We start from the raw sequence: 56,024 nt of genomic DNA on the forward strand, positions 1-56,024 counted from the left end.
AGGCCACCCATGCCGTCCCTGTCGGATCACAGAAGGCCCTCTGCGGCACCTCCATACAAGGGATGGAACGCGTGAGCCTGGGGCCCCAGGGAACTGACGCGCCGTGGCCACCCCCCAACAGGCGGAAGTTCCGGTGCTCCCAATGCGCGGAACGGCTCGACGAGTGACCTGGCACCGAGGACGTCAACTCAACCGCTCCCCCCATCCTTCCCTCCTCATCGTTGGCATCTCGGTTGCCGGCCGCGTCAACAAGTCAGGGGAATGACACCCTAGAGGGCTTGGGCCTCGCGCGGATCTCCTCCAGGTGGGTTTGCACCTGGCCCTCCGCCTGATCCTGCGCCCACCTGCCGCAGCAGGCCGGGCAGAGACCGGACAGCTGGTCCTCGCAGTCGCAGTCGGCTGCGACGTCCGCCAGCTCCGTCTCCCGCCAGTGCAGGACCACGTCCAGCAGCTCGTCAGAGTGCGGGGCCTCCTGGATTCCCAGTTCAGCAAGCAGTGGAGCGGCGGTCGCGGACACGGGAGGCCTGGCCCGGATACCGTCCCTGCCTCGGTCGTGACGGCGGGCCCACTGGTCCACCTCGCTGAGGAGGACCCGGGCCACACCCTGGCGCCGGAAGGCCGGCGCGACGAAGAGCAGCTCAACCTGCCAGTCGTGGGTATGCACGCCCGCGAAACCGACGATCGTGGCGCCATGACAGGCGAGGATCGTCGCAAGGTCACAGGCCACCGCGCGCCCCAGAGGAACCGAGCCGGACAGTGCCCCTTCGCAGAGGTACTCGGCGAACATGCCGGTGACGGCCCGACGGTCACCGTCGTCCTCGGGCCTATAGGCACGGATGCTGAGGGCCATCACGAGATGCTCTCCACAAGTGGTGTGAATGCGGCCAGGCGCCGGGCGACGCCTCCCCCATCATCAGCTCGTCCATCGAACTCACCAGGTTCCGACAAACACCGGCCCCGTCGCACACCACTGCGACGGGGCCGCTCACTGCCACAGCCCCGGTACCGCAATGCGGTCCGGGGCGCTCTGTTGTGCTCGGTGGTCAGTCGTCACCCCACGAGTCCAGGGAGTACGTCCGAGAGTGCGGGAACCGACGCTTCCACCAGTTGGAGTCCCAGTCGTCAGAGTCGCACTCCTGGACCGGGGCCGAAGGGCGCGGAGCCCATACGGGACCGGGACCGGCTCCCCCGCATGGATGGCGCGTACAGCCTCCCGGACGATCGCCACGGGGTTGCCGAGCTGCGCCAGGTTGAACCACTCCCCGTGCGCCCGGTACCGCTGGAACGCGGAGTGAAGCCGGTGGAACAGCCGCGCTTCACCCCCGGCGAGGCGGGGGCCCTTCAGTCCTTCCCGGGTGATTGGCCGTGGTCGGGGCGGGACATCGGTCAGCAGATCGGCAACGCCTGCCCGCCGGTCCTCGCGAAGACGCTCCTCGGGGCCCTGGCCTGAGTCAGGCAACAGTCTCATCGCCGCCGAGTTCGGCACCAATCCACCAGGGGGGAACCCATGCCCGACGCCACACCCATGCGCGCCGCCCGGCTCGTGGCCGACCTCTCCGCCACTGGATTCCGTCTTCGAAAGGTGTTCGCCTGATGGCCCTGGACGACGCGACGCGGGCCCGGATCCGCGAGCACGCCGAGCGTCTCGCCGCCGCTGCGCCCCCGCTCACGAGCGAAACGCGGGACCGGCTCGCCGGGTTGCTGAAGGACTCCAGGCGCGCAAGCACCGCCGAGCGTCCGCCGCTCCGCCTCGCCGCCTGAGACGCACCACAACACGAAGCCCCGGCGCCGTAACGGCGACCGGGGCTGAAGTGGTGAAAGACGAAAGCCCCGGCGGCAACCGGGGCTCTTCGTAGACCGAGCCGTTCACAGCGGCGAGATCAGCTACTCAATGGAGCCAGAAGGCCCGGTTACCTGAGTGATCGCAAGTCGAGCGCGGAGGCGCGTGTCAGCGCCCACGCACTGACGGAACTGTGGGCCGGCGCCCTTATCGCATGGACGGACGCGGACCTCCCGACGTACGGGACGCCCGAGTGAGCCGCCCTCGGCCCGGACGACCCCCGCCGTCTCGCGAGCGCGCTGCACGCGGCGGAAATGTGGCGGCGGTTCGGCGACGAGGAGGGTCTGGTGCAGTGGCTCACCGATGTCTCCCGGGTCCACACCTTCGCCAAGGAGGCACCCGCCCCGTACCGCCGCCGACCGGCGCACGTGCTGCGCGCAACCCCGGGGTGGCCGCCGATCGCGTTGCCCGGACGGCCCGGGGTCTATCTGACCGCCGAGTGCGACGAGATGCGGCGGGCCGCCTGATGACCGTCACGGACGAGGCGCCCCAGGCGTGCGCCACCTGCGGCGAGCCCGCGCCGCTCCACCTTCCGGGCGGCGGGCACGAGTTCACCCCGGCCGAGGTGTCGGCACCGGTCACGGTCCTTCCGAACGATGACGACTCCCTGGACACCCTCACGGCGTGGATGGCGTCCCGGGACGGCGACGACCTCAGCCCGCATCCGCGCCTTTCCCGTCCTCGACTGCCCCGGGGACTCCCGGACGTTGTAAGGGTGTTGTGAGCGGGACAGGTGGCCCTCACGGACAGCCGCAGCCGCCGGCATCCCCTGGAGAGATCAATGTCCGCGATTACGACGGTCCGGTGATGAAACCCTCTGAGATGGCGGCTCATCCACGTACGGCACGTTCGAGAGGTGGGGTCGGATCTTTGCCGCTGCCCATCGCCGTCAGGCGTGAACCGTTCCCGTTCCCAGGGACGTCTGTACGGGCACCCAGACACCTTGGAGCCGCACACCCATGAGCGCACTCCCGACGACACCGTCCTGGCCGCACTGCGCGCACGGCGCGGACCCTGCCACCGATCCTGTCGGCTGCCGCGGCATCCACGTCCCCGGCCACACCGCGTGCCTCGCCCACCTGATCGACAGCGATCGGGATGCCTATCTGGACAGCCTGACACCCGGCGCGAGCATTGACCACCGGGGCACCACGTTCACCCTCTCCCTCCTCACCGCCTTGCTCAACGCCCTCCGCGACCCCTCAACCGGTAACACACGATCAGGCGCCGCTCGGTTCGGGTCGGCAACCTTCGAGAGCGGCGCCGGGTTCGGGTCGGCAACCTTCGAGGGCGACGCCGAGTTCGATTCGGCGACATTCGAGCGCGACGCCAGGTTCGATTCGGCAACCTTCGAGCGCTACGCCACGTTCGAGTCGGCAACCTTCCAGGACACCGCTTGGTTCTGGTCGGCGACTTTCAAGAGCTACGCCGTGTTCGATTCGGCGACATTCGAGCGCGACGCCGGGTTCGGGTCGGCGACATTCGAGCGCGACGCCAGGTTCGATTCGGCAACCTTCGAGAGCGACGCCGGGTTCAGCTCGGCAACCTTCAAGGACAACGCCGAGTTCGAGTCAGCAACCTTCAAGGCCGACGCCGGGTTCGGGTCGGCAACCATCAGGGGCGCCGCCAAGTTCGGGTCGGCGACATTCGAGCGCCGCGCCTGGTTCGAGTCAGCGACCTTCAAAGGGAAAGCCGGGTTCGGGTCGGCGACCTTCAAGGGAAACGCCGAGTTCGGGTCGGCGACCCTCAAAGGAGACGTCTGGTTTGGGTCGGCCACCTTCGAGAGCCACGCCATGTTCGGGTCGGCGACCTTCGAGGGCGGCGCCTGGTTCGAGGGCACCTTCAAGGACGTGGTCCAATTCGAGTCGGCGACCTTCAAGAGCTACGCCATGTTCGGGTCGGCGACCTTCGAGGGCGGCGCCAAGTTCGAGTCAGCGACCTTCAAGGGCGAGGCTGGGTTCTGGTCCACGACCTTCGAGAGCTACGCCGGGTTTCGGTCGGCGACCTTCGAGAGCGGCGCCGGGTTCCGGACGGCGACCTTCGAGAGCGACGCCAGATTCGAGTCGGCCACCTTCAAGAGCGACGCCAGATTCGAGTCGGCCACCTTCAAGAGCGACGCCAGATTCGAGTCGGCCACCTTTGGGGAGGCTGATCAGTTCGGGCCTTTCGTGTGTGCTGGGCGGGTTAGGCTGTCTGGCGCGGTGTTTGGCGGTCCCGTGACCCTGTCATTCGCCGCGCGCCGTCTGGAGTGTCACCGGACTCGCTGGACTGCCACTGCCGAGGTCCGTCTGCGCTACGCCACGGTGGACTTCGCGCATGCAGTGTTCGAGTATCCCCTCACGATCGCCGCCGAGCCGGATCCCTTCGTACTCACCGGCGGCCGACAACTCCCCGAAGAGGTTTTTGAGGGCGCGCCCGGCCCCGGGGTGCGGATGGCGTCACTGCGGGGAGTGGATGCGGCTCATCTCGTCCTGGCCGACGTCGAGCTGTCGGGCTGCTTGTTCGCCGGCACCGTGCACCTGGACCAGCTCCGCCTGGAGGGAGCCTGCACGTTCGACACGACTCCGGCCGCCGTGCACTGGCGGCGCTGGCGGCCCGTACGGTTCACCGCGCGCCGGGTCCTGGCCGAGGAACACCACTGGCGCGCCACCCAGCCGCAGTCAGTGCCGGGCTGGAACGTGGCGGTCCTCGGCGCCGGGCGGACGGGACCGCTGCAGCTGGCTCCGGTGTACAGAGCGCTGCGCAAGGCATTCGAGGACAGAAAACACGAGCCGGGGGCTGCGGACTTCTATTACGGGGAGATGGAAATGCGCCGCCACGCCGACGACATCCCCCGCAGCGAGCGAGGCCTGCTCACCGCCTACTGGGCGCTGTCCGGCTACGGCCTGCGCGCCTCCCGCGCGTTGGCCTGGCTCGGGACAACCATGCTCCTCACCGTCGTCTTGCTGATGGCCTTCGGCCTCGCCCAGGAGACCCCGAAGCAGACCGCCTCCGGCACCGTCCCGGCAGACGGTGGCACGGTTACCTTTGAACTCGACAAGGACGATCCCCGAAACCCCACCGGCAACCGGTTCACCAGCAAGCGCTTCGAGAAGGCCCTGAACGTCACCCTCAACTCGGTGGTGTTCCGCTCCTCCGGGCAGGACCTCACCACCGCTGGGGCCTACATCGAGATGACCTCCCGCCTAACCGAACCTGTCCTACTGGGCCTGGCCGTCCTCGCTGTCCGCAACCGAGTTAAACGCTGACGGCCCTGCCCTACCGCGTGGATCCCTGAGACCTACTACCTGCACCATCGATCAGGCCTTGGAGCTGCACAGAATTCCCCCCTAGACAACGAGGGAGAAGCCGAATGGGGAGGGAACGACCGCAGCGGGCCGCCGGGCCTGGCGGACGGGGGGGAGACAACTCGGCGCCGCGACCCTCCGACAATGCGGGCCGAGGCAACGGCGGCATTCGACCCTGCCCCGGCACACGCCGTACAACTTCTCCAGAAGCGCTGGCGATGGGCAGCGACTCACTCTCTGTCATGCCGGGAGGGTAGGTCCCGGATGGTCCCGGCGTCTCCGGATTTCGCCTAGTCCGCGTGATCACGCCTGGGTCCGAGTAACTCGACTGACGGGATGCACTCCGTGAACGTGAGGACCTGCGAATCCGGAGCAGCTGCGGGGGTGTTCCGTGTGCCCGCCGTCAGGCGCGGGGGGCGATCCGCACGGTGTCCGGGTTGAACGGCCGGCGACCGCCGCCGCCCGCCCGGTCCACGGTCACCTCGGCGAGGAGGTCCACCACGGCTCGCCTGCGTTCCAGGCTGAGCCTCTTCCACGCGGCGCGCACGTCGTCCGCGTCCACGAGGCCCGAGAGGATCCGTGCCCGCTGCGGGTGGGCCATGCGGCTCTCGACCCCAGCGAGGCGCTCGCGAAGGAGCCGGGTCGCGTCTCGGAACTCCATCACGTCGGCCTCGTCGTCGTCCGCGAACGCGGCGGCGAGGGCCTTCAGCCGGGTCCGCAGCGCTACCGCCTGCGTCCGGAGATCCTCGGCACCTGGGGCGGTCTCGTCGTGGAACAGCTCGGCCGCGTCAGGGCGGGTGAGCCTGGCAAAGATGAACTCCTCCACCAGGAGGTCCACCGGTTCCATGTTCCGGCTCAGGTGCTTGCTCAGCCGACACCGGTATGTGGGCTGCGCCGTCGCCTCGCCGCCTCCCATGTGGAGTTCGGCCACGTCCCCCGGGCGGCCGTCGTCACCCTCGGCCACCTCGCTCTTCTTCCCTCCTCGGGAGCCGCTCGTCACGGTGGTTCCGTCGGCACAGACACCGCACAGAGCGATGCCGGAGAGGAGGTGGCGCCGCGCGGGTCCCGGGGAGGTGGCCCGGTCCTCGGTCTCGAAGATGTGCTGAGCGGCGCGCCACAGATCCTCGGGGATACCTGCCGGCCACTTCCCCTCGTACAGCTCCCCCTCGTACTCGCGCAGTGCCGCGTACCGCGGGTTCTTCAGTACCCACCGCACTCCGTTGTTGGTCCAGGCATCCCCGTCCTTGTTGAGGATTCCTCGCTCGCGCAGGTCTCGCGTGATGCCGGACACCGACCTCGTGACCACGAACGTCTCGTACGCCTTCACGACCTCGGGCATCTCCTCGGGGATGATCGTCCAGCCGTCTGCGCTGTAGCCGAACGCCCTCGGGCCGGTCGCGGGGAGGCCCTTCTCCACCCGCTGACGCATCTCCCGTTTCTCGCGCTCGCTCATCTGCTCCACCTCGAACGAGTCCACCTCGCCGAGGAGCCCCGCGAGGAGCCGGCCACTCGCGGTGGTTAGGTCCAGCTCGGGACCCTTGACGGCGAGGATCGAGACGCCGTGCGCGCGGAACAGCTCCATCCCCTCGGCCCGCTCGCGCCGGTTGCGCCACAGTCGGCTCAGAGCAGCCACGATCACGACGTCCACCCGATCGGCGCGCACGGCGGTCAGGAGCCGTTCGTAGTCGGGGCGCAGCCGCTTGCCGGTGGTCGCCGAGATGTCGTTGTCGGTGTACCGCCCCTGAACCGGGATGCCTCGCGCGAGGGCGAGCGCCCCGGCATCCTCGTCCTGACGGGTGACACCGTCCCCGGTGAGTTCGTCGTCTCGGCTGATCCGGGTGTAGATCGCACCCTGCTGAAAGCCCGTCATGGCCGCCCCGCTCTCGGTCACTTGAGTGATGAGATCCTAGCGGGTCGTTTCGGGCAGTACAGGTGCGTCTACTGCTTCGCCCGCAAGACCCACAGCTATCTGGACCTCGACACCGGTCTCGGCTTCGACTCCCAGATCGTGGTGAAGGTCAACGCGCCGGAGCTGGTGCGCCGCCAGCTCGCCTCCCGCCGCTGGCAGGGCGCGCACATCGCGATGGGCACCAATGTCGACTGCTACCAGCGGGCCGAGGGCCGCTACGGCCTGATGCCTGGGATCATCGAGGCCCTGCGGGACCACGCCAACCCGTTCTCCATCCTCACCAAGGGGACCCTGATCCTGCGCGACCTCGACCTGCTCGTGCAGGCCGCGGAGGTGACCGAGGTCGGCATCTCCGTCTCCGTCGGCTTCACCGACCGGGAGCTGTGGCGCACGGTGGAGCCCGGGACGCCCTCCCCCGAGCGGCGCCTGGACGTCGTCCGCACGCTCGGCGAGCACGGCATCGGATGCGGGGTGCTGATGGCCCCGGTGATCCCCTTCCTCGGCGACCGCCCCGAGCAGCTGCGGGAGACCGTGCGCGCGGTCGCGGAGGCGGGCGCGACCTCCGTGACCCCGCTCGTCCTCCATCTGCGGCCGGGCGCGCGCGAATGGTTCTTCACCTGGCTGCGGCGGCACCACCCGCACCTGGTGGGACGGTACGAGCGGATGTACGCGGCCGGGGCCTACGCGCCGACCTGGTACCAGCGCCGGATCACCCGTCAGGTGCACGAGCTGGCGGCCGAGTTCGGCATCGGACCGGCCCACCGGGGCGCGCCACGCCGGATCTCCGTAGGCGACGAGCCCGCACTCGCCGGGGCGCCCGAGCAGCTCAGCCTCCTCTGACGGCGCATCACGGGACCCGGAGGATCTGAACGGACCGGACGCATCGCCTGATCGGGTCAACTCTCGCCGGAACAGGTCCTTCCCCGTGCACTCCGGGGCACGGACGCCCTATGACCACACGTGCAGGAATGCTGCTCGCCGCTGGAGCGCTGGTCGCCGGGACGGCCACCGTCCTGCCCGCGTCCGCGGCCCCCCGGCCCGAGCCGACCCCCCGCCCGATCGCACCGCTCGTCTGGAGCGGCTGTGCCACCTCGGCGTATCCGAAGCTCCAGTGCGCCACGCTCAAGGTGCCGCTGAACCACGACGACCCGGCCGGGCGGAGCATCACGCTGGCGCTGACCAGGATCCCGCACTCGGCGAAGGAGTCCCAGGGGCCGCTGCTCGTGAACCCGGGCGGACCGGGCGGCAGCGGACGGACCCTGGCCGGGTACGTGGCCGCCGCGCTGCCCGCGGCGGTGGCGGCGCAGTACGACGTGATCGGCTTCGATCCGCGCGGGGTCGGCAGGAGCGAGCCCGCGCTCGACTGCAGGCCCGGCCACTTCACCCCGGTACGCCCCGACTCGCTCCCGAGCGGTGCGGAGGCCGAGCAGCAGGGCGTCGAGCGGGCGCGGGCCTTCGCGGCGGCGTGCGGGGAGAAGTACGCAGACGTCCTGCCGTACATCGACACGGTCAGCACGGCCAGGGACATGGACGCGATCCGCGAGGCGCTCGGGGCGCCCCAGCTCACCTATCTGGGCTACTCCTACGGCACCTACCTCGGCGCCGTGTACGCGCGGCTCCATCCGGAGCGGGTGCGCCGGATGGTGCTGGACTCCGTCGTCAACCCGCAGGGCGTCTGGTACGAGGACAACCTGGCGCAGGACCTCGCCTTCGACACCCGCCACAAGGACTTCATGGCCTGGGTGGCCCGCCAGAACGCGACGTACAAGCTCGGTTCGGACCCGGCGGCGGTCGAAGCCGCCTGGTACCGGATGCGGGACGCGCTGCGCGAGACCCCGGCGGGCGGCAAGGTCGGCCCCGGCGAGCTGGAGGACACCTATCTGCCCGGCGGGTACTACAACGGCTACTGGCCGTCGCTCGCCGGGGCGTTCTCGGCGTACGTCAACGACGCGAACGCGGTCCCGCTGACCCGGGTGTACGAGAGCTACGCCGCCCCGGACAAGGCGTCGGACAACGGCTACTCGGTCTACGCGGGCGTCCAGTGCCGGGACGCGAAGTGGCCGCGCGACTGGAACACCTGGCGTACGGACAACTGGGACGTGCACGCCAAGGCACCCTTCGCCACCTGGAACAACGCCTGGTACAACGCTCCCTGCGCGTTCTGGCCGGTGGACTCGCTGACGCCTCCGGACGTCACCAACGACGAGGTGGCGCCGGTACTGATCCTCCAGGCGACGGACGACGCGGCCACCCCCTACGAGGGCGCGGTCGCGCTGCGGCGGATGGTGCAGAGCTCCAGCCTCGTGGTCGAGGCGGGCGGCGGGAACCACGGAGTGACCCTGGCCGGCAACGACTGCATGGACGGGCACCTGGCGACGTACCTCTCCACGGGGGAGGTGCCCCGCGGTGACGGCCTGTCGGAGGCGGACGCGGTCTGCGAGGCGCTCCCCGAGCCGAAGCCGCTCAAGGCGGGCTCCGCTCCCCGCAACGGCTCCGCGCCGGACGGCACGGCGCCGGACGGGCCGGGCGGCGCGGTCCTGCACGGGCTCCTCGGCCACGCGCGCTGAGGATCGGCACCCGCACGGGGAGGCCACGGAAGGGGGCCGGCCCCGACTGTCGGTGGCGTGCGCGAGGATGTCGGGCATGAGTACGCACCTGACCCATGTGTCCGCCCCCGACGGTCTCGCGGCCAGCCCCCAGTTCAGCCATGTCGTGTGGGGCACGGGCCGGTTCGTCGCGATATCCGGCCAGTGCTCCCTCGACGCGTCGGGCGCCGTGGTCGGGGCGGACGACCCGGTCGCGCAGGCCCGCCAGGTCTTCGCGAACCTGGGCCGCTGCCTCGCCGCCGCGGGCGCGGGGTTCGAGGACGTGGTGAAGCTGACGTACTTCCTCACCGACGTCGCCCATCTCCCCGCCGTACGGACGGCGCGGGACGAGGCCTTCGGCACGGCGCCGCTCCCGGCGAGCTCGGCGGTCCAGGTCTCCGCGCTGGTCCGCCCGGAGCTGCTGATCGAGATCGAGGCCTTCGCCCTGGTCCCGGAGGGCGAGGCCGGCTAGGGCCTGATCAGAGGGACGGGCCCTGGGGGGCGAGCCGGGCGAGCGCCTCTGCGGCCGCCGGGCCGAGGCGCGGGTGCGGGAGGGCCGCCTTGAGCGCCGGCAGGGCGCGGGGGTCGCCGAGGGTGCCGAGCCCCTCGGCGCAGGCGACGCCGACGCGCCAGTGGGGGTCGTCGGTCCCCAGGCGCCGTTCGAGGACGGTGACGAGGGCCGGCACGGACTCGGGGGCGCGCAGGTCGGTGAGCAGCCGCACCGGCAACAGGGCGTAGGCGGCGCGGAGTTCGTTGGTGGCGAGGGCGGCGGCGGCGCGCGCGGTGCGCGGGTCGCCGAGCCGGGCCAGGGCGTACGCGGCGGAGACGCAGCGCTCGGGGTCGCGGTGGTTGAGGAGCAGGACCAGGGCTTCGAAGGCCCGGGGGTCGCGGACGAGGCCGAGCCGGAAGGCGGCGATCTCGCGGGCCCAGAGGGGTTGGCCGGGCGCGGTCAGGACGCGGGCGGACGCCTCGGGGTCGTCGGTGGCGGCGAGTTCTTCGAATGCCTTTCGATCACTTTCCGTGCCGTCGTGGATCTCGTCCCGCAATCGATCGATCATCGAGCAGAATTCGGGGTCCTGGGCGATTTCCATGGCCGTCAGCGTATCCGCGATCCAGATCACATTTTCCGAACTCCCCGGGACTGGCGCGCTCGTTACCCGCCGGTTAATCTCAGGTGAGCGGGTCACCCCCCGCAACCTCACAACGGCCTGGTGACGCAGCCGTCGTGAGTTCGAGTTTGTCGGTTCGGCAGTTTTCGATGTGACTCCGGGACAGAGTCCATCGCCTTTTCCACGCGATCTCTTCGCGCTTCCGTCGCGAACTCCCGCGTTTTCCGTTCGCGATCTGTTCGCGCCCGCACGCGCCGCCTTCAGTCGTCACTCTTCCCTCCTGGAGTCCCCTGATGGACACCCCTCTCTCCACCATCGCCGTCGTCGGTCTCGGCACCATGGGCAAGGGCATCGCCGATGTCCTCGCCCGGGCCGGCCGCGAGGTCATCGGCATCGACATCAGCGAAGCCGCCACCACCCAGGCCGTAGCCGCCCTGGAGGCGTCCACCGCCCGTGCGGTGGCCCGCGAGCGGATCACCGAGGAGGAGCGGCAGGACGTCCTCGCCCGCTTCCGCACCTACTCCGACCTGCAGGCGGCGGCCGACGCCGACCTCGTGATCGAGGTCGTGCCGGAGTCGTACGAGGCCAAGCAGGAGGTCTTCCGGGCCCTGGACGCCATCGTCCGGCCCGACGCGATCATCGCCACCGGCACCAACGCCCTCTCGGTGACCCGGCTCGCCGCCGACTCCGCCCACCCGGAGCGCGTGCTCGGCCTGCACTTCTTCACCCCGGTCCAGGCCATGAAGCTGGTGGAGATCGTCTCCTGCGTCCTCACCGCACCGCAGGCCGTCGAGGCCGTCACCGCCCTCGCGCACGACCTGGGCAAGGAGCCCGTCGCGGTCGGCGACCGCCCCGGCTTCGTCGCGGACGGCCTGCTCTTCGGCTACCTCAACCAGGCCGCGGCGATGTACGAGGCGAAGTACGCCTCCCGCGAGGACATCGACGCCGCCATGAAGCTCGGCTGCGGTCTGCCGATGGGCCCGCTGGAGCTGCTCGACCTGATCGGCATCGACACCGCCCGCACCGTCCTGGAGGCGATGTACAGCGAGTCGCGCGACCGGCTCCACGCCCCCGCGCCGATCCTCAAGCAGCTCAGCGAGGCGGGCCTCTCGGGCCGCAAGTCGGGCCGCGGGTTCTACACGTACGACGCGGCCGGCTCGGCCACGGTGGTCCGTGACGCGCTGACCCCGCTGGAGAGCGCCGCCGCCGGCGGCGGCCGCGAGGTCCGCTCGGTCGGCGTCGCCGGCTCCGGCACGATGGCCTCCGGGATCGCCGAGGTCTTCGCCAAGGCCGGGTACGAGGTCGTCCTCTCCGCCCGTTCCCAGGAGAAGGCCGACACCGCCAAGGCCCGGATCGCGAAGTCCCTCGCGCGCTCCGTGGACAAGGGCCGGATGACCGGCGAGGCCCGCGAGGAGACGCTGGCCCGGATCACCCCGGCCGGTTCGCTCGACGCCTTCGCCGAGGTCGACCTGGCCGTGGAGGCGGTCGCCGAGGACCTGGCGGTCAAACAGGAGCTGTTCGCCCGGCTCGACAAGATCTGCAAGCCGGGCGCGGTGCTCGCCACCACGACCTCCTCGCTGCCGGTCGTCGCCTGCGCCCGCGCCACCTCGCGCCCGCAGGACGTCATCGGGATGCACTTCTTCAACCCGGCGCCCGCGATGAAGCTGGTGGAGATCGTCCGTACGGTCCTGACGGCGGACGACGTCCACGCCACGGTCCGCGAGGTCACCGCGAAGATCCGCAAGCACCCGGTGGACTGCGGCGACCGGGCCGGATTCATCGTGAACGCGCTGCTCTTCCCGTACCTGAACAACGCGATCAAGATGGTCGAGGAGCACTACGCGACCCTGGACGACATCGACGCCGCCATGAAGCTGGGCGGCGGCTACCCGATGGGTCCGTTCGAGCTGCTCGACGTCGTCGGCCTGGACGTCTCGCTCGCCATCGAGCAGGTCCTGCACCGCGAGTTCCGCGACCCGGGCCTGGCTCCGGCACCGCTTCTGGAGCACCTGGTGGCGGCCGGCTGCCTCGGCCGCAAGACGGGGCGCGGCTTCCGCGAATATGCCCGACGCTGAGCCCTACGCGGGCTGGGGAGGGTTGCTGAGCCCCGGGAGTGCCCACGGCACCCCCGGCACGGGCCCGGGCGACCCTCCCCCACCTGGGCACACTCCCGCACTGATGCAGTACGTTCAGGACATGTCCAAGGCCGCGAAGTCACCCCGTGCCACGTCCACCTCCGACAGCCAGGAGAGCGCGGCGGGCACCCGTGCGGCCGCGCAGCGGCTGAAGATGCGCCGCGAGCTGGCGGCCGCGGCCATGGAGCTCTTCGCGACGAAGGGGTACGAGGCCACGACGGTCGACGAGATCGCGGCGGCGGCCGGGGTCGCCCGCCGGACCTTCTTCCGCCACTTCCGCTCCAAGGAAGAGGCGATCTTCCCCGACCACGACGACACCCTGGTGCGGGCGGAGGCGGTGCTGAACGCCGCCCCGCCGCACGAGCACCCGCTGGACACCGTCTGCCGGGGCATCAAGGAAGTCATGAAGATGTACGCGGGGTCCCCGGCGGTCTCCGTGGAGCGGTACCGGCTCACTCGTGAGGTGCCCACGCTCCGGGAGCGCGAGATCGCCTCGGTGGCCCGCTACGAGCGGCTGTTCACCCGCTATCTGCTGGGCCACTTCGACGAGCGCGACCACCACGACGGCAACGACGACCCGCTGCTGGCCGAGGTGGCCGCCTCGGCGGTCGTCACCGCCCACAACCACGTGCTGCGCCGCTGGCTGCGGGCCGGCGGCCAGGGGGACGTGGAGACGCAGCTGGACCACGCCTTCGCGATCGTCCGGGAGACGTTCGGTACGGGCATAGGCGCCCGGCCGGTCTCGGCCCCGCAGGCGGCCACGCAGGCGGCCCCGCAGACGGCCGCACAGGGCCCCCGGACGGCCCCGCAGGCTCCCGCGGCGACCGCGTCCACCGAGGGCGGTGTGCTCGTCGCGGTGGCGCGTACGGACGCTCCGCTCGACGAGGTCATGCGGACCATCCAGGACGCGCTCAGGCGCGACTGACCACCGGACTCACGAACGACGAGGGCCGCCCCCACCCGGGGGCGGCCCTCGTCCCGTTTTGCCCCCACATTCGATCGATCATCGCTCATGTGTGACCAGCAGATTGCATATGAGTGAAATTGTTGGCACGCAGTGCCTTGTCAGGTGACACGCGGTGCCATACGTTGATGTTGTCCGGGCGGCCGGCGCGCCGAGGTCTCCTCGTGCGCCGGCTGTCCCCACAAGCCATCGTGATTGTGCGCCCGGACGCCTGCGTCACAGGCAACCCTCAGCGCCCACCCGGCGCCGCCACCGCACCACCCCGCCGAACCGACGGCACACCTCCAGAGCAGCACTCCCCGCCGTAACCCTCAGCGCGTCTCCCTCAGACGCCGCACCGCCGGAGGCACCCCGTGAAGGACATCCTGGACGCGATCCAGTCCCCGGACTCCACGTCCTCGGACTTCGCCAACATCAAGCTCCCCGAGTCGTACCGAGCCGTGACCGTCCACAAGGACGAGGTCGAGATCTTCGCCGGCCTCGAGAGCCGCGACAAGGACCCGCGCAAGTCGCTCCACCTCGACGACGTCCCGCTGCCCGAGCTCGGGCCGGGCGAGGCGCTGGTCGCTGTCATGGCCAGCTCGGTCAACTACAACTCGGTCTGGACCTCGATCTTCGAGCCGGTCTCCACCTTCGGCTTCCTGGAGCGCTACGGACGCCTGTCGGAGCTCACCAAGCGCCACGACCTGCCGTACCACATCATCGGTTCCGACCTCGCGGGCGTGGTGCTTCGCACCGGCCCCGGCGTCAACGCCTGGAACCCCGGTGACGAGGTCGTCGCGCACTGCCTCTCGGTCGAGCTGGAGTCCTCGGACGGCCACAACGACACGATGCTCGACCCCGAGCAGCGCATCTGGGGCTTCGAGACCAACTTCGGCGGCCTGGCGGAGATCGCGCTCGTCAAGTCCAACCAGCTCATGCCCAAGCCCGACCACCTGAGCTGGGAGGAGGCGGCCTCTCCCGGTCTCGTCAACTCCACCGCCTACCGCCAGCTGGTCTCCCGCAACGGCGCCGGCATGAAGCAGGGCGACAACGTCCTGATCTGGGGCGCGAGCGGCGGGCTCGGCTCGTACGCCACCCAGTTCGCGCTGGCCGGTGGCGCCAACCCGATCTGCGTCGTCTCCTCCCCCGAGAAGGCCGACATCTGCCGCTCGATGGGCGCCGAGGCGGTCATCGACCGCAACGCCGAGGGCTACAAGTTCTGGAAGGACGAGAACACCCAGGACCCGAAGGAGTGGAAGCGCTTCGGCAAGCGCATCCGCGAGCTCACCGGCGGCGAGGACATCGACATCGTCTTCGAGCACCCCGGTCGCGAGACCTTCGGCGCGAGCGTCTACGTCACCCGCAAGGGCGGCACCATCACCACCTGCGCCTCCACCTCGGGCTACATGCACCAGTACGACAACCGCTACCTGTGGATGTCGCTGAAGCGCATCATCGGCTCGCACTTCGCCAACTACCGCGAGGCGTGGGAGGCCAACCGCCTGATCGCCAAGGGCAAGATCCACCCGACGCTCTCCAAGGTCTACTCCCTGGAGGACACCGGCCAGGCGGCGTACGACGTCCACCGGAACCTGCACCAGGGCAAGGTCGGCGTCCTCGCGCTCGCCCCCGAGGAGGGCCTCGGCGTGCGCGACCCGGAGATGCGCGCGAAGCACATCGACGCCATCAACCGCTTCCGTAACATCTGAGCCCGGGACCGTACATGACAGAGCGTCAGAAGGACCGGCCGTGGCTCATGCGGACCTACGCCGGTCACTCGACCGCCGAGGCGTCCAACGAGCTGTACCGGCGCAACCTGGCCAAGGGGCAGACCGGTCTCTCGGTCGCCTTCGACCTGCCCACGCAGACCGGCTACGACCCCGACCACATCCTCGCCCGCGGCGAGGTCGGCCGGGTCGGGGTCCCGGTCTCGCACCTCGGTGACATGCGCCGGCTGTTCCAGGACATCCCCCTGGAGCAGATGAACACCTCGATGACCATCAACGCCACGGCGATGTGGCTGCTGGCGCTCTACCAGGTGGTCGCCGAGGAGCAGGGCGCGGACGTCACCCGGCTCCAGGGCACCACCCAGAACGACATCGTGAAGGAGTACCTGTCGCGCGGGACGCACGTCTTCCCGCCCGGCCCGTCGCTGCGCCTCACGACGGACATGATCACCTACACGGTGAACAACATCCCGAAGTGGAACCCGATCAACATCTGCAGCTACCACCTGCAGGAGGCGGGGGCCACTCCGGTCCAGGAGATCTCGTACGCGATGTCCACCGCGATCGCGGTGCTCGACGCGGTCCGGGACTCCGGCCAGGTCCCCGCGGACCGCTTCGGCGAAGTCGTCGCCCGCATCTCGTTCTTCGTGAACGCGGGCGTCCGCTTCATCGAGGAGATGTGCAAGATGCGCGCCTTCGGCCGCATCTGGGACAAGGTCACGCGTGAGCGGTACGGCATCGAGAACGACAAGCAGCGCCGGTTCCGCTACGGCGTCCAGGTCAACTCGCTCGGCCTGACCGAGGCGCAGCCGGAGAACAACGTCCAGCGGATCGTCCTGGAGATGCTGGCCGTCACGCTCTCCAAGGACGCCCGCGCGCGCGCCGTCCAGCTGCCCGCCTGGAACGAGGCGCTCGGCCTGCCCCGGCCCTGGGACCAGCAGTGGTCGCTCCGTATCCAGCAGGTGCTCGCCCACGAGTCCGACCTGCTGGAGTACGAGGACATCTTCGCCGGGTCGCATGTGATCGAGGCCAAGGTCGACTCGCTCGTCGAGGAGTGCCTGGCCGAGATCGACCGGATCCAGGAGATGGGCGGCGCGATGGCCGCCGTCGAGTCCGGCTACCTCAAGTCGCAGCTCGTCTCCTCGCACGCCGAGCGGCGCGCCCGGATCGAGGCCGGCGACGAGAAGATCGTCGGTGTGAACATCTTCCAGTCGACCGAGGAGAACCCGCTCACCTCGGACCTCGACACGGCGATCATGACCGTCGACCCGGCGAACGAGGCCAAGGTCGTCGCGAAGCTCCACGAGTGGCGCGACAACCGTGACGAGAACCGGGCCCAGGAGTCGCTCGCGGCCCTCAAGGCCACGGCGGCCGGCGACGGCAACCTCTTCGCCGCCACCCTGGAGTGCGCCCGCGCGGGTGTCACGACGGGAGAGTGGTCCTGGGCGCTGCGGGACGTCTTCGGTGAGTTCCGCGCCCCCACCGGCGTGTCGTCGGCTCCCGTGGCGGTGACGGCCGAGGCGGGCACCCCGCTGGCTCTCGTACGGGAGAAGGTGGCGCGGACGGCCACGGAGCTGGGCTCCGGGCGGCTGCGGCTCCTGGTCGGCAAGCCGGGCCTGGACGGCCACTCCAACGGGGCCGAGCAGATCGCCGTGCGCGCGCGTGACGCCGGTTTCGAGGTGGTCTACCAGGGGATCCGGCTGACGCCCGAGCAGATCGTCAACGCGGCCCTCGCGGAGGACGTGCACTGCGTGGGTCTGTCGATCCTCTCCGGCTCGCACGCCGAGCTGGTCCCGGACGTCCTCGACCGCCTCCGTGAGGCAGGGGCGACCGACGTGCCGGTCATCGTCGGCGGGATCATCCCGAACGCCGACGGCGCAGAACTGAAGCGCGCGGGTGTGGCCGCCGTCTTCACACCGAAGGACTTCGGTATCACGGAGATCATCGGCCGTATCGTCGACGAGATCCGGAAAGCGAACAAGCTCGACCCCCTGGAGGTCCCCGCATGACCAGCCCCGTGAACCGACTCCGCCCGCGTCGCTCGTGTCTGGCGGTCCCCGGCTCCAACCCGCGCTTCCTGGAGAAGGCCCAGGGGCTCGCCGCCGACCAGGTCTTCCTCGACCTGGAGGACGCCTGCGCGCCGCTGGCCAAGCCCGAGGCCCGCCACACCATCGTCAAGTTCCTCAACGAGGGCGACTGGACCGGCAAGACCCGTGTCGTGCGCGTCAACGACTGGACGACCCACTGGACGTACCGTGACGTCGTCACCGTCGTCGAGGGCGCCGGCCAGAACCTCGACTGCATCATGCTGCCGAAGGTCCAGGACGCCCAGCAGATCGTGGCGCTCGACCTGCTGCTGACGCAGATCGAGAAGACCATGGGCTTCGAGGTCGGCAAGATCGGCATCGAGGCGCAGATCGAGAACGCCCAGGGCCTCAACAACGTCAACGCGATCGCCACGGCCTCGCAGCGCGTCGAGACCATCATCTTCGGGCCGGCCGACTTCATGGCCTCCATCAACATGAAGTCCCTGGTCGTCGGCGAGCAGCCGCCGGGCTACGACGCCGACGCCTACCACTACATCCTGATGAAGATCCTGATGGCCGCCCGCGCCAACAACCTCCAGGCGATCGACGGTCCCTACCTGCAGATCCGCAACCCCGAGGGCTACCAGGCGGTCGCCCGTCGCGCCGCCGCGCTCGGCTTCGACGGCAAGTGGGTGCTCCACCCGGACCAGGTCGCCGCCGCGAACGAGATCTTCTCCCCGTCGCAGGAGGACTTCGACCACGCAGAGCTGATCCTGGACGCGTACGACTACTACACCTCCGAGGCCGGCGGGAAGAAGGGCTCGGCCATGCTCGGCGACGAGATGATCGACGAGGCCTCCCGCAAGATGGCGCTGGTCATCTCCGGCAAGGGCCGCGCCGCCGGCATGGAGCGCACCACCAAGTTCGAGATCCCGGAGGCCTGAGTCCGATGCAGTTCGGCCGCACCTACGAAGAGTTCGAAGTCGGCGCCGTGTACAAGCACTGGCCCGGAAAGACGGTCACCGAGTACGACGACCACCTCTTCTGCCTGCTGACGATGAACCACCATCCGCTGCACATGGATGTGAACTACGCCGAGAACACGACGGACTTCGGCAAGAACGTCGTCGTCGGCAACTACATCTACTCCCTGCTGCTCGGCATGTCCGTCCCGGACGTCTCGGGCAAGGCGATCGCCAACCTGGAGATCGAGTCGCTGCGCCACGTGGCCCCGACCTTCCACGGCGACACCATCTACGGCGAGACCACGGTCCTCGACAAGACGCCGTCGAAGTCGAAGAACGACCGCGGCATCGTCTACGTCGAGACCAAGGGCTACAAGCAGGACGGCACCCTGGTGTGTGTCTTCCGCCGCAAGGTGATGGTCCCCACCGAGACGTACATCAAGGAGCGCGGCGGCGAGCAGCCCGGCCGCCCCGAGCTCATCGAGCCCGCGAAGAAGACGGAGAAGTAGCCATGGCCCGACTCGCCCAGACCGCCGGGCTCACGGATGTCCAGCAGGAGATCCTCAAGACCGTCCGGGAGTTCGTCGACAAGGAGATCATCCCGGTCGCGACCGAGCTCGAGCACCGCGACGAGTACCCGCAGCAGATCGTCGACGGGCTCAAGGAGCTCGGCCTCTTCGGTCTGATGATCCCCGAGGAGTACGGGGGTCTGGGTGAGTCGCTGCTCACGTACGCGCTGTGCGTGGAGGAGATCGCCCGCGGCTGGATGTCGGTCTCCGGCATCATCAACACCCACTTCATCGTGGCGTACATGCTCAAGCAGCACGGCACGCAGGAGCAGAAGGACTACTTCCTCCCGCGGATGGCGGCCGGCGAGACGCGTGGCGCGTTCTCGATGTCGGAGCCGGGCCTCGGCTCGGATGTGTCGGCCATCACGTCGAAGGCGGTCAAGGACGGCGACGAGTACGTCCTGAACGGCCAGAAGATGTGGCTGACGAACGGCGGAACGTCAACGCTGGTCGCCGTTCTCGTCCGAAGTGACGAAGGACACCCGGAGGGCACCGCGCCCCACAAGTCGATGACGACCTTCCTCGTCGAGAAGGAGCCCGGTTTCGGAGAGGTCCGCCCCGGCCTCACGATTCCCGGGAAGATCGACAAGATGGGTTACAAGGGCGTCGACACGACCGAACTCATCATGGACGGACTGCGCATTCCGGCCAATCGGGTCCTCGGCGGGGTCACCGGCCGAGGGTTTTACCAAATGATGGACGGCGTGGAGGTCGGCCGCGTGAATGTCGCGGCCCGTGGCTGCGGCGTCGCGCAGCGTGCTTTCGAACTGGGTGTCTCGTATGCCCAGCAACGTCACACTTTCGGCAAGGCGATCGCCCAGCACCAAGCGATTCAGTTCAAGCTGGCCGAGATGGCTACCAAGGTCGAGGCCGCTCATGCCATGATGGTGAACGCAGCACGCAAAAAGGACTCCGGGGAACGAAACGACCTCGAAGCAGGGATGGCGAAGTACCTCGCCTCCGAATACTGCAAGGAAGTCGTCGAGGACGCTTTCCGTATCCACGGTGGATACGGGTTCTCGAAGGAGTACGAGATCGAGCGTCTCTACCGTGAGGCTCCGATGCTGCTCATCGGTGAAGGTACCGCCGAGATCCAGAAAATGATCATTGGTCGCCGACTGCTCGAGGAGTACCGGTTCCAGGGTTGATTGTCGCTTTTGAGTCGGTTCGGCCGCGAAGAAGATCACACCCTGTCAGCATCGTCTGAGGGTTTCCGGCCGACCGACTCGGCTTCTGGCTTACCCAGTTGCGGCTCCCAACCGATAGCATCGAAGGAAAGCCGCCGTCCCCCGTTGCCAGTGCGGCATCATCCGCTACGAAGGTCATCCATGCCCCACAGCCAAACCTCTGCACCTCGCGACAGCCTCGCCGGCGTACGCATCGCACGCGGAGCATCGCCGTGGCTTCTGCCGACCGTCGCCACCGCGGCGCTGAGCCTCGTGCGTGCGCGCAGGTCCCGGCGTGCCGCGGCCATCGCCGTGCCCACCACCGCCCTGGCGGCGGGCATGCTGTGGTTCTTCCGCGACCCCGAGCGCGAGATCGCTCAGGGCCGGGTCATCTCCCCCGCCGACGGTGTGGTGCAGAGCATCATGCCGTGGAAGGACGGACGCACCCGGGTCGCCATCTTCATGAGCCCGCTGAACGTCCACGTCAACCGCGCGCCGCTGGCCGGCACGGTGACGTCCGTGGAGCACGTGCCCGGTGGGTTCGTGCCGGCGTTCAACAAGGAGAGCGAGAACAACGAGCGCGTTGTCTGGCACTTCGACACCGAGCTCGGTGACATCGAGATGGTGCAGATCGCCGGTGCCGTGGCCCGGCGCATCGTGCCCTACATCCCCCAGGGGACGAAGGTCGAGCAGGGCGAGCGCATCGGTCTGATCCGCTTCGGGTCGCGCGTCGACATCTACCTTCCGGAGGGTGTCGACGTCGCCGTCGAGGTCGGTCAGACCACGACCGCGGGGGTGACTCGCATTGACCGTGATTGATCCCGACACCCGGGCCGCCGAGTGGGTCGCCGACAGCGACGCGGAGGAGGCCGAGGACGCCGAGGAGATGCCGCTGTCGCTGAGGCTGTCCATAGCGGACGCCCTCACGCTCGGTAACGCGACGTGTGGATTCATGGCGGTGTACTTCACCACCACCGGCATCCTCATCCCGCACCTCACGGGCAGCACGGAGACCGGCATGGCGCGCAACAGCGCCGCCACCGCCGTGATCCTGATGCTCGCCGCGGCGATCTTCGACCTGTTCGACGGCATCGTGGCGCGCAAGCTGCGCTCGTCGCCGATGGGCGCCGAGCTCGACAACCTCTCGGACCTGATCAGCTTCGGTCTGGCCCCGGCCTACTTCGTACTCGTGTACGGCATGGTCACGCCGGGCGCGCAGCAGAAGGTCTCGGCGGTGGCCGCGATCGTGGTGCTGCTCGCGGTGGTGCTGCGGCTGGCGAGATTCTCGTGCGTGACGATGAAGGACGGCATGTTCCAGGGCATGCCGAGCCCCTTCGGCGCGCTGACGGTGGTCTCGATCGTCCTGCTCGAGCTGCCGTTCATCCCGACGCTGCTGGCGATCATCGGTGTCGCCTGGCTGATGGTGAGCCGGGTCGAGTACCCCAAGCCGCGCGGCATCCTCGCGGTGGCGATGCTCAGCTGGATCGTGGGTGCGATGGGCATGCTGGCGGCCTGGGCGTTCGACGCGCCCGGCGGGCAGCTGCTGCTCCAGACCGGCTGCGCGCTGCAGGTGGTGCTGGGCGCCGTGATCCCGCTCTTCGCGACGGCCCGGCGGGTGAACACCTTCCGCGACAACCGGCGTGAGAACCGGGAGGCGCGGCAGGCGGAGGCGGCTCAGCTGCCGTAAGCGGTACGTGTACGACGACGAAGGGCCCGGGTGCGGGAAGCAACCGGGCCCTTCGTCGTATCCGGATCAGGGCAGGCGCTTGTAGTAGAGCGTGGTGGGACGGAGGGTCCCCGCCGGGTCCGCGGCGAAGTCCGGGATCGTTCCGGCCGCGGTCCAGCCCGCCTTGCGGTAGAGCCCCTCGGCGGGGCTGTCGGTCTCGGTGTCCAGGATGAGGAGCGTGAGGCCCTCCCGGGCCGCGTGGGCCTCCGCGGCGGCCAGCAGGCGGCCGCCCAGACCCCGGCCCCGGGCCTCCCGGTGGACGATCAGCCGGGCGACCTCGCCCCGGTGGCGGCCGTTCGGTTTCTCGGTCCGTACGAGCGTCACCGCGCCGAGGACCTCGCCCGCGGGCCCCTGGACCGCCCAGACGTCCCGTACGCCCCGCTCGGCCTCCTCGGCGACCGTCTGCCACCAGGAGGCCGCCTCGGCCGGGTCCAGGGGCGCGAGGAAGCCAAGGGAGGCCCCGCCGGCCACGGCGTCGACGAGGAGGGCGGCAAGACCGTCGGAGGCCTGGGCGCGGATCGTGGACGCGTCAAGGCGCGCGACCGAGGGGGCGGGCGCGGTGGGCGCGGACCGGGTGGGCGCGGGCGCGGCGGTGACGGGTGCGCCGGTGGCGGGCGGCGGGGTGACGGGTGTGCTCATGGGCCGAGCCTCACACGCCGGTGTTTCCCCGAGGTGACACGGCGGCCCGCGCTGCCCGCCGGCGCGCGGTGAGCCGCACACGCCGACGCCCCGCCGCGCGGGATGCGCGGCGGGGCGTCGGCGTACTCGCGGCTCAGCCCGCCTTCGGGGTGAACCCCTTCGCCGCGTCGGAGACGAAGGGCTCGCGGACCGTGCGCATGCCGCCCGGGACCGACTTGTCCGGCTGGAGGATGACGGACTCGCGCGAGGACGGGGCCTTCGGGTCACTGAAGTCGTGCATGCCGAATCCGGCGTCGTAGGCGTTCAGGGTCAGCAGCGCCTTGTCGATGCCCTCCCGGCTGAGGTCCTTGGCGTCGCACGCCTTCTTCAGGGCCTCGCCGAAGACGCTCGCCGCCGTCCAGCCCGCGACGATTCCGTTGTCGAGGCTGTCGCCCGGGTACGCGGCCTGGTAGTCGGCGACGAGCTTCTTGGCCGCCGGGGTGTCCGCGCCGATCGGCAGGCTCGGGGAGGCGAACCAGTACATCTTCTCCAGCGCGGGGCCCGCCTGGGTGCCGAGGAGCTGCGGCGCGAAGGCCGAGTTGTTGCCGATGACCGGCACGAGGAGCTTGGTCGCCGCCGCGACGCCGACGAGGGAGGCGGCCTGGCGCGGGCCGGCGCTGATGACGATGCCCTTGACCCCTGCCTGCTTGAGGGCCGCGACCTGGGCCGACATGTCGTTGTCGGTGGGCTTGATCTTCTGCTCGACGACCGTCAGGCCCGCCTTCCCGGCCGCGTACTTCGAGCCCGCCAGCGCGTTCTCGCCGTAGTCGCCCTCGAAGTAGACGTGGCCGAGCTTGTCTCCGGACTTCAGACCCTTCTCCTTCACCAGGAAGTCGACGGCGTTGATCGTCTCGACGTCGTACGTGGAACCGAGGACGCGGATGTACGGGGAACCCAGCAGCGAGGCCGACCAGGCCTGCGGCAGCACCAGCCCCTTGTCCTGGCCGTCGACGCGCTGCTTGACGGCGGCGACGAACGGGGAGCCGATGAACTGCATGTAGCCGGCGACCTTCGGCTCCAGCTCGGTGTAGGCGGAGAGCGCCTTCTGCGGGTCGTAGCCGTGGTCGCGGACCGTCAGCTCCAGCTTCCGTCCGCAGATCCCGCCGGCCGCGTTGACCTGCTTCACGTAGAGCTGCTGTGCCTGCGTCACGCTCTTGCCGAGCGTGGCGTACACGCCCGTCATGTCCGTGAGCGCGCCGACCGCGATGGTCTTGTCGGTGACGCCCTTGCCGGCCTTCACCCCGCCCGCGCCGGTGCCCTTCTCGTCGCCGCTCTTGGCCTTGGAGCTGCAGCCGGCGGCGGTCAGTGCGACGAGGGTGGCGAGCGCGACGGCCATGGTTCTGGTCGCCTGTCGTCGGTGGATCATCGTTCCTCCCCAGAGGAGTGCGAGGGTTGGGCGGTTCGCTCGGTGGTGCGGGCGGTTGTGCGGGCGGGTCTGCGGAAGCCCGGCCGGACCAGGCCTCCGGGCAGGAAGAGCACCACCGCGACGACGGCGGCGCCGTAGAGGTAGCGGGCGGCCTCCCCCGGTGCGATCCCGCCCGTCCCGGGGGCGGAGACCAGGGGCAGCGCGTCGCTGTACCGGTTGAGGAGCTGCGGCAGCAGGGAGACGAAGACGCCTCCGACCACCGCGCCGGCGACCGAGCCGAGACCGCCGATGACGATCATGGCCAGGTATTCGAGGGAGAGCAGCATGCCGAAGTACTCCGGCACGGTCCGCTGGAAGACCAGCGCGAGCAGGACGCCGGCCAGGCCCGCGTACATGGACGACAGGACGAAGACGGCGGCGCGGTAGCGGGCCACGGGGATGCCCATGACCCCTGCGGCGATCCGGTGGTCCCGGATGGCGTTCATGGCACGGCCGGGCCGGCCGCGGAGGACTCCCCGGGCGAAGAGCGCGCCGGCGAGGAGAAGGACGAGGCCGAGGTACCAGAGCTTCTCCGCGGAGCCGAACGGCACCTGGGCGACGAGGAGTTCGCTGTCGTCAAAGGTGAGGCCGAAGAGACTGAGCGGGGGGACCGCCCGGCCGTTGAAACCGCCGGTGAGGTCGTGCGCGTTGAACAGGACGTGCTGGCCGATGAAGATCAGCGCGAGGGTGGCGATACCGAGGTACGCGCCCCTGAGCCGGCCCGCGATGGGGCTGAACACCCCGCCGGCAAGGCCCGCGAGGACGACGGCGAGGACGGCGGCGAGCCAGCCCGGCAGGCCCGCTCCGGTGAGCCCGTCCGTCCCGTCGCCGGCGAAGGCGCAGTAGCCGTACGCGCCCACGGCGAGGAAGAAGGCGTGACCCATGGAGAGCTGGCCGGTGGCGCCGGTCAGCAGGTTGATGCCGATGGCGCCGATCGCGGCGGCCATGGCGAAGAGCCCGGCCTGGAGCCAGAAGCGCTCCAGATAGAAGGGGAAGGCCGCGAGGACGAGACCGGCGACGGCCCATCCGTACACCCGGGGGCGGGCGAGCGTGGCGACGCCACGGCGGGGAAGCGCGTCAGACACGGGCCAGCTCCTTCGTGCCGAAGAGTCCGGCCGGACGGATCAGCAGCACCGCGACCATCACCAGGTACGGGGCGAGGTCGCCGATGCCCCGGCCGAGGAAGGTCAGATCGCCCTGGTAACCGGTGGCGAGGGACTCGGTGATGCCGACCAGGAGGCCGCCGACGAGCGCGCCGGTGGTGGAGTCGAGGCCGCCGAGGATGGCGGCGGGGAAGGCCTTCATCGCGGCGAACGAGGTACTGCGCTCCAGGCCGGGTGTCGGGAAGACGGTGAGGAAGAGCGCGGCGACGGCGGCGAGTCCGCCGGCCACCGCCCAGGCGCCGAGGGAGACCCGGCCGAGGCGGATGCCCATCAGGGCGGCGGTCTCCTGGTTCTCGGCGGCGGCGCGCATGGCGACGCCCCAGGAGGTGTGGCGGAAGGCGAGCAGGAACGCGGTGATGAGCAGCGCCGCGGCGAGGAAGGCCGCGATCCGGGTCTGCGCCAGGGTGACCGGTCCGAAGGTGACGACGGCGTCGCCCCAGGGGTCGCCGAGCGCGAGGATGTCCGTGCCGATGCGGCGGGTCAGCTCGGTGGCGAGCAGGATGTCGACGCCGATGGTCACGATGGCGAGGACGCTGTGGTCGGAGCCGCGGTAGCGGCGCATGACGAGGAACTCGACGGCCGCGCCGACCAGGGCCGCGCCGCCGATGCCGACGAGCAGGGCCGGCCAGAAGCCGATGTCGTCATGGAGGACGGCCGTGAAGTAGCCGCCCGCGAGCAGCAGAGAGGCGTGGGCGAAGTTGACGACCTCGGTGGCGCGGAAGATCACCACGAAGCCGAGGGCGATGAGGGCGTAGATCGAGCCCAACGAGACTCCGTTGAGCAGGAGTTCGGCGAAGGTGGTCACTCGGCGGTCTCCTCTCCGAGATAGGCGCGGACGACCGCCGGGTCGTTCTGTACGTCGCCGGGGGCGCCGTCGGCGATCCGACGGCCGAAGTCGAGGACGGTGACGGCGTCGGCGAGCCGCATCACCACCCCCATGTCGTGTTCGACGAGGACGATGGAGATCCCGAGGCTGTCGCGGACGCCGGCGATGACGGCGGCGGTACGGCGCCGCTCGTCGGCGGTCATGCCGGCGACGGGCTCGTCGAGCAGGAGCAGCCTGGGCTCCATGCAGAGCGCGCGGGCGAGTTCGGCCAGCTTCTGCTGCCCGTACGGAAGCGATCCCGCGGGTTGGCCGAGCTGCTTCTCCAGTCCGACGAAGGCGGCGATCTCGCGGACGCGGGCGCGGTGCCGGGCGTCCTCGCGGGCGGCGGCGGGCAGCCGGAGCCCGGCGGCGAGGAAGCCGGTCCGCGTCAGCCGGTGGCGGCCGAGCATCAGGCTGTCCTCGACGGTGGCGCGGGGCGGCAGCGCGAGGTTCTGGAAGATGCGGGCGACCCCGAGGTCGGCGATCTTGTGCGGGGGCAGGGCGGTGAGCTCGTGTGCGCCGAAGCGGACGCTGCCGGAGGTCGCCTTGTAGACACCGGAGAGGACGTTGAAGCAGGTGGACTTGCCGGCGCCGTTGGGGCCGATGACGGCGTGGACCGTGCCGGGACGGACGGTGAAGGAGACGGCGTCGAGGGCGGTGAGCCCGGCGAAGCGGACGGTGACGTCGCGGACGTCGAGGGCGGGTACGGGCTCTGCGGGAGTCCGGGCGGCCTCGGCGCGGGCCGGGGCGGTCGCCTCGCCGGGAGGCGGGGTCTGGCTCATCGTGCCTCCCTGCGGGACTGCACCGGGCGGGACGCGGCGGCGCGCGGTGCACGGCGGGCGGCCGTGCGGGCGGCGCTCGCGGGCGTCGGTCGTCCCGGTGCACACCGGGCCGTGGTCCGGACGGATGTCGTGGTCATCGGCCGCCCTCCCAGCGGGAGAGGACGGGGTGGGCGGTGGTGGCGGTCGCCGCGTCGGCCGCGGCGTCCTCGTCGACGACGCCCAGGTAGCGGCGGCGCACCTCGTCGGAGGCGGCCAGTTCGGCCGCCGGACCCGAGAGGGTGACCTCGCCGACCTCCAGGACGTACGCCCGGGAGGCGAGCCGCAGCGCGAGCGCCGCGTTCTGCTCGACGAGGAGGACGGACGTGCCCTGTGCGTTGATCTCGCGGATCGTGTCGGCGATCCGGGCGGCCATGAGCGGGGCGAGGCCGAGGGACGGCTCGTCCAGGAGCAGCAGCTTCGGCGAGGCCATGAGGGCGCGGCCGACGGCGAGCATCTGCTGTTCGCCGCCCGAGAGGAGCCCGGCGTGCTGGTGGGCGCGGTCGGCGAGGACGGGGAAGAGCTCGTGGACGCGTTTCAGGGCCGCCGTCTTGGCGGCGCGGTCGCCCCGTGCGCCGAGCGCTCCCGCCCGCAGGTTGTCCTCGACCGTCATCCGGGCGAAGACCTGCCGGCCTTCCGGTACCTGGGAGACACCGGCGGCGACGACCCGGTCGGGCGGGAGCCCGCCGATGGGGCGGCCGCCGTAGTTCACGGTGCCGGAGGTGACGGCCCCGCCGTGGAACGACAGTGTGCGCGAGACGGCCCGCAGCAGTGTGGACTTGCCCGCTCCGTTGCCGCCGAGGACGGTGACGACGTCGCCCTCCGGCACGGTGAGCGACACCTGCCTCAGAGCGCGTACCGGCCCGTACCCCGCCGACAGGTCCGCGACCTCGAGGGCGAGTGCGGTCCCTCCCATGGTTCCCCTTCCGTGGCCCGTTCAGTGGCGCTCACCCCAGCACCGCGACGGCCGCCCGTCCACGTGCGGCGGCCGAAACGCTGCCGGTGACCAGCGGGCGCCGTGGTGGGTTGTGCACGCGCACAACACCGCGTGTCAGGGGCCTGTCGGGAGGGGGCCGGGGGTGGCATCCTCCGGGCATGGGACGGCGCAGACCACGGACCGGTGACGACTGGAAGCTGCTTGCCGAGGCGTGCACGGCACTTCTGGAGCGGCTGCCGGAGCTGGTGGACGAGCATCTGAGGGACCTGCACGAGTACGAGCCGGCGTACGGCCGGATCGTGCCGTACGACCAGCACTGGCAGGAGGCCCATGAGGCGATGCGGATCGGGATCGAGATGATCTCGGCGCCCCGGGACTCGCCCCGGCGGGATCTGGAGCACGCGGACGGGATGGGGCGGCGGCGGGCCGAGCAGGGGATGCCGCTGGAGCTGGTGGTCCACGCGTACCGGCACGCCGGGCATCTGGTGTGGGACGCGCTGATCGAGGAGGCCTCGGCGTTCCCGCCGCGGCTCGCGGCGCTGACGCAGTCGGCGACGATCGTCTGGTCGGCGGTGGACGCGCAGGCGGACACGGCGTCGGAGGCGTACCGCGGGACGGAGCTGGAGCTGCGGCGCCGTACGGACGAGCAGCTGCAGGCGCTGCTCGACGCGCTGCTCCAGGGGCAGCGCTCGCCCGAGGTGACCTCGCAGGCGGCGGCGGGGCTCGATCTGCCGGAGCACGGGCGGTACGCGGTGGTGGTGCTGCGGCACGACCGCCGGGAGGTGCCGGAGCCCTTCCACCGGCGGGTGCAGGGGGCCGGGGTGCGGTTCCTGTGGCGGATGGGCGCGGACTGCGAGATCGGGGTGGTGTCGCTGGCGGAGGGCACGGGTCTGGACGCGCTGTCGGAGCTGCTTCAGGGGCGCTGCCCGGGGCCGGGCGGGATCAGCCCGGTGGTGACGGGGCTCGCGGAGCTCGGCCGGGCGCGGCGGCTCGCGGAACTGGCGCTGCGGACGAGCCCGCCGGACTCCCGGCAGATCGTCCGTCTGGACCGCCGGATGGCGGGGGCGCTGGTGGTCGGACAGCCGGAACTGGCGGGCCTGCTGGTGGCGGACGTCCTGGGCGGCCTGCTGGAACTGGATCCGGCGGACCGGGCGGTCCTGCTGGAGACGCTGGACGTCTGGCTCGACTGCGAGGGCTCGGCGGGGCGGGCGGCCTCGCGCCTGTACTGCCACCGCAACACGGTCTTCAACCGTCTGCGACGCCTGGAACAACTCACGTCGCGGTCCCTGTCCCGCCCCCGGGACCTGACGGAGATGACCCTGGCCCTGGACGCGTTCCGCCTGACGCCGACGGCGTGACGCCGACGGCGTGAGGCGGGGGTGGGTGTGGGGGCCGGGCCCCCACACCCCCGCGTCGCGGCGGTCCCGCCGGCTACGCCAGGAAGTCCCGGGCGATGTTGGAGGCCACCTGTTCCAGGAGCGGGCCCGCGTTGGCGATGGACTTGGCCGGCTCGGGTTCCAGGGCGGTCAGGGGGTAGGCGCGACGGATGCCCGCCTTGCCCAGGGCCTCGGGCGGGAGGGCCAGGCGGCCGCAGACCGCGACGACCTCCTTGCCCGCCGCACGCGCCGCCGCCGCGACGCCCGCCGGGGCCTTGCCGTGCAGGGTCTGCTCGTCGAGCGAGCCCTCACCCGTGATGACGAGCGTGGCCCGCTCCAGGGCGGGGGCGAAGCCCAGGACGTCGAGCATCAGCTCGATGCCGGGGCGGAAGCTCGCGTCCAGGCCGACGAGCGCCCCGTACCCGATGCCGCCCGCACCGCCCGCGCCGGGCGCGACCGCGCACTCCGACGCCTTGGGGCCGATCGCCTTCTCCAGGACGGTCACGAAGTGCGCGAGGGCCGAGTCCAGCGTCTGTACGTCCTCCGGCGTCGCACCCTTCTGCGGGCCGTAGACCGCGGGCGCGCCCTTCGGCCCGGTGAGCGGGTTGTCGACGTCGCTGGCGAGGATCAGCTCGACCGAGGCGAACCGCGGGTCGAGGCCGGAGAGGTCTGCGGAGGCGAGATCGGCCAGCGCCGCTCCGCCGGGTCCGACCGGCTCGCCCGCGCCGTCCAGGAAGACCGCGCCGAGCGCGGCCAGCATCCCCGCGCCGCCGTCCGTCGTCGCGCTGCCGCCGACGCCGAAGACGATCGTCGTGGCGCCGGCGTCCAGGGCGGCGCGCAGCAGCTCGCCCGAGCCGTACGTCGTCGAGGTCAGCGGCGCGAACACACCCGCCGGCAGGAGCTGGAGGCCGGAGGCCTCCGCCATCTCCACGACGGCCGTGGTCCCGCGCAGCGCGAACGCCGCCGTCACCGGCTCGCCGAGGGGCCCGGCCACCCGTACCTCACGGCGTTCGAACCCGGCCGCCACCGCGGCCGCGACCGTACCGTCGCCGCCGTCCGCAACCGGCAGGGTCTCCACTTCCAGCTCCGGGACGACCCGTCGCAGACCTGCTGTGACCCGCTCCGCGACCTGTACGGCCGTGAGCGAGCCCTTGAACTTGTCGGCCGCGACGAGTACGCGTGCGACCTCAGTTACTGCTCCGTCCGTCACCCTTGCATCCCTTGCTTTCGAACGTGCAGTCGCGCCGAGCCGACCCTATCCGGACCCCCCGACGCCATGCCACCCCCTGATAAGGCGATATTCCGGACCATAGTGGGTCGATATCAGCGCACGGACGCGTCGGCGCGCGTCGGGACCGGGGATTCGGTACACCGGACGTATGGCGCTCACGCACGGCGAACTCGCCGACCGCATCCTCGGCGGCTGGACAGGACGGATCGCCGGGAACATGCTCGGCAAGCCCGTCGAGCGGGGCGACCACTGGACGCCCGAGCACATCGACCGGTATCTGCGGCTGACGGACGCGCTCCCGCTCACCGACTACCTCCCCCTGCCGCCCGCCGACGTCGCGGGGTTCGACCTGCGGCCCGAGTGGCCCGGGTGCGTGCGCGGGCGGATCGACGGAAGCTGCCGGGACGACGACGTCGACTACTCCGTCCTGGGCCTGCACCTCCTGGAGACGCACGGTTTCGCGTTCACCACCGAGCAGCTGGGCGAGCTCTGGCTGCTGCGGCTGCCGTACCTGCAGACCTTCACGGCCGAGCGGACCGCGTACCGCAATCTCGCCAACGGTCTGAGGCCGCCGCTCACCGCGACCTACGACAACCCTTACCAGGAGTGGATCGGCGCGCTGATCCGGGCGGACGTCTACGGCTGGACCTCCCCCGGCGACCCGCGCCGCGCCGCCTCTCTGGCTCGCCGTGACGCGGTGCTGTCGCACACGGGGAACGGCGTGTACGGCGCGATGTGGGCGGCCGCGCTGATCGCCGCCGCCTTCACGGCGCCGGACGTACGCGCCGCGCTGGAGACGGCGCTGGAGCGGATCCCGGCGAGCAGCCGCCTCGCGCGCACGGTGCGGCACACGATCGCGCTCCACGAGTCGGGCCTGGAGTGGTCCGCCGCCCTCGCCGAGCTCGCGGAGCGGACGAGCGGGCTCGGCTGGATCCACACGATCCCCAACGCGGCGGTCCTCACGGCCGGACTGCTGTACGGCGGCGGGGACTTCACCACCACGATCGCGCTGACCGTCCGCGGCGGCCTGGACACGGACTCGAACGGGGCCACGGCGGGCTCGGTGGCCGGGGTGCTGTGCGGGGCGGCGGCGATCCCGCCGCAGTGGTCGGAGCCGCTGCGGGACCGGGTGCACAGCGCGGTGTTCGGCTTCGACGGGGTGCGGATCAGCGAGTTGGCCGAGCGGACGCTCAAGCTGGCTACGCTGACGGAATGACGACGACCGACTACGCCACGTACATCGCCGGCCTCCCGCGCGTCCTCGCCGGTGCCGCCGTGCTCTTCCGGGACGCGGCGGGCCGCGTCCTGATCGTCGAGCCGAACTACCGCGAGGGATGGGTGCTTCCCGGCGGCACGATCGAGTCCGACGAGGGCGAGACACCCCGTCAGGCGGCGCGCCGGGAGACGGGGGAGGAGATCGGTCTCGACCTGGAGCCGGGGGCGCTGCTCGCGGTCGACTGGGTGCACGGCGTGGGGCGGCCGCCGATCGTCGCCTACGTGTACGACGGCGGGGTGCTCTCCGAGGAGCGGCTCGCGGCGATCCGCCTCCAGGAGGAGGAGCTTCTCTCCTGGAAGCTGATCGAACCCGCGGAGGTGACCGGTCATCTCCTGGGCACTCTGGGGCTGCGCGTCCTTGCGGCCCTCGACGCCCTCGGCTCCGGCCGTGGCCCGGCCGAGCTGGAGAACGGACACCCCGCCGGCCGGTGAGCCCGGCCTCTCAGACCGCTCCCCCGCCGCCGCGGCCGCCGTCACCGAGGCCACCGTCGCTGCCGCCGTCACCGGCTCCGCCCGCCGCTCCGAACCGGGCGAGCCGGTCGGCCAGGTCCGGCGGCCAGAGCGCTTCTTCGGCCGCGGCCAGCTCCTCGGGGCTCCACCAGCGCCCGAGCTGGATGCGGTCCTCCGCGTGCGCGGCCGCGAGGTCGCCGGCGAGGTCGCGGCGCGGCCCGTACGCCACGTAGATGTGTTCGTGCTGGCGCACGGGGACGCCGGCGCGGGTGAAGTCGTGCTCCCAGGTGCAGAGCAGCTCGCCGGGTTCGATCCCCTCCCAGCCGGTCTCCTCCCGGAGCTCGCGTACGGCTCCGTCGCGTGGGCTCTCCCCGGGTTCGAGGCCGCCGCCGGGCATGGCCCAGTGCACGCCGACCTCCTCGTTGTCGTAGCGGAAGAGGAAGACGGCGCCGTCGGGGTCCAGGACGGCGACCCGGGCGGCACGTCGGGGGGTACGTGGAGGTGTGTGCATCGCGTCAGCCCTGCGGGGGTTCGGTCGTGAGCGGGTTGCCGCCGCGGGGCGGGGCCTCGGCATCGCGCGTGGCCACCCGCGCCTCCGTGCGGTGCCCGCGGGCGATGTAGTCGCGGACGACGGCCTCGACCGCGTCCTGCGGGTTGTTGACGCCCGCGAGGACCATGACTTCCACGACGAGTTCGGCGTCGAGTCCGATGTTCACCTTGGCCATGGCGGGAACCTAGCAGCCGGCGAAATCGGCTCGCGGCGGGTTGCCCGGGCTGCCTACGCTCGTCGTATGACTCTCGTGGCGATTCTCACCGGGGCCGGGGTGTCCACCGACTCCGGGATTCCGGACTACCGCGGCCCGCAGGGCCTCTGGCGGCGGGACCCCGAGGCCGAGAAGCTCGTGACGTACGACTTCTACATGGGCGACCCCGAGATCCGCCGCCGGGCCTGGCAGATGCGGCGGACCAGCCCCGCGCTCAAGGCCCTGCCCAACGCTGCCCACCGGGCCGTCGCGGAGCTGGAGAAGGCACCGGGGGTCGCCGTGCGCGTGCTCACGCAGAACGTGGACGGGCTCCATCAGCTCGCCGGGATGCCGGACCGCAAGGTCGTCGAACTCCACGGCACCGCGCGGTCGGTGGTGTGCACCGCCTGCCACGACCGCTCGGCCATGGGCGAGGCACTGGCGCGTGTGGAGGCGGGTGAGGAGGATCCGCCGTGCCGGGTGTGCGGCGGCATCCTGAAGTCGGCGACCGTCATGTTCGGGCAGCGGCTCGATCCGCAGGTGCTGGGCGAGGCGATGTCGATCGCCAAGGCGGCGGAGGTCTTCATCGCGGCCGGGACGAGCCTGAAGGTCCAGCCGGCCGCCTCGCTCGCCGGTGTGGCCGCCGAGCACGGGGCTCGGCTGATCATCGTGAACGCCGAGCCCACGCCGTACGACGCGCTCGCCGACGAGGTGGTGCGCGAGCCCATCGGCACCTCCCTGCCCGCGCTCCTGGAAGGGCTCCGCCCGTAGCCCCCCGGCTGTCCCCCGGACTTTCCCCTCGGGCTCTCCCCTCGGGCTCTCCGCTAGAAGAGCGCGTCCGGTTCCGCGCCCGACTCGAAGGCGAGCAGCCGCCGTTTGCGGCCGAGTCCGCCGCCGTATCCGGTCAGTGAGCCGCCCGCGCCGACGACGCGGTGGCACGGTACGACGATGCTGACCGGGTTCCTGCCGTTGGCGAGGCCGACGGCGCGGGAGGCGCCGGGGTTGCCGAGGGCCTCCGCCAACTCGCCGTACGTGCGCGTCTCGCCGTACGGGATGAGGCGGAGCCGCTCCCACACCCGGAGCTGGAACGGGGTGCCGATCAGTCTCAACGGCAGGTCGAAATCGGTCAGTTCACCGGTGAAGTAGGCGTCGAGCTGGCGGATCACCTCGCCGAAGGGGCGCGGGTCCGGCTCGCCGAAGGTCTCCTCGGCGGGCCGGTGGCGCTGCTCGGTCATATGGATACGGCTCAGCTCGCCGTCGACCGCGACCAGGGTCAGCGGGTCGTACGGGCTGTCGATGACGGTGTGCCGGACGTCGGTCATGAGGGGACGACTTCCTTATGCGGGGAGGTGGTTGATCGGGTGGCTGTCGGTGGCCCAGAGGTACTGGACGGCGTACGCGCGCCAGGGCCGCCACCGGGCGGCGCGGGCGGTCAGCGCGTCGGGCGTGGAGGGCAGGCCGAGGCCCTCGGCGGCGCGGCGGACACCGAGATCGCCGGGGAGGAAGGCGTCGGGGTCGCCGAGCGCCCGCATCGCGATGACCTCCGTCGTCCAGGGGCCGAAACCGGGCAGGGCCAGGAGCCGGGCACGTGCCTCGTCCCAGTCGCTGGCCGGGCCGAGGCCGAGTGAGCCGTCGGCGAGGGCCTCGACGAGCGTGAGGAGGGTGGTGCGGCGGCTGCGGGGCAGCGCGAGGGACTCGGGGTCCAGGCCGGCGAGCGCCTCGGGCGTCGGGAACAGATGGGTGAGCCCGCCCTCGGGGTCCTCCACCGGCACGCCGTGCGCGGCGACGAGCCGCGCGGCGTGCGTACGGGCGGCGGCCGTGGAGACCTGCTGGCCCAGCACGGCCCGTACGGCGAACTCGGCCGCGTCGACGGTCCTGGGCACGCGCCGGCCGGGCGCCCGCTCCACGAGCGGCGCGAGCAGCGGGTCGGTGCGCAGCTGCTCGTCGACGGCGACCGGATCGGCGTCGAGGTCGAGCATCCAGCGGCAGCGGCTGATGGCGAGGGTCAGGTCGCGGGGGTCGGTGAGCGAGAGCCGGCAGGCGATGTGGCCGGACCGGGGGGCCAGGGACACGATGCCGTGTCCGTGCGGGAGGGTGAGGGTCCGGCGGTAGGCGCCGTCCCGCCACTCCTCCACCCCGGGGACGGCGGTCGCGGCGAGGTGGCCGAAGAGGTTGGAGGGATCGAGGGGCGAGCGGTACGGCAGCCGGAGCGCGATCACGCCCGGGGTGCGCGGGGCCCGCGCGGCCGCCTGCGACCGTGTGGCCCTGGCCCGCAGCTCCCCCGGGGCGAGCGCGAACACCTCGCGGACGGTGTCGTTGAACGTCCGGATCGAGGAGAAGCCCGCCGCGAAGGCGATCTCGGCCATCGGCATGGGCGTCGTCTCGATGAGCAGCCGCGCGGTCTGGGCACGCTGGGCGCGGGCCAGGGCGAGCGGCCCGGCGCCGAGTTCGGCGAGGAGCTGTCGTTCGATCTGCCGGGTGGAGTAGCCGAGCCGGGCGGCGAGGCCCGGGACGCCCTCGCGGTCCACGATCCCGTCCTGGATCAGCCGCATCGCCCGGGCGACGGCGTCGGCGCGGACGTTCCACTCGGGGGAGCCGGGGCTCGTGTCCGGGCGGCAGCGCTTGCAGGCGCGGAACCCTGCGCGCTGGCAGGAGGCGGCGCTCGGGTGGAAGACCATGTTCTCGGCCTTGGGCGGCACGACCGGACAGCTGGGACGGCAGTAGATCCGGGTGGTGAGGACCGCGGTGAAGAACACGCCGTCGAAGCGGGCGTCCTTCGAACGGACGGCCCGCACGCAACGCTCGGTGTCGGTGTGCATGTCTCCATGGTCGGGGACCCGAGGGGCGCGGGCTGGCGAGAAAACGACATGGACCTTTCCGCTGGGCGGGCCCGGTCCGGGTCCCGCGACTCGCCCCGCCTCGATATCCCGCCGACACTGGAGCAGCATGGAAGAAGCGGATTCCCGACGCCGCCGGCGGGCCGAGGAACCGAGGAAGTGGACGGGTGAGTGCAGAATCCCTGACGCCAGCAGCTCCGACGACAGCCGAATCACCGAGAAGCACCCCATGAGCGGACGGCTTGGCCACCGGCCCAAGGGCCTGGGGCTGCGCAGCGTCGCCGGGCAGGTGTTCGCCCTCCAGGCGGTCATCGTGGTGCTTCTCGTCACCGTGGGTGCGCTGGCCCTGATCTTCCAGGCGCGCTACGACACGGAGCGTGACGCCCGGAACCGGTCCCTCGCCGCGGCGGAGGCGTTCGCGCACGCTCCGGGTCTGGTGGACTCCCTGCGCGCCCCCGACCCGACCGCCCTGCTCCAGGCGCGGGCCGAGAGCGTCCGGCGGGCCTCGGGCCTCGACTTCCTCGCCGTGATGACCCCGGACGGGATCCGCTACACCGACTCCCGGCCCGAGCTGATCGGACAGCGCTCCACGGGCGACTTCACGCGCGCCCGGGAGGGCGAGTCGTTCACGGAGGTCTTCCACGGGGAGCCGTCGGACGCCGTCCGGGCGATCGTTCCGGTCCGCACGGACGACGGCGACATCGTCGGCCTGGTCAGCACCGGTATCGAGGTCGAGAACGTCGGCAACGTGGTCGAGGACCAGGTGCCGCTGCTGCTCGGTACGGCCGCGGGAGCGCTGGTGCTCGCGGTGGGCGGCGCGGCGCTGGTGAGCCGGCGGCTGCGGCGGCAGACGCACGGCCTGGGCCCGGTCGAGATGACCCGGATCAACGAGCACCACGAGGCCGTGCTGCACGCCGTGCGCGAGGGGGTGCTCATCATCGACGCGGACCTGCGGCTGCTGCTCGCCAACGACGAGGCCCGCCGGCTGCTCGACCTGGCTCCCGACGCCGAGCAGCGGCACGTGAACGAGCTGGGCCTCGATCCCCGTACCGCCGCGCTGCTCTCCTCCGGACGGGTCGTCAACGACGAGGTGCATCTGGCGGGCGACCGGCTGCTCGCCGTCAACGTACGGCCCACGGCCCCGTATCGCGGGCGGCCCACCGGCACCGTGATGACGCTGCGCGACTCGACCGAGCTCGCCACGGTCTCGGGGCGGGCCGAGGTGGCCAGGGGACGGCTGCAGCTGCTGTACGAGGCGGGGGTGCGGATCGGCACCACCCTGGACGTGGTGCGGACGGCGGAGGAGCTGTCGGAGGTCGCCGTTCCGCGGTTCGCCGACTTCGTCACGGTGGAGCTGCTCGAACCGGTGCTCCGCGGCGAGGAGCCCTCGGGCGCGTTCACCGAGATGCGCAGGACGGCGCTGACGGGCGTCACCGCCGAGCATCCGTTCCAGCCGGTGGGCGACCTGATCCGCTGCATCGTGCCGACCACCCCCATGGCGATGGCGCTGGACAGCGGTCACGCGGTCCTGGTGGAGCAGCTCGACGAGGCCGACGGCTGGCGCGCCCAGGACCCCGCGGGCGCGGCCGAGGCACTCGCCTACGGGCTGCATTCGCTCGTCGCCGTGCCGGTGCTGGCCCGGGGAGTGGTCCTCGGTATGGCGAACTTCTGGCGGGCCGGGACGCAGGAGCCGTTCGGGGAGGAGGATCTGACCTTCGCCGAGGAGCTGACCGCCCGCGCCGCGGTCTCCATCGACAACGCCCGCCGGTTCACCCGTGAACACGCGATGGCGGTGGCCCTCCAGCGCAGCCTGCTGCCGCGGATCCTGCCGGACCTGTCCGCGGTGGACGTCGCGTACCGCTATCTGCCCGCCAAGGCCGGGGTGGGCGGCGACTGGTTCGACGTGATCCCGCTGCCGGGCGCACGGGTGGCACTGGTCGTCGGCGACGTCGTCGGGCACGGGCTGCACGCGGCGGCGACGATGGGGCGGCTGCGCACGGCGGTGCACAACTTCTCCACCCTGGATCTGCCGCCGGACGAGCTCCTGGGCCACCTCGACGAGCTGATCGACCGCATCGACCGGGTCGACCGCGGATCGGACGGCGAGCCGGCGGGCGGATCGGGGGGCGGCTCCGAGGGCTCGGACCGTTCGGACGCCGGCCGTACGGCGGAGGGCTCCTCGGCCGCGGACGGCTCGGCGGAGGGCAAGGAGGGGAGCGAGCGGATCACCGGCGCCACCTGTCTGTACGTGATCTACGACCCCGCCGACGGCCGCTGTCTCATGGCCCGGGCCGGGCACCCGGGGCCCGCACTCGTCCACCAGGACGGCCGGGTGGAGTTCCCCGAGCTGCCCGCCGGGCTGCCGCTGGGCGTGGGAGGCATGCCGTTCGAGACCACGGAGCTGTACCTGCCCGAGGGGAGCCGGCTGGTCCTGTTCACGGACGGCCTGCTCGTGGACCGCGACCGCGACTTCGACACCGGTCTCGGGCTGCTGGCCGAGGCGCTGGCCACGACCGGCCACAGCCCGCAGCAGGCCTGCGGGGACGTGCTGACGACCCTGCTGGGACCCGCGCCGGACGACGACATCGCCCTGCTGATCGCCGACACCCGCCGACTGGAGCCCGCGCGGATCGCGGAGTGGGACGTGCCGCCCGATCCGGCGGACGTCTCCCGGATCCGCAGCGCGGGCGCGGCGCAGCTTGCCGCGTGGGGCCTGGACGGCATCGCGTTCACGGCGGAGCTCATCCTGAGCGAGCTGATCACCAACGCGATCCGGTACGGCGCCGAGCCCATCCGGGTCCGGCTGCTGCGGGACCGCAGGCTGATCTGCGAGATCTCCGACGGCAGCAGTACGGCTCCGCACCTGCGCTACGCGGCGACCACCGACGAGGGCGGCCGTGGCCTGTTCCTGGTGGCGCAGTTCGCCGAGCGCTGGGGTACGCGCTACACCCAGCGGGGCAAGGTCATCTGGGCCGAGCTGCCCCTGACCACCGGGGATTCGGAGCTGCCGGCCCTGACTCCCGATCTGGACGCGCTGGAGGACCTCGCCTGGTGAGCCGGTGGGTCACGGTTCCCGGGATCCGGGCGTGGTGCGGGCGAGCAGGACGGCGACGTCGTCCCCCGGGGCACAGGGCAGCAGCTGTTCGAGGATGTCGTCGCAGAGCCGGCCGAGCGGCTGTTCGAGGTGGAGCAGTACCTCGGCGAGCTGGTCCATGCCCTGGTCGAGATCGCGGTCCCTGGCCTCGATGAGGCCGTCGGTGTACAGCACCAGCAGGCTGCCGGGCGGGAGCAGGAGCTCCTCGGTCCCGAACTCCTGCCCGCCGGTGCCGAGCGGGGTGCCGGGCGGGCCCTCCAGGAAGGTGATCGCCCCGTCGGCCGTGGCGACGGCCGGTGGCGGGTGACCGGCCCGGGCGATGACGACGCGGTCGGTGGCCGGGTCGTGGACGGCGTAGACGCAGGTCGCCATCTCGTCCTCCCCCACGTCGGCGACGACCGCGTCGAGCGAGCGGAGGAGTTCGGCGGGCGGCACGCCGTGCCGGGCGAGGGTCCGTACCGCCGTACGGAGCTGGCCCATGACGGCCGCCGCGTGGATGCCGTGGCCCATGACGTCGCCGATGACCAGCGCCGTCCGCCCCTCGGGGAGGGGGATGACGTCGTACCAGTCGCCGCCGACGTCGTGGTCGCTTGCCGGGAGGTAGCGACCGGCGAGCTCCAGGCCGTCGACCGTGGGCAGGGCGTCGTTGGTGAGACTGCGCTGGAGGGTGAGGGCGGCCTCGCGCTGGGTGGTGTACATGCGGGCGTTGTCGATGTTCAGGGCCGCGCGGGCGACGAGTTCGTCGATGAGGACGAAGTCCTGCTCGTCGAAGGGTTCGCGCTCGTTGAGCCGGGTCACCGTGACGGCGCCGAGCACCGTGCCGCGGGCGACGAGGGGCACGAGTCGCGCCGATCCGATGTGGGACTCGAAGTAGGCGCGCAGGGGTGCGGTGCGGGGGTCGGGGAAGAGCGTCGGGAGGTCGGAGTGGTAGAGGTTCAGCGGCAGGGCGGCGTTGATGACCCGCTCGTACACGGTGCCGAGCGGGATCTGGAAGGTCTGTCCCGGGGTGAGCAGTGCCGTGGGGGCGGTGGGGTCGGGGAAGACGGCCGCGAGGCGGCGGAGCAGGCCCTGTGTGGCGGCCGCGTCGTCGGGTTCGAGCACGGCTTCGAGCAGCTGTACGTCGGCCGAGTCGGCGAGCTGCGGCACGAGGACCTGGACGATCTCCTCCGCGGTCTGGAGCAGGTCGAGGGTGGTGCCGATCCGGGTGCCCGCCTCCGCGAGGAGGGCGAAGCGGCGCCGGGCCCGTTCGGCCTCGACGAGGGCCCGCTGGCCCTCGGTGATGTCGATGAGGGAGGCGATCACCCCGAGCCGCCGGCCGGAGCCGTCGAGGAGTGGGGCGTACGAGCAGGACCAGGTCCGGTCGTGGTCGGGGTCCGCCGGGGTCCGGCCGGTGCGGCGGACGTCGACGGAGGCCCGGCCGCTGTCCAGGACCTCGCGCATCGTGGCTTCGAGGGCGACGGCGTTGACGCCGGGCACGACCTCGGTGAGCCGCCTGCCGACGTGCTCGGCGGCCGAGACACCGTTCATCCGTGCCAGGGCGTCGTTGACGCGGATGAAGCGCAGGTCGGTGCCGAGGGTGCCGAGGCCGATCGGGGACTGGGTGAAGAGGCTCTGGAGCGCGGCGAGCGAGTCCCGCATCCGCAGGACCTCGGAGGTCTCGACGGCGATGAGCATGGCGCCCGGCCGCCCCCGGGGGTCGACGTCGGGGACGATCCACATCTCCATGGTCACTTCGTGACCGTCGCGGTGCCGTACGGGAAGGGTGCCGACGACGGTCTCGCCGGACTGGACGCGTCGTGTCAGCTGTCCGGCGAGCTCCCGGTTGACGTCGGGCACCAGGATGGGCGTCGCGACTCGTCCGAGCACGTCGTCGGGGCGGTATCCGAGCAGGTCCTGGGCGGCGAGCGACCACTCGACGACCCGCCCGTCGGCGTCCTCCCGCCACAGGGCGATCGGCAGGAGTTCACGCAGGACACCGGCGTAACCGATGGCCGCCGGTGGTCGCTCCGGCGTCTCGCTCGGCGACTGCGTAGTGTCCAACGATCCGACCTGTCCCCGGGGGGTGCCTTCCTACCCGATCACCCTAGCCGAGCCCTCGGCGCGGGGCCCTGCGGTACGGCTCCGGACGGTGGTGCGCCCGTTTCGGCCAGGGGGTTCCACCGTGGGCAACCCGCCGGTAACTTGGCGCCGCCCACTCCCCCACGGCATGGCAGGTACCCGATGCAGAGCTTGTTACGTACGGTCCGAGGCGCCCTTCTGGTGGGCGCGCTGCTGGTCCCCGCCCTGCCGGGCGCCGCGACGGCGCGGCCCGCCCCGCCCCCCGGCGCACCGGCCGCCACCGCCGCCACCGACTGGACGCCGCCGCTGTCCACCCGCGGACGGCACATCGTCGACGCGAACGGCGACCGCTTCCGGCTCCGCTCCGCCAATTGGGACGGCGCCCAGGGCTCCTGGAACGGCTCGGGGGACATCGCCGACCCCGCCAACCACCACGCGGGACAGAACGCCCACGGCATCCCCATCGGCCTGGACCGCGCCCCGCTGCCCGCCCTTCTCGCCGACTTCCGCGCCCTGGGTCTGAACAGCATCCGGCTGCCCTTCTCCAACGAGATGCTGCGGGCGACTGCTCCCGTGCCGGACGGCGCCGTCGCGGCCAATCCGGACCTGCGCGGCAGGACCCCGCTCCAGGTCTTCGACGCCGTCGTCGCCGCACTCACCGCCGAGGGCTTCGCGGTGATCCTCAACAACCACACCGTGACGACCCGTTGGTGCTGCGGCGTGGACGGCAACGAACGCTGGAACAGCAGCGGCCAGTCCACCGCCCGGTGGGCGGACGACTGGGTGTTCATGGCGAAGCGCTACCGCGCCAACCCGCGGGTGGTCGGCGCCGACCTGTACAACGAGGTCCGCCGCGACGTCTGGGACGACCCAAACTGGGGCCTGGGCGACAACCACGACTGGCACGCCGCCGCGCAGGAGGCAGGCGACCGGATTCTGGCCGAGGCCAACCCGGACCTGCTGATCGTCGTCGAGGGCATCAACTGGCAGGGCATTCCGGTGGACGGTCTCCCGCACGGCCGCCCCACCCTCACCCCGGTCCGCACCCTCTCCCACACCCTGGTGGTGTCGGGCAAGCTCGTCTACTCGGCCCACTTCTACGGCTACACGGGCCCGAACCACAGCGGCGCCACGGGCATCGGCGAGACCAGCGACCTCCGCTACCAGGACCTCACCCGCGAGCAGCTCCGCCGGACCGTCCACGACCAGGCGCTGTACGTCTCCGCCGAGACCGGCCGGCACTTCACCGCCCCGGTCTGGGTCAGCGAGTTCGGCATCGGCGCCGACGAGGCGAACAGCCGCCCGCGCGACTGGTTCCGCAACCTGACCGAGCTCTTCACCGACGCCGACGTGGACTACGCGTACTGGCCGCTGGTCGGCTGGAGCGGTGGCGGCGGCGGGGACAGCTGGGCGCTCCTGAGATACGACTCCGAGGGCCGGCGGAGCGGGGTCCTCGACGCGGGCGACTGGCGCACGCCGCTGTGGACCGGGCTGACGGACGCGCCCGGCCGCACCGGAGCCGTCCCCCTCACGCCCTCCTGGTACCAGCTGACGACCGACCACCGCGACCACAACGCCTCGCTGCGCGTCCGGGCGGGCGGGGACTGGGACAGCGGCGCCCGCAAGGCCGTCTGCCCGGACGGCTCCCGGCTGGCCGGGCTCAGCCACACCGGGGGCCGCGGGCTCTGCGCGAGTTCGGGCCTGCGGGCCGGCACCGGCGGCCACACGGTCGTCCGCGACGAGTCGTACGTCCCGGCGGGCGGCGACTGGGCCACCGGCTACACCAAGTTCCAGTGCCCGGCGGGCGGGTTCCTGATCGGCTACAGCGTGCGCGGTGAGCGGGTCTCCGCCGCCCTGTGCGCTCCGGCCCGTACGGCGCTCCCGGCGGGCGGCGGCCGGACGGTGTGGTTCGACCGGGGGGACAACCGCCCGGCGGGGGCACCGGGCGGGGAGTACGCGAGCGGCCACTACAAGGGCCAGTGCCTGCCCACCGAGTACGCGGCCGGCATCGCCTTCACCACCCGGTTCGGCTCCCGGCCCTCCCCGGCCGCCCTGCTCTGCCGCCCGGCGCCCCCGGAGGCGTAGCGCTCAGAGCGCGGGAACGGCGCGGGGTGTCTCCAGAGCGGCGGCGATGCCCTGCGCCAGGAACGGGATCCGGTGCGCGCAGACGCCCGCGATGTTGATGCGGCCCGCGTTCGTGCCGTAGATGGCGGACTGCCGGCGCATCCGGCGCATCTGCTCCGGTGTCAGCGGCAGCATGGAGAACATGCCCTTCTGGCGCCGGAGCGAGGCCGCCGCGTCCGGGCACCCGAGGGCGTCCAGGTGCGCCACGAGGTCCGCCCGGTTGGCCGTGATCCGTCCCCGCATGGCGTCGAGCTCCTCGCGCCAGACGGCCCGCAGCCCCGGGTCCTCCAGGACGGTGGCGACGACGGCCGCGCCGTGGTCGGGCGGCATGGAGTACATGACGCGCGCGGCGTTCTGCAGGGCCGTCTCGACGTGCCGGAGCGTCTGCCGTGAGGGGCCGAGGACGATGGCGCATCCGGTGCGGTCGCTGTAGAGGCCGAAGTTCTTGGAGCAGCTGACGGCGATCAGCACCTCGGGCAGCCGGTCGGCCAGCATGCGGGTGGCCCACAGGTCGGCGTCGAGGCCGTCGCCGAGCCCGTGGTAGGCGAGGTCGACGAAGGGGACCCAGCCGTGTGCCGCGGCGAGTCCGGCCAGCGCCTCCCATGTCTCGGCGTCGGGGTCGATCCCAGTGGGGTTGTGGCAGCAGCCCTGGAGCAGGACGACGTCGCCCCGCCGGGCGGCGCGCAGGTCGTCGAGCATGCCGTCGCCGCAGCCGTACGTCCGGACGGAGAGCCCGGCGCCTTCCAGGATGGGGCGGTGGTTGACGTACGCGGGGTCGCTGATCCACACCGTGGTGCCGGGCCGGGTCTGGCGTACGAGGTCGGCGAGGAGCCGCAGGGCGCCGGTGCCCGCCACGGTCTGGACGGCCGTCGCGCGCGCGGTCCTGGCCTCGGTGCCGAGGACCGTGGAGAGCATGGCCCGGTTGAAGGCGGTGTGGCCGGAGAGTCCGCGGTACTCCTTGGAGTCGGAGCGGTCCGCGAGGCGTATCTCGGCCTCCTTGACCGCCGCCATGACCGGGGTGACGCCGTTGTGGTTGCGGTAGACGCCGAGGACGAGGTCGAGGCGCTCGGGGCGGGGATCGGCGGCGTACTCGGCCGACAGGTCCCAGAGCGGGTCGACGGGCGGGGCGGCGAGAAGCTCAAGCATCGGCGGAGACCTCGGTTCGGGTGCGGGGGCGGCGGTTGGCGAGTGCGACGCCGAGGGTGATGAGGGGGACGCCGATCAGGACGGGCAGGGTCGGCGACTCGTCGAGGAGGGGTACGGCGAGCAGGACGACGGCGACCGGGCTGAGGCTGCCGACGACCGAGCTGCGCTCCGGGCCGAGTCGGCGGATGGCGAACGCGTACAGCAGTCCGGCGCAGAGGCCCACGCCGAGACCCTGGACGACGAGGAACAGCGCGATGTCGGACCCGGCCGCGTGGGCGATCCCGGTGGGCAGGACGCCGGTCAGGACCAGGAGGGCGATCACGGCGAAGGAGGGCAGGCAGAGGAGCCCGATGGAGCCGACGGGGTCGAGGTCCACCTCGCGCAGGCCCACGGTGTACAGCGCCCACAGTCCGCTGGCCACCAAGAGCGTTCCCGCGCCGAGCAGGACGTCCGCGTCCAGCGCCGCCGTGTAGCGCCAGACCAGGGCCGCGACTCCGGCCACGATCAGGGCCAGGCCCGCCGACTGCGTACCGCGCGGGGCGCTCTTGCCGCCGGCGACCATGAGGGCGGAGACGAAGAGGGGGACCATGCCGGGGACGATCGCCCCGACGAACGCGGCCGACGTCAGCGAGCCGCCGTACATCGCGGCGAGGAAGAACGGCACGCCCGCACCGCAGACGATCTTGAGGGCCGGACCGGGGCGGACCGCGGCCAGCCGGCGCCTGCGCCGCCACAGGGCGGGCGCGAGGACGACGAGGGGTACGCCGAAGCGCAGCAGCGCGGCGTCGGCGGGCAGCAGCGTGGAGGCGCTCAGGGCGCGGGCGCTCAGGGCGAACGCGGCCCAGATCGCCACGGTGAGGAGCAGGGCCACGAGGCCCACGGCCTGCGGCGAGAGCGCGCTCCCGGTCGGGCCGGCACGGTGTGCCGGCTCCACGGGCGGTGCCCCCGCCGTTCGTATCCCGCCCACCGGAGGTCCTCCCGCTCGTCACCACTGTTTCCCGCAACGGTAGAGCTTGCGGCGAGGCAGCCGATTGCCAGTTATGCCCTCCAGCCCTAGCGTGGGAGCAGAATCTGCCAAGGATCGGCGGAGCGGTGCGGGATACGACGAGGGAGCGACGTTGGACGCGGTGGACTTGCAGATCATCCACGAGTTGCAGCAGGACGGCCGGCTGTCCAACCAGGATCTCGCCGACCGGATCCGGCTCTCCCCCTCGCCGTGCCTGCGCAGGGTCCGCCGGCTGGAGGAGGCGGGGCTGATCCGCGGCTACACGGCCATGGTGGACCAGGTCGCCTTCGGGCTGCCGATCACCGTCTTCGTACGGATCCGGCTGGAACGCCACACCGCCGAGGCCGTCAACGTCTTCGAGCGCCACGTCGGCCGGATCGAGCACATCCAGGACTGCTATCTGATGGCGGGCAGCAGCGACTACCTGCTCAGGGTCGTGATCGAGAGCCTGGAGGCGTACGAGTCGCTGGTGCGCAACCGGATCCACGCCATCCCGGGCATCGCGTCGATCGAGTCCAGCTTCGCCTTCGGCAGCGTGAAGCAGTCCCGGATCTATCCACGGCCCGGCGCACCGGTGAAGTGAGCTCGGGCGAGGCTCAGCCGACGGCGGCCTCGAAGGCCGCGTACGCCGCCCCGTCGAAGAGGACGAACCGCACCTCGGCGACGGACGTGGCGGCGGCCCGCACCGTCTCGACGGCGATGCGGGCGCCGTCGTCCATGGGCCAGCCGTAGATCCCGGTGGAGATGGCGGGGAACGCGACGGTACGGGCGCCCAGCTCGTCGGCCACCCGGAGCGACTCGCGGTAGCAGGAGGCCAGTTGCGCGGAGCGGTCCTCATCCCGGGACCAGACCGGGCCCACGGTGTGGATCACCCAGCGCGCGTCGAGCCGGCCGGCCGTCGTGGCGACCGCCCGGCCGGTGGGGAGCCCGCGGCCGTAGTGGCCGGCGCGGAGCTTGCGGCACTCCTCCAGGACGGCGGGGCCGCCCCGGCGGTGGATGGCGCCGTCGACGCCGCCTCCGCCGAGGAGCGAGGAGTTCGCCGCGTTCACGATCGCGTCGACCTGCTGGTCGGTGATGTCGCCGCGGACGAGGACGAGGGTCGGTTCCGTACTCATACGGCCATCATCGCCCTGCCCGGCGCAGTCTGCGCCAGACCGCCTTGGCCGCGTTGTGGCCGGACATGCCGTGTACGCCGGGGCCCGGCGGGGTGGCGGAGGAGCAGAGGAACACGGCGGGGTGCGGGGTCGCGTACGGGAAGAGGGACAGCTTGGGACGCAGCAGCAGCTGAAGGCCCCGGGCCGCACCGCAGGCGATGTCGCCGCCCACGTAGTTCGCGTTGCGGGAGGCCAGTTCGGGCGGCCCGGCCGTCGCGCGGGCGAGCACCCGGTCGCGGAAGCCCGGGGCGAAGCGCTCGATCTGACGCTCGATCGCCCCGGTGAGGTCGCCCTCCCAGCCGTTGGGCACATGGCCGTACGCCCAGAAGACGTGCTTGCCCTCGGGCGCGCGGCTCGGGTCGACGAGGCTGGGCTGCGCGGTGATGAGGAAGGGCGTGCCGGGAGCCGTACCGGAGGAGGCCTGGTCCAGAGCGGTCCCGATCTCCCGCATGCCGGCCCCGATCTGGACCGTGCCGGCCTCGCGGGCCTCCTTCGCCGTCCAGGGCACGGGGCCGTCGAGCGCGTAGTCGACCTTGAAGACGGCCGCGCCGTAGCGATAGTGGTCGTACGCGCCGCCGAACCCGGCGATCCTGGCGAGTGCGGTGGGCGAGGTGTCGAAGACGTAGGCGCGGGCCGGCGGCAGGTCGTCGAGGCGCTTGACCTCGTAGTCCGTGTGGACCGCGCCGCCGAGCGCCTTCAGATACGCGGTGAGGGCGTCCGAGATCGCCTGGGAGCCGCCGCGGGGCATCGGCCAGCCGCCCTCGTGCGCGGCCAGTGCGAAGACGAGACCGACCGCCGAGGTGGCGAACCCGCCCAGCGGGGCGATGACATGGCCGACGAGCCCGGCGAAGAGCGCACGCGCCTTGTCGTCCTGGAAGCGGCGCATGAGCCAGGTGGACGGTCGCAGTCCGTCGATGCCGAAGCGGGCGAGCGTGACGGGGTCCCGGGGCAGGGCACTGAGCGGCAGGGACATGAAGTCCCGTGCCAGGGTGTCCCACTTGCCGAGGTACGGGGCGACGAGTCGGCGGTACGTCCCGGCGTCGCGCGGCCCGAGGGACGCGGCGGTCTCGGCGACCGACCGGGAGAGCACGGCGGCCGTGCCGTCGTCCCAGGGGTGGGCCATGGGCAGGCGCGGGTGCAGCCATTCGAGGCCGTAGCGGTCGAGCGGCATCGTCTTGAAGACGGGCGAGCCGACCCCGAGCGGATGCACGGCGGAGCAGGGGTCGTGGCGGAAGCCGGGGAGGGTCAGCTCCTCGGTCCTGGCGCCGCCGCCCACGGTGGACTTGGCCTCGAACACGGCGACGGAGAGCCCCCGGCGGGCCAGCTCCACAGCGGCGGTCAGTCCGTTGGGGCCCGCCCCCACGACGACGGCGTCGAGCATCGATGGCACAGTCGGACTCCTTCGTCAGCCGATGGCCAAGGCTTCCAGGATATTTCCTGGGCGCCCACGGCCCTCACCGCCCCCGCAGCAGTGTCCGGATCCGGTCGGCGGTGGCCTGGTCGCGTGCCGCGGTGAACGGCAGCGCGTTGCCTCCGGTGATACGGAACGGCTCGCCCGCGAGCGTCGTGTGCGCGCCGCCCGCCTCGGTCACCAGGAGCAGCCCGGCCGCGTGGTCCCACGAGTACTCCCACGAGAAGGCGATGCCGTCGAGGAGGCCCTTGGCCACGTCCAGATACTCGAGTCCGGCCGAGCCGCAGGGGCGTGCGCGCACGCCCTCGGTGTCGAGACCGAGCAGGGCGCGCTTCTGGTCCTCGGTCGTGTAGTCGGGGTGGGAGGTGGCGACGTCCAGGACGGCGCCGGGCGCCGGTGAGCCGGAGCGTATCGGCTGTCCGTTGAGCGTGGCGCCGCGTCCGCGCACCGCGATCGCCATCTGGTCGAGGGCGGGCGCGAACGTCCAGGAGGCGAGCAGCTCTCCCCGGTGCGCGAGCGCGACGAGGGTGCAGAATCCGGGCTCTCCGCGCACGAACTGGCGGGTGCCGTCGACGGGATCGACGATCCACACCGGGGCGTCGCCCTGCAGGGCGTCGTACACGGCCGGGTCGGCGTGGACGGCCTCCTCGCCGACGACGACGGAGCCGGGCAACAGCTGCGTCAGGGACGCGGTCAGGTGCTCCTCCGCGGCCCGGTCGGCGATGGTCACCAGGTCGTGCGGCCCGTTCTTCTCGACGATCTCGTGCGCCGCGAGCTGCCGGAAGCGCGGCGTGATCTCGGCTGCGGCCGCCTTGCGGACCGCCTCCTCCACCTCGGTCGTACCGCCGGAGAGGACGTGGTCAAGGAAGTCATCGATCATGCGACCAGCTAAGCACGACGCTCTGACATTCCGGGAGACCGTCCCTTAACCCTCCGTTTCCCCACGGAGTACGCTTTGGACCGGTTCACCCCTTACGGGGACATCGGGGCGAGGGAGGGTCCGTGCACGGCGAGTACAAGGTTCCGGGCGGAAAGCTGGTGGTCGTCGACCTGGAGGCGCGAGACGGTGTCCTCACGGACGTCCGGGTCGCGGGCGACTTCTTCCTGGAGCCGGACGAGGCCATCCTCGCCATCGACCGCGCGCTCGAAGGCGCGCCCGCCGACACCGACGCGTCCGGCCTCGCGGCCCGGATCGACGCGGCGCTCCCCCCGGGCACGGAGATGTACGGCCTCACCACGGAGGGCATCGGGGTGGCCGTCCGGCGGGCCCTCGCGCACGCCACGGACTGGACCGACTACGACTGGCAGCTGATCCACGAGCCGCCGCAGCCGCCCGCGCTGCACATGGCCCTGGACGAGGTGCTCACCGCCGAGGTCGCGGCCGGCCGCCGCCCGCCGACCCTGCGGGTCTGGGAATGGGGCGCTCCGGCCGTGGTGATCGGCAGCTTCCAGTCGCTGCGCAACGAGGTGGACCCGGCGGCGGCGGAGCGGCACGGCATCGAGGTGGTGCGCAGGATCAGCGGCGGCGGGGCGATGTTCATCGAGCCCGGCAACACCATCACGTACTCGCTCTCCGTCCCCGACGCCCTGATCCAGGGGCTCTCCTTCACCGACAGCTACGCCTATCTGGACGACTGGGTCCTGGGCGCGCTCGGCGACATGGGCGTCAAGGCCTGGTACCAGCCCCTGAACGACATCGCGACGGACGCGGGCAAGATCGCGGGCGCGGCACAGAAGCGGATGGTGGCGGGCGAGGGCGCGGTCCTGCACCACGTGACGATGGCGTACGACATCGACGCCGACAAGATGACGGACGTGCTCCGGATCGGCCGCGAGAAGCTCTCCGACAAGGGCACCAAGAGCGCGAAGAAGCGGGTCGACCCGCTCCGCCGGCAGACGGGCCTGCCGCGCGAGGCGGTCATCGAGCGGATGATCGGCTCGTTCCGGAACCGGTACGGCCTGACGGAAGGCGTCGTGACGGCCGAGGAGATGGCGCTGGCGAAGGAGTTGGCGGCGTCGAAGTTCGCGACGGAGGAGTGGACGGCCCGGGTCCCCTAGGCACGTCTCAGCCGCTCGGCGGCGATCGGTCGGCGCGGCTCGACCCGCCGCCACGTCTCAACCGGTCGGCGCGGCTCCTCCGGCCCGCGCGGCTCAACCGGTCGGCGTGGCTCGACCGGTCAGCGCGGCTCTTCCGGTCGGCGCGCTCAGCCGGCCCGCGCGGCTCAACCGGTCGGCGCGCTCAGCCCGTCGGCGCGCCCAGCCGGTCGGCGTGGCTCGACCGGTCGGTGCGCTCAGCCCGTCGGCGCGCTCAGCCGGTCGACGCGGCTCGACCGGTCGACGCGGCTCCTCCGGCTCCGGCGAGTTGGGGGCGGTGGGCGAACCACTTCCGGTCGTCCTCCAGTTGGGCCGCCAGCGAGACCAGGAGCGGTTCGCTGCCCGCCGGGCCGAGGAGTTGCGCGCCGACCGGCAGGCCGTCCGGCGTGAAGCCCGCGGGGACGTTGACGCCCGGCCAGCCGAGGACGTTCCACGGCCAGGCATAGGGGCAGGCGGACGCCATCGTCAGATCGGTGCGCCAGGCCGGCATCGTGTCGAAGGTGCCGATCCGGGGCGGCGGAACCGCCGTCGTCGGGGCGATCAGGACGTCGTACGTGTCGAAGAGCGCGCCGATCCTGCGGTGTTGGTGCGCCTCGCGGGCGCGGGCGGCGCGCAGGGCGCGTCCGGCGAGGCGGCGGCCGTTGCGCGCGGCGCTGCGGGTCCGCGGGTCGAGCAGCGCGGGCTGGGGGTGCCGGCCGGCGTATTCGGCGATCCCCGCGGTCGCGCGCGGCAGGAAGCTCAGCCCGATGAGCCCGTAGCGCGGGCGCGCCTCCTCCACCGTGTGGCCGAGCCCGGCGAGCGCCTCGGCGAGATCGGCGACGGCCCGCCGCACACCCGCGTCGAGGGGGTTGTACGTGGCCGTGAAGGGCGCGCGCCAGGCGAGCGCGATCCTCAGCCGGCCGGGCTCCCGGCGCGCCGCGGCCGAGGCGTCGACGGCGGTCGGCTGGAAGCGGTCGCCGGGATGCGGCCCGGCGACCGCGTCGAGGAGCAGGGCGGCGTCGCCGACGGTCCGGGCGAGCGGACCGTTGACGGTGAGGCCCTGGAAGCAGTCGTCGTACGGGTGGACGGAGACCCGGCCGCGCTGCGGCTTGATGCCGACCAGGTGGGTCCAGGCGGCGGGTATGCGGATGGAGCCGGCCCCGTCGGAGCCGAGGGCCGCGGGCACGACGCCGGCGGCCACGGCCGCGGCGGAGCCTCCCGACGAACCGCCGGGGGTGTGAGCGGTGTTCCAGGGATTGCGGGTGGCACCGAAGGCGGGGCCCTCGGTGAACGGCCACTGGCCCAGTTCGCAGGAGTTGGTCTTGCCGACGATCACGGCTCCGGCGGCCCGCAGCCTCCGGACGGACTCGCCGTCCTCGGCCGCGTCGGGGATGTCTCCGGCGCAGCCGAAGCGGGTGGGCAGCCCGGCGACGTCGGTGTCGTCCTTGACGGCCATCGGTACGCCGAGCAGCGGCAGCCTCTCGCCCGCGGCGAGCCTGCGGTCGGTGTCGGCGGCCTCGGCGAGGGCGGCCTCCGGCCGGACGCAGCGGAAGGCGTTGAGGGTGGGCCGCGTGGCCTCGATCCGGTCGAGCGCGGCCTGGACGAGGGCGGTCGAGGTGACCGTCCCCTCCGCCAACCGCCGTGCCTGTTCGGCCAGTCCGGTGTAGTCGCCCGCGGTCACGGCAGCCCCCTCCTCGCTTCGGCTGCCGGAACCCTACTGGAGCGTAACTTCGCTGTCACCACCCGTCCGGTACGCCCACCACGCGAACCTCGCGAACTGGACGGGCGCTCCGGGCGCCGGGGTTCGGCGATCTCAGGCCGGATGTCCGGGTGTGAAGTCCACCGCGTCGCTCAGCCGGATCAGGCCCGCGTCCGGGTCCCCGGGAGGGCTCTCGGAGACGGGCGACAGAAGGAAGCCGACGTGGTCTCCGCCGTCGAGCCGCGCCTCCACCCGGCCGACGAACCAGGCGACGCAGTCGGCGAGGACGGGCACTCCCCCGTACGCGGAGGGCGAGAAGGAGGCGCGCGCGAACTTGTCGACGCGGTCGCCGGTCTCCTCACCGAACAGCCTCGCCGTCTCCCGCTGTCCGGGGCCCAGGGCGTGGACCGCGAGGAACTCGCCGCGGCAGGCGACCCGGTAGGTGTGGTTCTCCCGCGACAGCCAGGCGACGAAGCGGGGCGGACGGAGGGAGCAGGACGAGGCGAACCCGACGAGGCAGCCGGCTCGCTCGCCGTCCGGCGCCGCGGTCGTCACCACGCACAGGGGGTGGTCGAGCAGCGCGGTGAAGGCGTCCAGGCCGGCCACGGTCAGCTTCCCGTCCGTCGCGGGTCCTGCGCCAGGGGGACCCGCAGCGCGGAGCGTCCCCGGTCCCACGACTCCCTCAGAAACGCCGCCAGCCGGTCCTCCAGCACGACCGTCGCGGCGCAGCCGAAGACGACGTCGGCCTCCAGGCCGGGCTCGTCGGCGAGCAGTCCGCCGACGACCTCGCGCCGTACGACCTGTTCGTGGACGGCGTCGGCCTCGACGTGCTCGGTGTAGAACCGCTCGGCGGCCGGCCCCGCGCCGCAGCGGCGCATCGCCCGTGCCATCCGCCGTGAGCCGGGCGAGGAGGTGACCTCGACGCAGCCGAAGTGGCCGACCAGCGCCCCGCGCAGGGCGCGGTGCAGACCGAACAGGGACATGAGGTTGACGGTGGCCAGCAGGGGTGCGGGCGCGTGGTCCACATACCTGCCGTAGGCCGGGTCGAGGCCCAGGTCCTCCATCAGGTCGGCGAAGAGCCGTGCGTGGATGTCCGCGGCCCGCCCCGCGCCGAACTCGTCGTACTCGATCGCCACCATGCCGGCCTTGGCCCGTCCGGTCAGCCGGGGAATGACCCACGCGTGCGGGTCGGCCTCCTTGAGGTGGTAGAGCGAGCGCAGCGCCGCGTACTCCCGCAGGTGCCGGAGCTCGCCGTCGGTCTCGAGGAAGCGGCTGACGCTGCCACCCAGGTCGACGGGCTCTTCCAACAGCGGCGCGAACACCTCGTCGACCGAGCGGTCGCCATCCGGCACTTCGGTACGCAGGGCGTGCAGGAACCGGGTCTCCAGGCCCTGCCTCAGCCGCAACAGGTCGGGATCCCATTCACGCGCGTCGTCCACCCCGTCGAAGCCCCGGTAGTGGAGCTCGTACAGCAGATGGAGCGCGAGCTGGAGGTCCTCCCCCCAGGGGTCGGCCGTCAGGAGGGACCGGGGGTCGTATGCCGGCGGGGAGCCCGTACGCAGGCAGTGCCGTACGGCCTCGGACAGTTCCCCCCGTGCCTGGGGAAGGACGGGCCCGCCGCCCGGCCGCCGCCCGGTGACTGCGGGTGCCGACGTCGGCGACGCGGCCGGGCGGAGGTCGGGGCCTGGGCGTTCGGGTGTCGAAGGCCCAGAGCCCTGCGGCTCGGAGCCCTGCGGCTCGGAGCCCGGCGGCTCGGCGCCCGGCCGCCGGCGATGTCGATGGCTGGTGTCGCACCACGGCTGGGTCCGGCTGCGGCGGCACGTGCACACGGCCACCATGAACCGGTCCGACCGGACCACGGTGCCGTCGTCCCGTACGGTCTCCACCGGCCCCTCGACCAGCACCGGCCCCCGCGGGTCCACGGCCACCCGTCGAGGAGACGGGCCCGCCGAGGCATCATTCGCCCGGTCGGGCTCGGGAACACGCTCGGGTTCGGGGTCGTGCTCAGGCGCGTTGCGCACGGATGATCACCAGTTCCTCCCGGTCCTCGCCGCCTCCGGCAAGCCCCTCGCTCTCCAGCCAGGCGCGCCGCGAGTGGAGCACCGGACCCCAGGGGATGACGGCGCGCCGTGTCACGCGCGCCTGCAGGCCCACCCGCCGCAGGCGCTGCACTGTGGTGGCGGCGCCGTTCAGCTCCGAGTGGACGAGCAGGAGAACGCCGCCCGGCGACAGCAGGGCGGGGGCGCGCGTGCAGATCCGGTCGATGAGCTCCCGTCCGTCCGGCCCCGCGTCCCACGCCCGTGCGGCGCCGTGCGACGGCAGCCGGGCGCGCGGGGACGGGACGTACGGCGGATTGGCCAGGACGAGGTCGAAGCGGCGGCCTCTCGTGCGGGCCGCGAAGTCCCCGTGCAGCACGCGGAGCGTCAGCCCACGTCGCAGGGCGTTGATGCGGGCCGCGACGACGGCCTGCAGCGAGACGTCGATCGCGGTGACGTGCGCGCCGGTGGCGGCGGCCCTCAGCGCGAGAGCGCCCGTGCCGGTACCGATCTCCACGACGTGCTTCTCCGGCCCCAGCCTCTCGTGGCGGAGGGCGTCGGCGAGCAGCCGCGTGTCGGCCTGCGGGCGGTAGACACCGGGCAGCGTGACGAGCCGCTCGGGCCGGCTCCTCGAAGATGAGGCGGTCAGGGACACCGGGCACCTCCGACATAGTGGTCGATCAGCACGGCGGCTTCCCCGAACCCCGGAACATATCCCTGACGACCTCGGCCGCACCCGGGTCGTTCCGGCCATGGACTTCCCGCCCGAAGGCATGGCGGAGCCGCGCCAGGACTACGCCGACAGGCCTCCGACGCCGGGTCCCGGCCGGGTGCCGGTGGACCCGGACGACATGCGGCACGGTTGACCTCGCGCGGGCGGTCTCGGGGTCGCACCCGATCGCCTCGGGTGCCAGAGGTGGCCGCCGGCCTTGCGGGGTCGGCGGCCACCTTCACCTGTCGCGCTACACCTCTCGCGGTCCACCTGTCGCGCCATGCCCCCGGGGCCCTCACGTCTCGCGGTCGGGCCGCAGGGGGTCTCGCGTCCGGCCGGGGCCGCCGCTGCCCGTCCCGGCCGCGACCGACGGCCCGGGGTGCACCGGGGCACTCAGCAGATCGAGGAGGCCGGCGATCTCGTGCCCCGCTTCGGCGGGGTGGCGGAACTGGGCCTTGGGGTTGATCTCGTAGCTGTTCCGTCGGCCGTCCACCCCCCGCGTGCGGGTGACGTACCCGTCCGCCTCCAGATCGGCGACGATCGCCTGCACGGTTCTCTCGGTCACCCCGCACTCGGTGGCGACGTCCCTCAGCCGGATCCCGGAATCGCGCGAGAGCATGAGGAGCACCCGGGCATGGTTCGTGAGAAACGTCCAGCTCGGGTGGTGGCGTGCACCATCTGCCATGACGTACGTGTGCCCGCCCTCGCCGAGGTTAATGCTATATACGTCCTGTTTTTCACGTATTCCTTGACGTATGTCGAAGGGGCGGGGCACCATGATGAATGGGAGCGCCCCACGGAATCCGACCGGCCCGGGCGGCACTCGCCGCCCCGCAGACCTGCTGGAGGTGCACGATGACCTCCGACACCCGCCGATACGCCCCCTGCGCGGTATGCGGATGCCCGCTCGGCTCGCGCTCGCACAACGGCCGCGCACCCGATTCCTCGTACGTCGACCCCGACGATCCCCTCCACGACGGCCAGCGCCCCCTGCGGGCCTGCAGTGTCGAGCATCTGGCGCTGCTCGAGGAGGAGCTGAGGGGACGGCCGTACCACGACGCCGAACTGTGGTTCGCGAAGATCACCCGTGCCATGGGCCGGCACCATCAGGGCCTCAGCATGGCGGCCCTCAGCCAGGAGACCGGACTCGACCAGGCACAGCTCGAAGCCGGGGCCCTCTGGATCACGCACCTCCCCCACGCCTCACGTCACGAGAGGCGTCACGGCGACGCCTCCTGACCTGCGGCACCGGCGCGACGGTCCGGACCGCGTGCCGCCCGGCAGCGTGCGGGAACCCCTGTTTCCTCGGACAATGACTCGTTGATGGCCTACGCCGATCCGCCCCGTCGGGCGTGGGACGTCCCTCCCATCAGGGACGCCGGCACAGAAGGAGACCGTCAATGCTGATCACCCACGCCATCGAGGACGGCGTCCTGCACGTGACGTTTCTGCGCGACCTCGATGTCAGCAGCCGGGCGGCGGCCTCCCTGGAGACCGAGGCGCTCGTGCACTCCCACCGCCCACGCCACGTGCGTGTGCAGCTGCCCACCCGCGATCCCTCGGCCGCCTCGCTGAGCGCCCTCACGCGCGCCCGGCGGCTCTGCGAGCACCTGGGCATCCCTCTGACCGTGGTCGGCCCCACCCGGCTCTCCACCCCGGACACGGGCCCCGCACCTTCGGGCGCCGCCGCCTGAGCCCCGGCCGCGGCTCCTCGTCTCAGTCGAGGACCGCGGTGGCCTCGA

The 56,024-nt window shown here is 72.0% G+C and carries 53 protein-coding genes and 1 pseudogene (1 of these 54 only partly in view); 27 read left to right on the forward strand and 27 right to left on the reverse strand.

Annotated features, from left to right (window positions below; all coding sequences use genetic code 11):
* Positions 1-253: 253 nt before the first annotated feature.
* On the reverse strand, positions 254-850 hold the full coding sequence (locus ACFVGW_RS02400) for a GNAT family N-acetyltransferase (protein ID WP_385850396.1): 597 nt from the start codon (positions 848-850) through the stop codon (positions 254-256).
* Positions 851-1,300: 450 nt separating this feature from the next.
* Here ACFVGW_RS02400 and ACFVGW_RS02405 point away from each other — a divergent pair, with 450 nt between their 5' ends.
* The 5 genes from ACFVGW_RS02405 to ACFVGW_RS02425 all read left to right on the forward strand — a co-directional run bounded on the left by ACFVGW_RS02405 (position 1,301) and on the right by ACFVGW_RS02425 (position 5,088).
* Positions 1,301-1,450, forward strand: coding sequence for a hypothetical protein (locus tag ACFVGW_RS02405; RefSeq protein ID WP_385850397.1), 150 nt, complete (start codon positions 1,301-1,303; stop codon positions 1,448-1,450).
* 143 nt (positions 1,451-1,593) lie between these two features.
* A complete protein-coding gene (locus ACFVGW_RS02410) occupies positions 1,594-1,761 on the forward strand; it encodes a hypothetical protein (protein ID WP_385850398.1) in 168 nt (55 codons plus the stop codon).
* Positions 1,762-2,127: 366 nt separating this feature from the next.
* A complete protein-coding gene (locus ACFVGW_RS02415) occupies positions 2,128-2,307 on the forward strand; it encodes a hypothetical protein (protein WP_385850399.1) in 180 nt (59 codons plus the stop codon).
* Positions 2,307-2,564 (forward strand): hypothetical protein, encoded by a 258-nt coding sequence (locus ACFVGW_RS02420; RefSeq protein WP_385850400.1) that lies wholly within the window; start codon positions 2,307-2,309, stop codon positions 2,562-2,564. The genes ACFVGW_RS02415 and ACFVGW_RS02420 overlap by 1 nt, the downstream gene beginning before the upstream one ends.
* Before the next feature lie 235 nt (positions 2,565-2,799).
* Positions 2,800-5,088, forward strand: coding sequence for a pentapeptide repeat-containing protein (locus ACFVGW_RS02425; RefSeq protein ID WP_385850401.1), 2,289 nt, complete (start codon positions 2,800-2,802; stop codon positions 5,086-5,088).
* 442 nt (positions 5,089-5,530) lie between these two features.
* On the opposite strand, the gene ACFVGW_RS02430 is transcribed toward ACFVGW_RS02425, so the two are convergent.
* A complete protein-coding gene (locus ACFVGW_RS02430) occupies positions 5,531-7,018 on the reverse strand; it encodes a recombinase family protein (RefSeq protein ID WP_385850402.1) in 1,488 nt (495 codons plus the stop codon).
* Between ACFVGW_RS02430 and ACFVGW_RS02435 the strand changes: the two genes are divergently transcribed.
* From ACFVGW_RS02435 to ACFVGW_RS02445, 3 genes are all read left to right on the forward strand, one after another.
* The gene (locus ACFVGW_RS02435; protein ID WP_385850403.1) at positions 7,019-7,876 is read left to right on the forward strand and encodes a radical SAM protein; all 858 of its coding nucleotides are present in this window, start codon (positions 7,019-7,021) and stop codon (positions 7,874-7,876) included.
* Positions 7,877-7,986: 110 nt separating this feature from the next.
* Positions 7,987-9,603 carry an alpha/beta hydrolase gene (locus ACFVGW_RS02440; RefSeq protein ID WP_385850404.1) on the forward strand — a complete coding sequence of 539 codons (1,617 nt, stop codon included), beginning with the start codon at positions 7,987-7,989 and terminating at the stop codon, positions 9,601-9,603.
* A gap of 76 nt (positions 9,604-9,679) precedes the next feature.
* Positions 9,680-10,093, forward strand: a complete 414-nt coding sequence (locus ACFVGW_RS02445; protein WP_385850405.1) for a RidA family protein — start codon at positions 9,680-9,682, stop codon at positions 10,091-10,093.
* Between the two features lie 7 nt (positions 10,094-10,100).
* On the opposite strand, the gene ACFVGW_RS02450 is transcribed toward ACFVGW_RS02445, so the two are convergent.
* Entirely contained in the window at positions 10,101-10,712 is a 612-nt protein-coding gene (locus ACFVGW_RS02450) for a HEAT repeat domain-containing protein (RefSeq protein ID WP_385850406.1), read from the reverse strand.
* A 311-nt stretch (positions 10,713-11,023) separates the two neighbouring features.
* On the opposite strand from ACFVGW_RS02450, the gene ACFVGW_RS02455 reads away from it, so the two are divergent.
* From ACFVGW_RS02455 to pssA, 9 genes are all read left to right on the forward strand, one after another.
* A complete protein-coding gene (locus ACFVGW_RS02455; protein WP_385850407.1) occupies positions 11,024-12,805 on the forward strand; it encodes a 3-hydroxyacyl-CoA dehydrogenase family protein in 1,782 nt (593 codons plus the stop codon).
* 121 nt (positions 12,806-12,926) lie between these two features.
* A complete protein-coding gene (locus ACFVGW_RS02460) occupies positions 12,927-13,790 on the forward strand; it encodes a TetR family transcriptional regulator (RefSeq protein ID WP_385850408.1) in 864 nt (287 codons plus the stop codon).
* A 392-nt stretch (positions 13,791-14,182) separates the two neighbouring features.
* On the forward strand, positions 14,183-15,520 hold the full coding sequence (ccrA, locus tag ACFVGW_RS02465) for a crotonyl-CoA carboxylase/reductase (protein ID WP_352192379.1): 1,338 nt from the start codon (positions 14,183-14,185) through the stop codon (positions 15,518-15,520).
* 14 nt (positions 15,521-15,534) lie between these two features.
* Entirely contained in the window at positions 15,535-17,547 is a 2,013-nt protein-coding gene (locus ACFVGW_RS02470; protein WP_352192380.1) for a protein meaA, read from the forward strand.
* Complete coding sequence (locus ACFVGW_RS02475; RefSeq protein WP_260226713.1) at positions 17,544-18,509, forward strand: CoA ester lyase; 966 nt, start codon at positions 17,544-17,546, stop codon at positions 18,507-18,509. The genes ACFVGW_RS02470 and ACFVGW_RS02475 overlap by 4 nt, the downstream gene beginning before the upstream one ends.
* 5 nt (positions 18,510-18,514) lie before the next feature.
* Positions 18,515-19,039 carry a MaoC family dehydratase gene (locus tag ACFVGW_RS02480; RefSeq protein ID WP_030320137.1) on the forward strand — a complete coding sequence of 175 codons (525 nt, stop codon included), beginning with the start codon at positions 18,515-18,517 and terminating at the stop codon, positions 19,037-19,039.
* 2 nt (positions 19,040-19,041) lie between these two features.
* Complete coding sequence (locus ACFVGW_RS02485) at positions 19,042-20,247, forward strand: acyl-CoA dehydrogenase family protein (protein ID WP_015037484.1); 1,206 nt, start codon at positions 19,042-19,044, stop codon at positions 20,245-20,247.
* A 180-nt stretch (positions 20,248-20,427) separates the two neighbouring features.
* Positions 20,428-21,084, forward strand: coding sequence for a phosphatidylserine decarboxylase (locus tag ACFVGW_RS02490; RefSeq protein ID WP_329114007.1), 657 nt, complete (start codon positions 20,428-20,430; stop codon positions 21,082-21,084).
* The gene (pssA, locus tag ACFVGW_RS02495; RefSeq protein ID WP_385850556.1) at positions 21,077-21,952 is read left to right on the forward strand and encodes a CDP-diacylglycerol--serine O-phosphatidyltransferase; all 876 of its coding nucleotides are present in this window, start codon (positions 21,077-21,079) and stop codon (positions 21,950-21,952) included. Before ACFVGW_RS02490 ends, pssA begins: the two co-directional genes overlap by 8 nt.
* A gap of 66 nt (positions 21,953-22,018) precedes the next feature.
* Here pssA and ACFVGW_RS02500 read toward each other — a convergent pair whose 3' ends face one another.
* The 6 genes from ACFVGW_RS02500 to ACFVGW_RS02525 form a co-directional block, all read right to left on the reverse strand.
* The gene (locus ACFVGW_RS02500) at positions 22,019-22,630 is read right to left on the reverse strand and encodes a GNAT family N-acetyltransferase (RefSeq protein WP_385850409.1); all 612 of its coding nucleotides are present in this window, start codon (positions 22,628-22,630) and stop codon (positions 22,019-22,021) included.
* Positions 22,631-22,763: 133 nt separating this feature from the next.
* Positions 22,764-24,035, reverse strand: a complete 1,272-nt coding sequence (locus ACFVGW_RS02505) for an ABC transporter substrate-binding protein (RefSeq protein ID WP_385850410.1) — start codon at positions 24,033-24,035, stop codon at positions 22,764-22,766.
* A complete protein-coding gene (locus ACFVGW_RS02510; RefSeq protein WP_383295585.1) occupies positions 24,032-25,159 on the reverse strand; it encodes a branched-chain amino acid ABC transporter permease in 1,128 nt (375 codons plus the stop codon). Before ACFVGW_RS02510 ends, ACFVGW_RS02505 begins: the two co-directional genes overlap by 4 nt.
* Positions 25,152-26,042, reverse strand: a complete 891-nt coding sequence (locus tag ACFVGW_RS02515; protein ID WP_383180572.1) for a branched-chain amino acid ABC transporter permease — start codon at positions 26,040-26,042, stop codon at positions 25,152-25,154. Before ACFVGW_RS02515 ends, ACFVGW_RS02510 begins: the two co-directional genes overlap by 8 nt.
* On the reverse strand, positions 26,039-26,884 hold the full coding sequence (locus tag ACFVGW_RS02520; RefSeq protein WP_385850411.1) for an ABC transporter ATP-binding protein: 846 nt from the start codon (positions 26,882-26,884) through the stop codon (positions 26,039-26,041). The genes ACFVGW_RS02515 and ACFVGW_RS02520 overlap by 4 nt, the downstream gene beginning before the upstream one ends.
* 133 nt (positions 26,885-27,017) lie before the next feature.
* Positions 27,018-27,836, reverse strand: a complete 819-nt coding sequence (locus ACFVGW_RS02525; RefSeq protein WP_385850412.1) for an ABC transporter ATP-binding protein — start codon at positions 27,834-27,836, stop codon at positions 27,018-27,020.
* Positions 27,837-28,015: 179 nt separating this feature from the next.
* On the opposite strand from ACFVGW_RS02525, the gene ACFVGW_RS02530 reads away from it, so the two are divergent.
* Complete coding sequence (locus tag ACFVGW_RS02530; RefSeq protein WP_352189072.1) at positions 28,016-29,215, forward strand: helix-turn-helix domain-containing protein; 1,200 nt, start codon at positions 28,016-28,018, stop codon at positions 29,213-29,215.
* Positions 29,216-29,288: 73 nt separating this feature from the next.
* Here ACFVGW_RS02530 and ACFVGW_RS02535 read toward each other — a convergent pair whose 3' ends face one another.
* Positions 29,289-30,443, reverse strand: coding sequence for a glycerate kinase (locus tag ACFVGW_RS02535; protein WP_385850413.1), 1,155 nt, complete (start codon positions 30,441-30,443; stop codon positions 29,289-29,291).
* Positions 30,444-30,612: 169 nt separating this feature from the next.
* Here ACFVGW_RS02535 and ACFVGW_RS02540 point away from each other — a divergent pair, with 169 nt between their 5' ends.
* Entirely contained in the window at positions 30,613-31,680 is a 1,068-nt protein-coding gene (locus ACFVGW_RS02540) for an ADP-ribosylglycohydrolase family protein (RefSeq protein WP_385850414.1), read from the forward strand.
* The gene (locus ACFVGW_RS02545; RefSeq protein WP_385850415.1) at positions 31,677-32,171 is read left to right on the forward strand and encodes an NUDIX domain-containing protein; all 495 of its coding nucleotides are present in this window, start codon (positions 31,677-31,679) and stop codon (positions 32,169-32,171) included. Before ACFVGW_RS02540 ends, ACFVGW_RS02545 begins: the two co-directional genes overlap by 4 nt.
* A 10-nt stretch (positions 32,172-32,181) precedes the next feature.
* On the opposite strand, the gene ACFVGW_RS02550 is transcribed toward ACFVGW_RS02545, so the two are convergent.
* A complete protein-coding gene (locus ACFVGW_RS02550; RefSeq protein WP_385850416.1) occupies positions 32,182-32,700 on the reverse strand; it encodes an NUDIX hydrolase in 519 nt (172 codons plus the stop codon).
* Between the two features lie 4 nt (positions 32,701-32,704).
* Positions 32,705-32,914: a type II toxin-antitoxin system VapB family antitoxin gene (locus ACFVGW_RS02555; protein ID WP_352189077.1), complete on the reverse strand. Its 210-nt coding sequence runs from the start codon at positions 32,912-32,914 to the stop codon at positions 32,705-32,707.
* 66 nt (positions 32,915-32,980) lie between these two features.
* On the opposite strand from ACFVGW_RS02555, the gene ACFVGW_RS02560 reads away from it, so the two are divergent.
* Entirely contained in the window at positions 32,981-33,703 is a 723-nt protein-coding gene (locus ACFVGW_RS02560) for an NAD-dependent deacetylase (protein WP_383219819.1), read from the forward strand.
* 53 nt (positions 33,704-33,756) lie between these two features.
* Here the strand turns inward: ACFVGW_RS02560 and ACFVGW_RS02565 are convergent, their stop codons facing one another.
* Both ACFVGW_RS02565 and ACFVGW_RS02570 read right to left on the reverse strand, forming a co-directional pair.
* A complete protein-coding gene (locus tag ACFVGW_RS02565) occupies positions 33,757-34,254 on the reverse strand; it encodes a methylated-DNA--[protein]-cysteine S-methyltransferase (protein WP_383219818.1) in 498 nt (165 codons plus the stop codon).
* Positions 34,255-34,269: 15 nt separating this feature from the next.
* Positions 34,270-35,751 carry an AlkA N-terminal domain-containing protein gene (locus tag ACFVGW_RS02570; RefSeq protein WP_385850417.1) on the reverse strand — a complete coding sequence of 494 codons (1,482 nt, stop codon included), beginning with the start codon at positions 35,749-35,751 and terminating at the stop codon, positions 34,270-34,272.
* Between the two features lie 247 nt (positions 35,752-35,998).
* Between ACFVGW_RS02570 and ACFVGW_RS02575 the strand changes: the two genes are divergently transcribed.
* Complete coding sequence (locus ACFVGW_RS02575) at positions 35,999-38,824, forward strand: SpoIIE family protein phosphatase (protein WP_385850418.1); 2,826 nt, start codon at positions 35,999-36,001, stop codon at positions 38,822-38,824.
* A gap of 9 nt (positions 38,825-38,833) precedes the next feature.
* Here the strand turns inward: ACFVGW_RS02575 and ACFVGW_RS02580 are convergent, their stop codons facing one another.
* A complete protein-coding gene (locus tag ACFVGW_RS02580; RefSeq protein WP_385850419.1) occupies positions 38,834-40,903 on the reverse strand; it encodes a SpoIIE family protein phosphatase in 2,070 nt (689 codons plus the stop codon).
* Positions 40,904-41,083: 180 nt separating this feature from the next.
* On the opposite strand from ACFVGW_RS02580, the gene ACFVGW_RS02585 reads away from it, so the two are divergent.
* The gene (locus ACFVGW_RS02585; protein WP_385850420.1) at positions 41,084-43,006 is read left to right on the forward strand and encodes a glycoside hydrolase family 5 protein; all 1,923 of its coding nucleotides are present in this window, start codon (positions 41,084-41,086) and stop codon (positions 43,004-43,006) included.
* Between the two features lie 3 nt (positions 43,007-43,009).
* Here ACFVGW_RS02585 and ACFVGW_RS02590 read toward each other — a convergent pair whose 3' ends face one another.
* Together ACFVGW_RS02590 and ACFVGW_RS02595 are read right to left on the reverse strand one after the other, a co-directional pair.
* Positions 43,010-44,191, reverse strand: coding sequence for an aromatic amino acid transaminase (locus ACFVGW_RS02590; RefSeq protein WP_383219809.1), 1,182 nt, complete (start codon positions 44,189-44,191; stop codon positions 43,010-43,012).
* The gene (locus ACFVGW_RS02595) at positions 44,184-45,125 is read right to left on the reverse strand and encodes a DMT family transporter (protein ID WP_385850421.1); all 942 of its coding nucleotides are present in this window, start codon (positions 45,123-45,125) and stop codon (positions 44,184-44,186) included. The genes ACFVGW_RS02590 and ACFVGW_RS02595 overlap by 8 nt, the downstream gene beginning before the upstream one ends.
* Positions 45,126-45,318: 193 nt before the next feature.
* Between ACFVGW_RS02595 and ACFVGW_RS02600 the strand changes: the two genes are divergently transcribed.
* Positions 45,319-45,780, forward strand: coding sequence for an Lrp/AsnC family transcriptional regulator (locus ACFVGW_RS02600; protein ID WP_352189086.1), 462 nt, complete (start codon positions 45,319-45,321; stop codon positions 45,778-45,780).
* Positions 45,781-45,793: 13 nt separating this feature from the next.
* On the opposite strand, the gene ACFVGW_RS02605 is transcribed toward ACFVGW_RS02600, so the two are convergent.
* The 3 genes from ACFVGW_RS02605 to ACFVGW_RS02615 all read right to left on the reverse strand — a co-directional run bounded on the left by ACFVGW_RS02605 (position 45,794) and on the right by ACFVGW_RS02615 (position 48,642).
* Positions 45,794-46,312 (reverse strand): O-acetyl-ADP-ribose deacetylase, encoded by a 519-nt coding sequence (locus ACFVGW_RS02605; RefSeq protein ID WP_385850422.1) that lies wholly within the window; start codon positions 46,310-46,312, stop codon positions 45,794-45,796.
* Positions 46,313-46,319: 7 nt separating this feature from the next.
* On the reverse strand, positions 46,320-47,741 hold the full coding sequence (locus tag ACFVGW_RS02610; protein WP_383295625.1) for a phytoene desaturase family protein: 1,422 nt from the start codon (positions 47,739-47,741) through the stop codon (positions 46,320-46,322).
* Positions 47,742-47,805: 64 nt separating this feature from the next.
* Positions 47,806-48,642, reverse strand: coding sequence for an inositol monophosphatase family protein (locus ACFVGW_RS02615; RefSeq protein WP_385850423.1), 837 nt, complete (start codon positions 48,640-48,642; stop codon positions 47,806-47,808).
* 122 nt (positions 48,643-48,764) lie between these two features.
* Between ACFVGW_RS02615 and ACFVGW_RS02620 the strand changes: the two genes are divergently transcribed.
* Positions 48,765-49,820 (forward strand): biotin/lipoate A/B protein ligase family protein, encoded by a 1,056-nt coding sequence (locus tag ACFVGW_RS02620; protein WP_385850424.1) that lies wholly within the window; start codon positions 48,765-48,767, stop codon positions 49,818-49,820.
* Between the two features lie 250 nt (positions 49,821-50,070).
* Here the strand turns inward: ACFVGW_RS02620 and ACFVGW_RS02625 are convergent, their stop codons facing one another.
* From ACFVGW_RS02625 to ACFVGW_RS02650, 6 genes and pseudogenes are all read right to left on the reverse strand, one after another.
* A complete protein-coding gene (locus ACFVGW_RS02625; protein WP_385850425.1) occupies positions 50,071-51,516 on the reverse strand; it encodes an amidase in 1,446 nt (481 codons plus the stop codon).
* Positions 51,517-51,648: 132 nt separating this feature from the next.
* Positions 51,649-52,140 (reverse strand): flavin reductase family protein, encoded by a 492-nt coding sequence (locus tag ACFVGW_RS02630; RefSeq protein WP_383219796.1) that lies wholly within the window; start codon positions 52,138-52,140, stop codon positions 51,649-51,651.
* A gap of 2 nt (positions 52,141-52,142) precedes the next feature.
* Positions 52,143-53,120, reverse strand: a complete 978-nt coding sequence (locus tag ACFVGW_RS02635; RefSeq protein ID WP_385850557.1) for an iron-containing redox enzyme family protein — start codon at positions 53,118-53,120, stop codon at positions 52,143-52,145.
* A gap of 201 nt (positions 53,121-53,321) precedes the next feature.
* Positions 53,322-53,555, reverse strand: a pseudogene (locus ACFVGW_RS02640) (CDGSH iron-sulfur domain-containing protein); the annotation flags it as partial.
* On the reverse strand, positions 53,539-54,219 hold the full coding sequence (locus tag ACFVGW_RS02645; protein ID WP_385850558.1) for a HemK2/MTQ2 family protein methyltransferase: 681 nt from the start codon (positions 54,217-54,219) through the stop codon (positions 53,539-53,541). The pseudogene ACFVGW_RS02640 and the gene ACFVGW_RS02645, both read right to left, overlap by 17 nt.
* A 358-nt stretch (positions 54,220-54,577) precedes the next feature.
* On the reverse strand, positions 54,578-54,967 hold the full coding sequence (locus ACFVGW_RS02650; RefSeq protein WP_385850426.1) for a helix-turn-helix transcriptional regulator: 390 nt from the start codon (positions 54,965-54,967) through the stop codon (positions 54,578-54,580).
* 170 nt (positions 54,968-55,137) lie between these two features.
* On the opposite strand from ACFVGW_RS02650, the gene ACFVGW_RS02655 reads away from it, so the two are divergent.
* The gene (locus ACFVGW_RS02655; RefSeq protein WP_385850427.1) at positions 55,138-55,521 is read left to right on the forward strand and encodes a hypothetical protein; all 384 of its coding nucleotides are present in this window, start codon (positions 55,138-55,140) and stop codon (positions 55,519-55,521) included.
* A 161-nt stretch (positions 55,522-55,682) separates the two neighbouring features.
* Positions 55,683-55,976, forward strand: a complete 294-nt coding sequence (locus tag ACFVGW_RS02660; RefSeq protein ID WP_383219790.1) for a hypothetical protein — start codon at positions 55,683-55,685, stop codon at positions 55,974-55,976.
* Positions 55,977-55,998: 22 nt separating this feature from the next.
* Here ACFVGW_RS02660 and ACFVGW_RS02665 read toward each other — a convergent pair whose 3' ends face one another.
* On the reverse strand, positions 55,999-56,024 hold the 3' portion of the coding sequence (locus ACFVGW_RS02665; RefSeq protein WP_385850428.1) for a RidA family protein. The gene runs 382 nt beyond the window's last position; the window shows 26 of its 408 coding nt (coding positions 383-408); its start codon lies beyond the right edge, outside the window — the gene reads right to left on this strand; the stop codon is at positions 55,999-56,001.

The sequence above is a fragment of the Streptomyces sp. NPDC127129 genome (genome assembly GCF_042671585.1).
GTDB lineage: Bacteria > Actinomycetota > Actinomycetes > Streptomycetales > Streptomycetaceae > Streptomyces.

Coding starts and splice junctions, on each gene's coding strand:
- ACFVGW_RS02400 (WP_385850396.1), bottom strand. CDS start 850: ATGGCCCTCAGCATCCGTGCCTATAGGCCCGAGGACGACGGTGACCGT.
- ACFVGW_RS02410 (WP_385850398.1), top strand. CDS start 1,594: ATGGCCCTGGACGACGCGACGCGGGCCCGGATCCGCGAGCACGCCGAG.
- ACFVGW_RS02420 (WP_385850400.1), top strand. CDS start 2,307: ATGACCGTCACGGACGAGGCGCCCCAGGCGTGCGCCACCTGCGGCGAG.
- ACFVGW_RS02425 (WP_385850401.1), top strand. CDS start 2,800: ATGAGCGCACTCCCGACGACACCGTCCTGGCCGCACTGCGCGCACGGC.
- ACFVGW_RS02440 (WP_385850404.1), top strand. CDS start 7,987: ATGACCACACGTGCAGGAATGCTGCTCGCCGCTGGAGCGCTGGTCGCC.
- ACFVGW_RS02445 (WP_385850405.1), top strand. CDS start 9,680: ATGAGTACGCACCTGACCCATGTGTCCGCCCCCGACGGTCTCGCGGCC.
- ACFVGW_RS02450 (WP_385850406.1), bottom strand. CDS start 10,712: ATGGAAATCGCCCAGGACCCCGAATTCTGCTCGATGATCGATCGATTG.
- ACFVGW_RS02455 (WP_385850407.1), top strand. CDS start 11,024: ATGGACACCCCTCTCTCCACCATCGCCGTCGTCGGTCTCGGCACCATG.
- ACFVGW_RS02460 (WP_385850408.1), top strand. CDS start 12,927: ATGTCCAAGGCCGCGAAGTCACCCCGTGCCACGTCCACCTCCGACAGC.
- ACFVGW_RS02470 (WP_352192380.1), top strand. CDS start 15,535: ATGACAGAGCGTCAGAAGGACCGGCCGTGGCTCATGCGGACCTACGCC.
- ACFVGW_RS02475 (WP_260226713.1), top strand. CDS start 17,544: ATGACCAGCCCCGTGAACCGACTCCGCCCGCGTCGCTCGTGTCTGGCG.
- ACFVGW_RS02480 (WP_030320137.1), top strand. CDS start 18,515: ATGCAGTTCGGCCGCACCTACGAAGAGTTCGAAGTCGGCGCCGTGTAC.
- ACFVGW_RS02485 (WP_015037484.1), top strand. CDS start 19,042: ATGGCCCGACTCGCCCAGACCGCCGGGCTCACGGATGTCCAGCAGGAG.
- ACFVGW_RS02490 (WP_329114007.1), top strand. CDS start 20,428: ATGCCCCACAGCCAAACCTCTGCACCTCGCGACAGCCTCGCCGGCGTA.
- ACFVGW_RS02500 (WP_385850409.1), bottom strand. CDS start 22,630: ATGAGCACACCCGTCACCCCGCCGCCCGCCACCGGCGCACCCGTCACC.
- ACFVGW_RS02505 (WP_385850410.1), bottom strand. CDS start 24,035: ATGATCCACCGACGACAGGCGACCAGAACCATGGCCGTCGCGCTCGCC.
- ACFVGW_RS02520 (WP_385850411.1), bottom strand. CDS start 26,884: ATGAGCCAGACCCCGCCTCCCGGCGAGGCGACCGCCCCGGCCCGCGCC.
- ACFVGW_RS02525 (WP_385850412.1), bottom strand. CDS start 27,836: ATGGGAGGGACCGCACTCGCCCTCGAGGTCGCGGACCTGTCGGCGGGG.
- ACFVGW_RS02530 (WP_352189072.1), top strand. CDS start 28,016: ATGGGACGGCGCAGACCACGGACCGGTGACGACTGGAAGCTGCTTGCC.
- ACFVGW_RS02540 (WP_385850414.1), top strand. CDS start 30,613: ATGGCGCTCACGCACGGCGAACTCGCCGACCGCATCCTCGGCGGCTGG.
- ACFVGW_RS02545 (WP_385850415.1), top strand. CDS start 31,677: ATGACGACGACCGACTACGCCACGTACATCGCCGGCCTCCCGCGCGTC.
- ACFVGW_RS02550 (WP_385850416.1), bottom strand. CDS start 32,700: ATGCACACACCTCCACGTACCCCCCGACGTGCCGCCCGGGTCGCCGTC.
- ACFVGW_RS02555 (WP_352189077.1), bottom strand. CDS start 32,914: ATGGCCAAGGTGAACATCGGACTCGACGCCGAACTCGTCGTGGAAGTC.
- ACFVGW_RS02560 (WP_383219819.1), top strand. CDS start 32,981: ATGACTCTCGTGGCGATTCTCACCGGGGCCGGGGTGTCCACCGACTCC.
- ACFVGW_RS02565 (WP_383219818.1), bottom strand. CDS start 34,254: ATGACCGACGTCCGGCACACCGTCATCGACAGCCCGTACGACCCGCTG.
- ACFVGW_RS02570 (WP_385850417.1), bottom strand. CDS start 35,751: ATGCACACCGACACCGAGCGTTGCGTGCGGGCCGTCCGTTCGAAGGAC.
- ACFVGW_RS02575 (WP_385850418.1), top strand. CDS start 35,999: ATGAGCGGACGGCTTGGCCACCGGCCCAAGGGCCTGGGGCTGCGCAGC.
- ACFVGW_RS02585 (WP_385850420.1), top strand. CDS start 41,084: ATGCAGAGCTTGTTACGTACGGTCCGAGGCGCCCTTCTGGTGGGCGCG.
- ACFVGW_RS02590 (WP_383219809.1), bottom strand. CDS start 44,191: ATGCTTGAGCTTCTCGCCGCCCCGCCCGTCGACCCGCTCTGGGACCTG.
- ACFVGW_RS02605 (WP_385850422.1), bottom strand. CDS start 46,312: ATGAGTACGGAACCGACCCTCGTCCTCGTCCGCGGCGACATCACCGAC.
- ACFVGW_RS02615 (WP_385850423.1), bottom strand. CDS start 48,642: ATGATCGATGACTTCCTTGACCACGTCCTCTCCGGCGGTACGACCGAG.
- ACFVGW_RS02650 (WP_385850426.1), bottom strand. CDS start 54,967: ATGGCAGATGGTGCACGCCACCACCCGAGCTGGACGTTTCTCACGAAC.
- ACFVGW_RS02655 (WP_385850427.1), top strand. CDS start 55,138: ATGACCTCCGACACCCGCCGATACGCCCCCTGCGCGGTATGCGGATGC.
- ACFVGW_RS02660 (WP_383219790.1), top strand. CDS start 55,683: ATGCTGATCACCCACGCCATCGAGGACGGCGTCCTGCACGTGACGTTT.